The 57,671-nt window shown below is 37.0% G+C and carries 56 protein-coding genes and 2 other annotated features (2 of these 58 running past the window's edge); of the genes, 49 read left to right on the top strand and 7 right to left on the bottom strand.

Features of this window, described 5'->3' with window-relative positions; translation table 11 throughout:
* A protein-coding gene (locus CBF31_RS10370) for an N-acetylmuramoyl-L-alanine amidase family protein (protein WP_126832735.1) crosses the window boundary here: on the bottom strand, positions 1 to 875 show its 5' portion. It extends 430 nt beyond the left edge of the window; the window shows 875 of its 1,305 coding nt (coding positions 1–875); its start codon is at positions 873 to 875; its stop codon lies beyond the left edge, outside the window.
* Between the two features lie 165 nt (positions 876 to 1,040).
* Positions 1,041 to 1,244: a binding site (T-box leader), on the top strand.
* 65 nt (positions 1,245 to 1,309) lie between these two features.
* Between CBF31_RS10370 and hisS the strand changes: the two genes are divergently transcribed.
* From hisS to CBF31_RS10385, 3 genes are all read left to right on the top strand, one after another.
* Positions 1,310 to 2,608, top strand: coding sequence for a histidine--tRNA ligase (hisS, locus tag CBF31_RS10375; RefSeq protein WP_126832737.1), 1,299 nt, complete (start codon positions 1,310 to 1,312; stop codon positions 2,606 to 2,608).
* 24 nt (positions 2,609 to 2,632) lie between these two features.
* A complete protein-coding gene (gene aspS, locus CBF31_RS10380; RefSeq protein ID WP_126832739.1) occupies positions 2,633 to 4,402 on the top strand; it encodes an aspartate--tRNA ligase in 1,770 nt (589 codons plus the stop codon).
* Between the two features lie 149 nt (positions 4,403 to 4,551).
* Positions 4,552 to 5,430 (top strand): YitT family protein, encoded by an 879-nt coding sequence (locus tag CBF31_RS10385; protein WP_126832741.1) that lies wholly within the window; start codon positions 4,552 to 4,554, stop codon positions 5,428 to 5,430.
* Between the two features lie 51 nt (positions 5,431 to 5,481).
* Here CBF31_RS10385 and CBF31_RS10390 read toward each other — a convergent pair whose 3' ends face one another.
* The gene (locus CBF31_RS10390) at positions 5,482 to 5,748 is read right to left on the bottom strand and encodes a GIY-YIG nuclease family protein (RefSeq protein ID WP_126832743.1); all 267 of its coding nucleotides are present in this window, start codon (positions 5,746 to 5,748) and stop codon (positions 5,482 to 5,484) included.
* Positions 5,741 to 6,487 carry a tRNA1(Val) (adenine(37)-N6)-methyltransferase gene (locus CBF31_RS10395; protein ID WP_126832745.1) on the bottom strand — a complete coding sequence of 249 codons (747 nt, stop codon included), beginning with the start codon at positions 6,485 to 6,487 and terminating at the stop codon, positions 5,741 to 5,743. Before CBF31_RS10395 ends, CBF31_RS10390 begins: the two co-directional genes overlap by 8 nt.
* A 126-nt stretch (positions 6,488 to 6,613) precedes the next feature.
* Between CBF31_RS10395 and CBF31_RS10400 the strand changes: the two genes are divergently transcribed.
* From CBF31_RS10400 to CBF31_RS10415, 4 genes are all read left to right on the top strand, one after another.
* Positions 6,614 to 7,243 carry a lysophospholipid acyltransferase family protein gene (locus tag CBF31_RS10400; RefSeq protein WP_126832748.1) on the top strand — a complete coding sequence of 210 codons (630 nt, stop codon included), beginning with the start codon at positions 6,614 to 6,616 and terminating at the stop codon, positions 7,241 to 7,243.
* A 118-nt stretch (positions 7,244 to 7,361) separates the two neighbouring features.
* Positions 7,362 to 10,568: a DEAD/DEAH box helicase gene (locus CBF31_RS10405; protein WP_126832750.1), complete on the top strand. Its 3,207-nt coding sequence runs from the start codon at positions 7,362 to 7,364 to the stop codon at positions 10,566 to 10,568.
* Between the two features lie 188 nt (positions 10,569 to 10,756).
* The gene (locus CBF31_RS10410) at positions 10,757 to 12,199 is read left to right on the top strand and encodes an APC family permease (protein ID WP_126832752.1); all 1,443 of its coding nucleotides are present in this window, start codon (positions 10,757 to 10,759) and stop codon (positions 12,197 to 12,199) included.
* A gap of 94 nt (positions 12,200 to 12,293) precedes the next feature.
* Positions 12,294 to 14,039: an ABC transporter ATP-binding protein gene (locus CBF31_RS10415; protein WP_126832754.1), complete on the top strand. Its 1,746-nt coding sequence runs from the start codon at positions 12,294 to 12,296 to the stop codon at positions 14,037 to 14,039.
* A 376-nt stretch (positions 14,040 to 14,415) separates the two neighbouring features.
* Here the strand turns inward: CBF31_RS10415 and CBF31_RS10420 are convergent, their stop codons facing one another.
* Entirely contained in the window at positions 14,416 to 15,450 is a 1,035-nt protein-coding gene (locus tag CBF31_RS10420; protein WP_126832756.1) for a M42 family metallopeptidase, read from the bottom strand.
* Positions 15,451 to 15,590: 140 nt separating this feature from the next.
* On the opposite strand from CBF31_RS10420, the gene CBF31_RS10425 reads away from it, so the two are divergent.
* The 15 genes from CBF31_RS10425 (at position 15,591) to CBF31_RS10495 (ending at position 27,702) form a co-directional block, all read left to right on the top strand.
* Positions 15,591 to 15,896, top strand: a complete 306-nt coding sequence (locus tag CBF31_RS10425) for a rhodanese-like domain-containing protein (RefSeq protein WP_126832758.1) — start codon at positions 15,591 to 15,593, stop codon at positions 15,894 to 15,896.
* A gap of 49 nt (positions 15,897 to 15,945) precedes the next feature.
* Positions 15,946 to 16,182, top strand: coding sequence for a metal-sensing transcriptional repressor (locus CBF31_RS10430; protein WP_126832859.1), 237 nt, complete (start codon positions 15,946 to 15,948; stop codon positions 16,180 to 16,182).
* Positions 16,183 to 16,301: 119 nt separating this feature from the next.
* Entirely contained in the window at positions 16,302 to 17,411 is a 1,110-nt protein-coding gene (locus tag CBF31_RS10435; protein WP_126832760.1) for a VanZ family protein, read from the top strand.
* 2 nt (positions 17,412 to 17,413) lie between these two features.
* Positions 17,414 to 17,941, top strand: a complete 528-nt coding sequence (locus CBF31_RS10440; RefSeq protein WP_126832763.1) for a dCTP deaminase/dUTPase family protein — start codon at positions 17,414 to 17,416, stop codon at positions 17,939 to 17,941.
* A gap of 150 nt (positions 17,942 to 18,091) precedes the next feature.
* Positions 18,092 to 19,462 carry a DNA repair protein RadA gene (radA, locus tag CBF31_RS10445; RefSeq protein WP_126832765.1) on the top strand — a complete coding sequence of 457 codons (1,371 nt, stop codon included), beginning with the start codon at positions 18,092 to 18,094 and terminating at the stop codon, positions 19,460 to 19,462.
* A 47-nt stretch (positions 19,463 to 19,509) separates the two neighbouring features.
* Complete coding sequence (locus CBF31_RS10450) at positions 19,510 to 20,589, top strand: PIN/TRAM domain-containing protein (RefSeq protein ID WP_415674427.1); 1,080 nt, start codon at positions 19,510 to 19,512, stop codon at positions 20,587 to 20,589.
* Between the two features lie 21 nt (positions 20,590 to 20,610).
* On the top strand, positions 20,611 to 21,105 hold the full coding sequence (gene ispF, locus CBF31_RS10455) for a 2-C-methyl-D-erythritol 2,4-cyclodiphosphate synthase (RefSeq protein WP_126832769.1): 495 nt from the start codon (positions 20,611 to 20,613) through the stop codon (positions 21,103 to 21,105).
* A complete protein-coding gene (gene gltX, locus CBF31_RS10460) occupies positions 21,098 to 22,561 on the top strand; it encodes a glutamate--tRNA ligase (RefSeq protein ID WP_126832771.1) in 1,464 nt (487 codons plus the stop codon). The genes ispF and gltX overlap by 8 nt, the downstream gene beginning before the upstream one ends.
* A 3-nt stretch (positions 22,562 to 22,564) precedes the next feature.
* Positions 22,565 to 22,791: a binding site (T-box leader), on the top strand.
* 64 nt (positions 22,792 to 22,855) lie between these two features.
* The gene (gene cysS / locus CBF31_RS10465; RefSeq protein WP_126832773.1) at positions 22,856 to 24,268 is read left to right on the top strand and encodes a cysteine--tRNA ligase; all 1,413 of its coding nucleotides are present in this window, start codon (positions 22,856 to 22,858) and stop codon (positions 24,266 to 24,268) included.
* A 2-nt stretch (positions 24,269 to 24,270) separates the two neighbouring features.
* Positions 24,271 to 24,666, top strand: a complete 396-nt coding sequence (locus CBF31_RS10470) for a Mini-ribonuclease 3 (RefSeq protein ID WP_245977960.1) — start codon at positions 24,271 to 24,273, stop codon at positions 24,664 to 24,666.
* A gap of 1 nt (position 24,667) precedes the next feature.
* A complete protein-coding gene (gene rlmB, locus CBF31_RS10475) occupies positions 24,668 to 25,549 on the top strand; it encodes a 23S rRNA (guanosine(2251)-2'-O)-methyltransferase RlmB (RefSeq protein ID WP_126832778.1) in 882 nt (293 codons plus the stop codon).
* A gap of 33 nt (positions 25,550 to 25,582) precedes the next feature.
* Positions 25,583 to 26,104 carry an NYN domain-containing protein gene (locus CBF31_RS10480; protein ID WP_126832780.1) on the top strand — a complete coding sequence of 174 codons (522 nt, stop codon included), beginning with the start codon at positions 25,583 to 25,585 and terminating at the stop codon, positions 26,102 to 26,104.
* Between the two features lie 132 nt (positions 26,105 to 26,236).
* Positions 26,237 to 26,812, top strand: coding sequence for a sigma-70 family RNA polymerase sigma factor (locus tag CBF31_RS10485; RefSeq protein WP_126832782.1), 576 nt, complete (start codon positions 26,237 to 26,239; stop codon positions 26,810 to 26,812).
* A 130-nt stretch (positions 26,813 to 26,942) separates the two neighbouring features.
* The gene (locus CBF31_RS10490) at positions 26,943 to 27,176 is read left to right on the top strand and encodes a Veg family protein (RefSeq protein WP_126832784.1); all 234 of its coding nucleotides are present in this window, start codon (positions 26,943 to 26,945) and stop codon (positions 27,174 to 27,176) included.
* A gap of 67 nt (positions 27,177 to 27,243) precedes the next feature.
* The gene (locus tag CBF31_RS10495; protein WP_126832861.1) at positions 27,244 to 27,702 is read left to right on the top strand and encodes a YaiI/YqxD family protein; all 459 of its coding nucleotides are present in this window, start codon (positions 27,244 to 27,246) and stop codon (positions 27,700 to 27,702) included.
* Between the two features lie 10 nt (positions 27,703 to 27,712).
* Here the strand turns inward: CBF31_RS10495 and CBF31_RS10500 are convergent, their stop codons facing one another.
* The gene (locus CBF31_RS10500) at positions 27,713 to 28,459 is read right to left on the bottom strand and encodes a class A sortase (RefSeq protein ID WP_126832786.1); all 747 of its coding nucleotides are present in this window, start codon (positions 28,457 to 28,459) and stop codon (positions 27,713 to 27,715) included.
* Between the two features lie 233 nt (positions 28,460 to 28,692).
* On the opposite strand from CBF31_RS10500, the gene CBF31_RS10505 reads away from it, so the two are divergent.
* The 5 genes from CBF31_RS10505 to acpS all read left to right on the top strand — a co-directional run bounded on the left by CBF31_RS10505 (position 28,693) and on the right by acpS (position 34,282).
* A complete protein-coding gene (locus CBF31_RS10505; protein WP_126832788.1) occupies positions 28,693 to 29,472 on the top strand; it encodes a hypothetical protein in 780 nt (259 codons plus the stop codon).
* A gap of 110 nt (positions 29,473 to 29,582) precedes the next feature.
* Positions 29,583 to 30,632 (top strand): D-alanine--D-alanine ligase, encoded by a 1,050-nt coding sequence (locus CBF31_RS10510; protein ID WP_126832790.1) that lies wholly within the window; start codon positions 29,583 to 29,585, stop codon positions 30,630 to 30,632.
* Positions 30,633 to 30,692: 60 nt separating this feature from the next.
* Complete coding sequence (locus CBF31_RS10515) at positions 30,693 to 32,072, top strand: UDP-N-acetylmuramoyl-tripeptide--D-alanyl-D-alanine ligase (RefSeq protein WP_126832792.1); 1,380 nt, start codon at positions 30,693 to 30,695, stop codon at positions 32,070 to 32,072.
* Positions 32,073 to 32,216: 144 nt separating this feature from the next.
* Entirely contained in the window at positions 32,217 to 33,848 is a 1,632-nt protein-coding gene (gene cshA / locus CBF31_RS10520) for a degradosome RNA helicase CshA (RefSeq protein WP_126832794.1), read from the top strand.
* Between the two features lie 83 nt (positions 33,849 to 33,931).
* A complete protein-coding gene (gene acpS / locus CBF31_RS10525) occupies positions 33,932 to 34,282 on the top strand; it encodes a holo-ACP synthase (protein ID WP_126832796.1) in 351 nt (116 codons plus the stop codon).
* A 28-nt stretch (positions 34,283 to 34,310) separates the two neighbouring features.
* Here acpS and CBF31_RS10530 read toward each other — a convergent pair whose 3' ends face one another.
* A complete protein-coding gene (locus CBF31_RS10530) occupies positions 34,311 to 34,694 on the bottom strand; it encodes a hypothetical protein (RefSeq protein WP_126832798.1) in 384 nt (127 codons plus the stop codon).
* Between the two features lie 180 nt (positions 34,695 to 34,874).
* Between CBF31_RS10530 and CBF31_RS10535 the strand changes: the two genes are divergently transcribed.
* The 14 genes from CBF31_RS10535 (at position 34,875) to CBF31_RS10600 (ending at position 49,264) form a co-directional block, all read left to right on the top strand.
* On the top strand, positions 34,875 to 36,650 hold the full coding sequence (locus CBF31_RS10535) for a patatin-like phospholipase family protein (protein WP_126832800.1): 1,776 nt from the start codon (positions 34,875 to 34,877) through the stop codon (positions 36,648 to 36,650).
* Positions 36,634 to 36,855, top strand: coding sequence for a YdbC family protein (locus tag CBF31_RS10540; RefSeq protein ID WP_126832802.1), 222 nt, complete (start codon positions 36,634 to 36,636; stop codon positions 36,853 to 36,855). The genes CBF31_RS10535 and CBF31_RS10540 overlap by 17 nt, the downstream gene beginning before the upstream one ends.
* A 42-nt stretch (positions 36,856 to 36,897) precedes the next feature.
* Positions 36,898 to 37,776, top strand: coding sequence for a YicC/YloC family endoribonuclease (locus tag CBF31_RS10545; RefSeq protein ID WP_126832804.1), 879 nt, complete (start codon positions 36,898 to 36,900; stop codon positions 37,774 to 37,776).
* A gap of 106 nt (positions 37,777 to 37,882) precedes the next feature.
* Complete coding sequence (gene gmk / locus CBF31_RS10550; protein WP_126832806.1) at positions 37,883 to 38,497, top strand: guanylate kinase; 615 nt, start codon at positions 37,883 to 37,885, stop codon at positions 38,495 to 38,497.
* Between the two features lie 4 nt (positions 38,498 to 38,501).
* Positions 38,502 to 38,807 carry a DNA-directed RNA polymerase subunit omega gene (gene rpoZ / locus CBF31_RS10555; RefSeq protein ID WP_126832808.1) on the top strand — a complete coding sequence of 102 codons (306 nt, stop codon included), beginning with the start codon at positions 38,502 to 38,504 and terminating at the stop codon, positions 38,805 to 38,807.
* Between the two features lie 155 nt (positions 38,808 to 38,962).
* Complete coding sequence (gene priA / locus CBF31_RS10560; RefSeq protein ID WP_126832810.1) at positions 38,963 to 41,395, top strand: primosomal protein N'; 2,433 nt, start codon at positions 38,963 to 38,965, stop codon at positions 41,393 to 41,395.
* Between the two features lie 32 nt (positions 41,396 to 41,427).
* Positions 41,428 to 41,922 (top strand): peptide deformylase, encoded by a 495-nt coding sequence (def, locus tag CBF31_RS10565; protein WP_126832813.1) that lies wholly within the window; start codon positions 41,428 to 41,430, stop codon positions 41,920 to 41,922.
* On the top strand, positions 41,915 to 42,856 hold the full coding sequence (gene fmt, locus CBF31_RS10570; RefSeq protein WP_126832815.1) for a methionyl-tRNA formyltransferase: 942 nt from the start codon (positions 41,915 to 41,917) through the stop codon (positions 42,854 to 42,856). Before def ends, fmt begins: the two co-directional genes overlap by 8 nt.
* Positions 42,857 to 44,221 (top strand): 16S rRNA (cytosine(967)-C(5))-methyltransferase RsmB, encoded by a 1,365-nt coding sequence (rsmB, locus tag CBF31_RS10575; RefSeq protein ID WP_126832817.1) that lies wholly within the window; start codon positions 42,857 to 42,859, stop codon positions 44,219 to 44,221.
* 23 nt (positions 44,222 to 44,244) lie between these two features.
* The gene (locus CBF31_RS10580) at positions 44,245 to 45,000 is read left to right on the top strand and encodes a Stp1/IreP family PP2C-type Ser/Thr phosphatase (protein ID WP_126832819.1); all 756 of its coding nucleotides are present in this window, start codon (positions 44,245 to 44,247) and stop codon (positions 44,998 to 45,000) included.
* Positions 44,993 to 46,933 (top strand): Stk1 family PASTA domain-containing Ser/Thr kinase, encoded by a 1,941-nt coding sequence (gene pknB, locus CBF31_RS10585; RefSeq protein ID WP_126832821.1) that lies wholly within the window; start codon positions 44,993 to 44,995, stop codon positions 46,931 to 46,933. The genes CBF31_RS10580 and pknB overlap by 8 nt, the downstream gene beginning before the upstream one ends.
* 109 nt (positions 46,934 to 47,042) lie before the next feature.
* Positions 47,043 to 47,942: a ribosome small subunit-dependent GTPase A gene (gene rsgA / locus CBF31_RS10590; RefSeq protein WP_126832823.1), complete on the top strand. Its 900-nt coding sequence runs from the start codon at positions 47,043 to 47,045 to the stop codon at positions 47,940 to 47,942.
* A gap of 18 nt (positions 47,943 to 47,960) precedes the next feature.
* Positions 47,961 to 48,614: a ribulose-phosphate 3-epimerase gene (gene rpe / locus CBF31_RS10595; RefSeq protein ID WP_126832825.1), complete on the top strand. Its 654-nt coding sequence runs from the start codon at positions 47,961 to 47,963 to the stop codon at positions 48,612 to 48,614.
* Positions 48,611 to 49,264, top strand: a complete 654-nt coding sequence (locus CBF31_RS10600; protein ID WP_126832828.1) for a thiamine diphosphokinase — start codon at positions 48,611 to 48,613, stop codon at positions 49,262 to 49,264. The genes rpe and CBF31_RS10600 overlap by 4 nt, the downstream gene beginning before the upstream one ends.
* A 51-nt stretch (positions 49,265 to 49,315) precedes the next feature.
* Here CBF31_RS10600 and rpmB read toward each other — a convergent pair whose 3' ends face one another.
* Entirely contained in the window at positions 49,316 to 49,504 is a 189-nt protein-coding gene (gene rpmB / locus CBF31_RS10605) for a 50S ribosomal protein L28 (protein ID WP_126832830.1), read from the bottom strand.
* Between the two features lie 253 nt (positions 49,505 to 49,757).
* Between rpmB and CBF31_RS10610 the strand changes: the two genes are divergently transcribed.
* The 8 genes from CBF31_RS10610 to opp4B form a co-directional block, all read left to right on the top strand.
* Positions 49,758 to 50,120 (top strand): Asp23/Gls24 family envelope stress response protein, encoded by a 363-nt coding sequence (locus tag CBF31_RS10610; protein ID WP_126832832.1) that lies wholly within the window; start codon positions 49,758 to 49,760, stop codon positions 50,118 to 50,120.
* A gap of 39 nt (positions 50,121 to 50,159) precedes the next feature.
* Positions 50,160 to 51,836 (top strand): DAK2 domain-containing protein, encoded by a 1,677-nt coding sequence (locus CBF31_RS10615; protein ID WP_170167949.1) that lies wholly within the window; start codon positions 50,160 to 50,162, stop codon positions 51,834 to 51,836.
* 72 nt (positions 51,837 to 51,908) lie between these two features.
* Positions 51,909 to 53,948 (top strand): ATP-dependent DNA helicase RecG, encoded by a 2,040-nt coding sequence (gene recG, locus CBF31_RS10620; protein ID WP_126832834.1) that lies wholly within the window; start codon positions 51,909 to 51,911, stop codon positions 53,946 to 53,948.
* 72 nt (positions 53,949 to 54,020) lie between these two features.
* The gene (gene plsX, locus CBF31_RS10625) at positions 54,021 to 55,037 is read left to right on the top strand and encodes a phosphate acyltransferase PlsX (protein WP_126832836.1); all 1,017 of its coding nucleotides are present in this window, start codon (positions 54,021 to 54,023) and stop codon (positions 55,035 to 55,037) included.
* Between the two features lie 107 nt (positions 55,038 to 55,144).
* Entirely contained in the window at positions 55,145 to 55,384 is a 240-nt protein-coding gene (gene acpP, locus CBF31_RS10630; RefSeq protein ID WP_126832838.1) for an acyl carrier protein, read from the top strand.
* Positions 55,385 to 55,621: 237 nt separating this feature from the next.
* Positions 55,622 to 56,629, top strand: a complete 1,008-nt coding sequence (locus tag CBF31_RS10635) for an ABC transporter ATP-binding protein (RefSeq protein WP_126832840.1) — start codon at positions 55,622 to 55,624, stop codon at positions 56,627 to 56,629.
* The gene (locus tag CBF31_RS10640; protein WP_126832842.1) at positions 56,629 to 57,579 is read left to right on the top strand and encodes an ABC transporter ATP-binding protein; all 951 of its coding nucleotides are present in this window, start codon (positions 56,629 to 56,631) and stop codon (positions 57,577 to 57,579) included. Before CBF31_RS10635 ends, CBF31_RS10640 begins: the two co-directional genes overlap by 1 nt.
* 2 nt (positions 57,580 to 57,581) lie before the next feature.
* Positions 57,582 to 57,671: the beginning of an oligopeptide ABC transporter permease gene (gene opp4B / locus CBF31_RS10645; RefSeq protein WP_126832844.1), read on the top strand. The gene runs 873 nt beyond the window's last position; only the first 90 of its 963 coding nucleotides appear in the window; its start codon is at positions 57,582 to 57,584; the stop codon falls past the right edge of the window.

Here is a 57,671-nt window from a genome sequence, read left to right on the forward strand (position 1 = left end):
ACATAACGTGCAGAAGCGAGTGTGACAGTTTTTTCATAGACGATCTCGTCGTTACTTAAAGCTCCAGCGTCGTCACCACCATGTCCTGGGTCAAGCATGATTGTTTTACCAATAATTGGATTGATAAGGTAGGGGTGTTTTTTATTAGGTTTAGTAAAATTAACAACCCAATTAGGAATGTATCCAATTTTATCTTTATTCGTTAATACTTTATACCAACCATTTTGGCGTGATAAATAAATTAATTCATCATTGTAAAATAGTTTAGATACAACTTTGCTTGACTCTTTAGGTTCAGAGTATAGAGAGGTTGTTTTTTGTCTAACGTAAACATTAGTCGATACAGTTTCATTCTTATCTGGTTTTGACAGTTGACGTAGAGAAGAGGTCAAGACCCATCCTTCTACTTTTTCTGTTGAAATTTGAGACCATTCAGCTAATTGTGCAGTAATAGTGATAGCTTCTTTTTCCGATAGAGTTCCGACAGTTAAACTATCTGTATCCGGTTTTAGTTTGATTTTAACTTTATCTTTTTTTGCGAGTGCTTTTATATTAGTACTGTGATTGATTTGTCCACGATTGGTTTCAGTAACAGGTAACCATCCATATTTCTTCTTGCCTACTTTTACGCGATACCAGTCTTTTTTACGGTTTGTAATTTTAACGGTATCTCCCATTTTTTTATTTGTAATCTTAGTAGAGTTTAAGTCTGGCTCCATGCGAATAACTGCTTTATTACCTGTGATAACAACATCACGTTTAGGGTTTAAATCAGCGATGGCCAAACGAATAGTCACGACAAAACTAACAGTCAAAATGGCTGTAGCAAGTAAAAACAGGAGATAGATCTTCCATTGTTTTTTCTTAGCTTTCATTATAGGTCCTCATTTTTAATTTATTAACGGTACTATTATATCAAATAAATCTTGTTTAATGTAGTTTTGTCGGTTATAAATCTAAAATAGGCATGATTTATGATTATTTTGAAGTGATGTAGGCTTGACTTATCGGCATTTTTTTAGTATTTTTAGGTAGTATATAATAAGTCGATGACGAAGAGAGTAGCAAGATTTTTTATCAAAGAGAAAATTACCTAGGCTGAAAGTAATTATAAAAGAGCGTGTGAAGGACCCTTCTGAGATAGAGTAGTGAGAGCTACTTCGTGTGCGAGCGATAATCGTCAAAGTGGAAAGAGTAATCTTTCAAACTAGGTGGTACCACGTATGACATCATTCGTCCTTGTTTATCGACACGATAAGCAGGGATTTTTTTGTTTTTTATGAGTGTATAAGAGAAAGAGGGATTATAGATGAGATATCAAAAACCAAAAGGAACAGCAGATATTTTACCAGGGACAGTAGAGAAGTGGCAATATATTGAGGAAGCGGCACGTCGCATTTTTAAAACATATGACTGTCATGAAACACGGACACCAATCTTTGAACATTATGAAGTAATTTCGCGTAGTGTTGGAGGGACAACAGATATCGTCTCGAAAGAAATGTATGATTTTAAAGATAAGGGAGATCGTCACGTTACGCTTCGTCCTGAAGGGACAGCACCAGTAGTTCGTGCATTTGTAGAGAATAAATTATTTGGACCTGAATTCCAAAAACCGTATAAAACCTATTATATGGGACCGATGTTCCGTTATGAACGTCCTCAAGCGGGGCGTTTCCGTCAGTTCCACCAAATTGGTGTAGAGGTATTTGGTAGTAGCAATCCAGCTACAGACGTTGAAACGATTATGATGGCAATGAGCTTTTATAAAGATTTAGGAATTAAACACTTGCGTCTAGTTATTAATTCATTAGGTTCAAAAGAGGATCGTCAAACCTATCGTCAAGCGTTGATCGATTATTTAGAGCCACACTTTGAAGAATTAAGTGAAGACTCTAAAAAACGTCTACATGATAATCCTTTACGTGTACTTGATAGCAAAGATAGAAAAGATAAAGTAATTGTAGAAAATGCCCCTTCTATTTTAGATTATTTAAGCGATGAATCAGCAGCGTTCTTTAAACAAGTGACAGATATGCTTGAGGCATTAGAAGTTCCGTATGAAATTGATCACCGTATGGTTCGTGGTTTAGATTATTATAATCATACTATTTTTGAGATTATGAGTGATGCCCCAGGTTTTGGTGGTGCGATTACAACCATTTGTGCCGGTGGCCGTTATGATGGATTAGTTGAAGAGTTAGGTGGACCAGCAACACCAGGATTTGGTTTTGCATTAGGTGCTGAACGTACGCTAATTACGCTTGAAGCAGAGGGAATTGAGGTTCCTGTAGAAGATAAAGTTGACGCTTATGTGGTGGCGTTAGGTGAAAAAACAAATAGTGAAGCGTTAAAATTAGTTCAAGCGATTCGCCAATCTGGTTTTATCGCAGAGCGTGACTTTATGAACCGCAAAGTGAAAGCACAATTCAAATCAGCTAATAAATTAAATGCTACTGTGGCTTTAACGATTGGTGAAAATGAATTAGCAGAAGGTAAAGTAAACATGAAACATATGGCAACAGGCCAAGAAGTGTCCGTAGCCTTAACAGATATTTATAGTGATTTTACAAAAGTATATGAGGAATTATTAGCATCAATCAACTAATTTAAAAGAGAGAGGTTTTCAATTATGACAAAGAGAACAAATTATTGTGGCGAGGTATCTAAAGCTCAATTAGGCCAAGAGGTAACATTAAAAGGTTGGGTTAAAAAACGTCGTGATTTAGGTAATTTAATTTTTATCGATTTACGTGACCGCAGTGGTTTCGTCCAAATCGTATTTAACCCAGAGACAAATAAAGAGGCATGGGAAACAGCAGATACATGTCGTTCAGAATATGTTATCGAAATTAAAGGAACAGTGGCAGCGCGTGAAGGTTCTGCTATTAATCCAAATATGGCAACAGGTGAAATCGAAGTGATTGCCTCAGAAATTACGATTTTAAATGCGGCGAAACAAACACCATTCTTAATTGATGAAGCGGATCAAGTCAATGATGATTTACGTCTTAAATACCGTTATTTAGACTTACGTCGTCCTGAAATGTTAGGTAACTTCCGTTTACGTCATGCGATTACTAAATCAGTCCGTTCATATCTTGATGGTGAAGACTTTATTGATGTAGAGACACCTTACTTAAATAAATCTACACCAGAAGGCGCACGTGATTACTTAGTACCATCACGTATCCAAGAAGGTCATTTTTATGCTCTACCTCAATCGCCACAAATCACGAAACAGTTATTAATGGGTGCTGGTTTTGATCGTTATTATCAAATCGTTCGTTGCTTCCGTGATGAAGATTTACGTGGTGACCGTCAACCTGAATTCACACAAATTGATATTGAAACAAGTTTCTTAACACCAGAAGAAATCCAAGATCATACAGAGCAACTTGTTGCTAAAGTTATGAAGGATGTTAAAGGGATTGATGTTACGCTACCGTTCCCTCGTATTAGCTACGATGAGTCTATGGCACGTTATGGTAACGACAAACCCGATACACGTTTTGAAATGGAGTTAATTGATTTAAGCGAAACAGTAAAACCTGTTGAATTTAAAGTCTTCCAAATGGCTTTAGAAAATGACGGACAAGTCAAAGCAATCGTGGCTAAAGGTGCTGCTGATAATTATTCACGTAAAGATATGGATAAATTAGGAGAATTCGTTGGTCAATACGGTGCGAAAGGATTAGCTTGGTTAAAAGTTGATGAGGAAGGTCTAAAAGGACCAATCGCTAAATTTATGGTAGGACATGAAGACGCATTAATTAGTGCAACAAAAGCTGAAGCAGGCGATTTAATTATGTTTGCTGCAGATAAACCAGAAGTTGTAGCGGCTGCTTTAGGCGCTCTTCGTAATAATTTAGGTAAAGAGTTAGGCTTAATTGACGAGTCTAAATTCAATTTCCTATGGGTAGTAGATTGGCCATTACTTGAGTACGATGAAGAAGCGGGACGTTATACATCAGCGCATCATCCGTTCACAATGCCAAAAACAAGTGACTTACCATTACTTGATACAGACCCTTCAAAAGTTTACGCAGAAGCGTATGATATCGTTTTAAATGGTTATGAATTAGGTGGCGGTTCAACACGTATTCATACTCGTGAAGTTCAAGAAAAAATGTTTGAAGTATTAGGATTTACAAAAGAATCTGCAGAAGAACAATTTGGTTTCTTATTAGAAGCGTTAGATTACGGTTTCCCACCACATGGCGGTATTGCACTAGGTCTAGACCGTCTTGCAATGTTGCTTGCTGGTAAAGATAATATTCGTGAAGTTATTGCTTTCCCTAAAAATAGTAAAGCAATTGACCCAATGAACGAAGCACCTGGTCAAGTATCAGACCAACAATTAGCAGATCTAAGTTTATTAGTAGATAGCAGCGAAAAATAATCTGTTTTATGAGAAGTTTCAGAAAACAGAATGAGAATCTAATAGAATAGATTAAAATAGGGTAAAGCTTAGGCTTTACCCTTTCTTTGTATTTGGTATAGTCGTATAATGGTAATAATTAAATTGACTGAGGAGAGAATCATTAGACGATGAAAGAATTCCAGAAGAAGTTATCAAATTATGAGTACACGACGAAAGGGTCCGTCGCGATTATCTATGCTATCTTAGCAGCCATCGCCTTGAATCTTTTCTGGCAACCGGGAAACATTTATGCAAGTGGGGTAACAGGTATAGCCCAAATTTTAACAACTGTATTGGAAAAATCATTAGGATTTAAACCACCAGTATCACTTATCTACTATTCACTCAACATTCCGCTATTTATTTTAGCGTGGCGTAAGATTAATAAGAAGTTTACTATTTTTACTTTCATCAGTGTGTCATTAGCGACAATCGCGATTCAATTAGTCCCAGTGACAACTTTAACAACAGATCCGATTATCTGTGCGATTTTTGGTGGAGCGATTAATGGATTTGCCATTGGGTTTGCTCTTAAAAATGGAATTTCCTCAGGTGGACTGGATATCATTAGTATCAGTATCCGCCAAGCGACTGGGCGTAATGTGGGGGCGATTAATACCATCTTAAATGGGATGATTGCTTTTACAGCAGGTTATTTATTCGGTTGGAAATACGCGTTTTACAGCTTACTTTCAATATTTGTAACAGGGAAAGTGACAGATATTGTCTTCACGAAGCAACAAAAAATGCAAGTCATGATTATTACGAATAAGCCAGATACGGTAATCGATGAAGTTCAAGACCGTTTACGTCGTGGAATTACGATTATCCATGATGCTGAGGGTGCTTTTAAGCACGATAAAAAAACAATTCTCTTCACTGTCATTACCCGTTATGAAATGCATACATTAGAGGAAGCGATGGAAGCTGCAGACCCAGCTGCTTTTGTGAGTATTGCCGATAATGTTAAAATTCTTGGAAACTTTTATGACCCAGGAATGGACTAATAGATAATAAAAAGACTATTACGCTAGCTAGTGGCGTAGTAGTCTTTTTTGCTAGAGGTATTTTTTTAAAAACTTTTCTTTTTCATGACGCGCTAATTGTTTAAAAGCATACTCTGCACGCGTTGCTTCGCTTCTTGTTTCAAAAGCTTCTGTGTAAATCATACGCATAGGGTGACGTCGTTTGATACGTGTATATTTAGCCCCGACACCGTCATTGTGTTCTTTTAGTCGTCGTTCGGGTTCAGTGGTATAGCCACCGTAAAAGGTATCGTCTGCGCAGTGAAGAACGTAGAAGTAATGTTTTTTAGTTTCAGTCATTCCCGTATAACATTCCTTTCGCTTCAGGTTGATAGTTACCTTCTTCATCATAGATGGTTAGTGGCGGTAATATTTTTAAGCCATCAGGTTTCCCTTGCCTAATCCCTTCAACTAAAACGACATTCGCTTCTTTTCCAGGTTTGGGGTAAACGAATTGAACACGCTTGGGCATGATATTATATTTTTTCATCGTCTCAACAATATCTAAAAAACGTTCAGGTCTGTGAACCATTGCCAGTTTCCCATTAAATTTTAAAAGCCCGGCTGATTGCTTAATGACATCATCTAATGTCGCATGAATTTCATGACGTGCTGCTGCAAGGTAAGGATTGGGATTAGTTTTATTAGTCGGAAGTTCTTTAAAATAAGGAGGATTACAGACGATAAAGTCGACTGAATCTTTTTTTATAGAGGTCGTTACATCATTCAGGTCTAGTGTCAAAAGCTGCATTTGGTCCTCAAGTTTATTCAGTTGAATACTGCGGCGACCCATATCAGCTAAACGGTCTTGCAATTCTATCCCAGTGATAGAGGCTTGTGTCCTAGCACTTAAGAAAAGTCCGACTGCTCCATTTCCCGCACATAAATCGACAATGGTCCCGCGTTTTGGAATACTAGCGAAATTTGCCAGTAGGACGGCATCTATTGAAAAAGAAAAAACCTCATGGCTTTGAATAATTTGAATATCGTTCGCATAGAGCTGGTCGATGCGTTCGTTGGGTTGCAATAAGTCAGTCATAGTGTGAGACTCCTTTGTGTTATAATCTTAAACATTATAGCATGCAGTCTGAAAAAAAGAAAAAACTTGCAAGATAGTCAAATATTCGGCATACTATGAGGGAAAATGAAAAGTGAGGCGAAAAAAATGTTCTTTCGATTTATCCGACAAGTTGCACGTGTGATTGTGTTTATTATTAATGGCCGTGCGAGTTATGAACAACGTGAAAAATTACCTGAAGATACCAATTATATTTTAGTGGCACCACATAGAACATGGTGGGACCCGATTTATTTAGCGTTAGCAGCATCCCCTAAAGAATTTAGTTTTATGGCAAAAGAAGAGTTATTCAAAAATCCAATTCTTCGCTTTATATTAACAAAAGCACATGCCTTCCCAGTGAAACGTGATAATCCTGGACCAAGTGTTATTAAAACACCTGTGAAGTCATTAAAAAATTCTGATTTAAGTTTGATTATGTTTCCAAGTGGAACACGTCATTCTGATGAGTTGAAAGGTGGCGCGGCTTTAATTGCTAAGATGGCGAAAGTTCCCATTGTGCCAGCCGTATATCAAGGGCCCGTAACATTAGGAGGTCTATTTAAACGTAAAAAAGTCACCGTTCGTTTTGGCGACCCGATTTACATTACAGATATACCTAAAATGAATCAAGAGGGAATTCAAGAAGTTGAGCGTCGTATGATGACAGCTTTTGAGCAATTAGATAAGGAAGTTAACCCAGATTTTGTTTACATTCCTAAAAATAAAAAGAGCTAACTGAGCCCAGTTGGTTCTTTTTATTTTGTATGGAAGTGTAATAAACTTATATAACATCTATAAATTTGTTATAATGGTGGGAAGCAGTAAATTGAACTGAAAAAGGAGAGACCGCATCATGAAATGGAGTATTCCAGAAAAAATTGTCAAACTTGGCCGCGCGTACGCTGATGAAGGGCGTGTTACGAATATTACTCAAGATTTAACGCAGCAAGTTTGGCATGCGGATGTATTGGGTTCTCAACTTTATAAAGTTGTCTTAGATGGCACGCCTAAGGAAGAAGATGTTTGCAATTGCTCATTTTGGCAAAAAAATAACTACTGTAAACACACGGTAGCAGTAGAGTTGACGTTAAGAGACCAGTCACTTAATCGAGTATTAAAACAGAATCCTAGTTTAAAAACTACCTATAAAACACCAACCTTATCGACGTTGTTTACGGATAGTTTTTCTAAACTTCAAGAGCAAGCAACACGTCACTTCTTTGAAGAGGTCACACCACTTGAGATGACTTTTATTGTAGAAAGTGTGGATGTGTCAACCTATCACCCTGAAAGAGCCGTTTGGGCAATGACGTTAAAAATTTCAATTGATGGTGGTAGAGCTTATGTCGTAAAAAATGTAGGAGATTTCTTAACTGCTTTTTATAAACAAGAATTGTACGAGGTTAATGAAAAATACACGGCATCATTGTTACGTTCAAACTTTAGTGAAAGTGATTTGAATGTATTAGATGAATTGGTTCAAGTTTATCAAGGTGGCTTGTTAGTAGCGGGTCAAGGTGTACCTGTGAAAGGGAGCTTGAAAAAACGTTATTTAATCGTAACACCTCAGCGGTTAAAAGAATGGATGCATCAGCCTCGCTTTAATGAGCGCTTATCTTTTATGGTGGCTAAAAAAGTATACTCTAACTTACCTATCATCACAGATAAACCGCCACTTCATGTTCAGATTATTCCTGACGGTAAAGGCTACACGATGTTATTGGACACAGAAGGTCATTATTTTTGGGAGAAATACAATTGGCTCTTAGTAGACGGAAACTTGTATGAGTTAAATGCTATGCAACAAGAGGTCTACATTACAGTGACACAATTACTAAAACGTGCAGAGAGACCAGAAGTTTTTTATGGTCCAGATGAAATATCAGACTTATTTACTTATGTGATTCCTCAGTTGAGCTTAATTGGCGAGATACGTGTGGCTGAATCAGTGGAAACAGAGCTAGTCCGATTACCGCTTGAGCCTAAATTACATTTTTCTTTAATGGATAACATGCTTACAGTAGCACCCTTATTTCAATATGGTGAAACTATTTTTCATGGAGCTAGTCCAGTAAAAGATGATAAAAATACGCAAACAATTGTACGAAATCAGCAGCAAGAACAACAAGTTTTAGCAGTTCTTGAGCATTTTAATTACTTGAATCGTGGCGAGCAATTTATTAAGTCATTACCAGAATCGGAAGCACTTTATCAATTCTTTACAAGAGAATTGCCATTGTTACGTGAAGTGGCAGAGGTCGAATTAACCGACGAAGTGAGCAGTTTATATCTAGAAGCGGCCCAACATCAACCGAAAGTGACGGTCAAAGAGGAAGGATCATGGTTTGATGTCGATTTTGATATTTCATCTATTGCTGACGAAGATGTTGCGGATTTATTAGTTAGTCTTGTTGAGAAGAAGCCATTTCATCAATTTCCAAATGGGCAATTATTGTCATTAGAATCAGAGGGATTTTATCAAACAAGTGAGGCATTGAAACAGTTGCGTCATGTGATGACCTTTAAAGAAGGACAAGTACTAGTTCCAAAATACAAAGGGTTACAGATTGAGTCCGCTTTATCTAGCGTTTCCGATGTGAGTTATAGTACTGGTTTTGAAGAGATGGTTAAGAATTTGACACAACTCGATTCACTAACGGATGAGGTGCCGGTGGGCCTTCAAGCGACATTACGTGATTATCAGTTAACAGGTTATCGTTGGCTTAAAATGCTAAGTCGTTACCAGTTTGGTGGGATTTTAGCAGATGATATGGGATTAGGTAAGACAGTTCAGACCATTGCCTATTTATTATCTGAAAAAGCATCAGCACATGAAGGACCATCTGTTGTAGTAGCACCTGCCAGTTTGATTTATAACTGGAAGATAGAGTGCGAGAAATTTGCACCGAGTTTAGCGGTGGCTATTGTGAATGGCACGCAAGATGAGCGTCAAGCTATTTTAGAACATGCTACAGACTATGATGTATTGATAACATCGTATGCGACATTACGCCAAGATTCCGAGCATTACGAAAAAATAGCAATCAATGCCTTGATTCTTGATGAGGCACAAATGTTAAAAAATTCGGGAACAAAAACATTCCAGGCGATGAAAAAATTAACAACAGTTCAACGCTTTGCGCTAAGTGGGACACCGATTGAAAATAATTTAGAAGAATTATGGGCATTATTCCATATAGTGATGCCAGGATTTTTCCCAGCAAAAGCTAAATTTAATAAGTTGTCAGTTGATGAGATCGCACAAATGATTCAACCGTTTATTTTAAGACGTGAGAAATCACAAGTGTTAAGTGATTTACCAGAAAAAATTGAATCTAACTTATATAGTAATTTAACAACGGAACAAAAAACAACGTATCTGGCTTACTTACGCCAAATGCAAGAATCCGTTCAATCGATGAGCTCAGCTGACTTTAAAAAGAATCATCTTACTATCTTGTCAGGTCTGACTCGTTTGCGTCAGATTTGTTGCGACCCACGTCTATTCTTAGAGGACTACGAGGGTGGTTCGGGTAAATTAGAGCAAGTGAAAGATTTGATTGTGTCAGCTAAAGCGAATGGACGTCGTATTTTATTATTCTCTCAATTTACAGGAATGTTGAGTTTGATTGAGGAAGAATTGGATACTTTAGGTATTGACAGTTTCTATTTAAGAGGGAGCACGAAACCTAAACAACGCATGGAAATGGTTGATGCGTTTAATGAGGGCGAGAAGGATGTCTTTCTAATTTCGTTAAAAGCGGGTGGAACTGGTTTAAACTTAACTGGAGCAGATACTGTTATTTTATATGATTTATGGTGGAATCCAGCTGTGGAAGAACAAGCAGCAGGACGTGCCCATCGTATGGGTCAGAAGAAAGTCGTTGAAGTATGGCGTTTGATTGCAGAAGGAACCATCGAAGAGAAGATGCATAAACTTCAAAATGATAAGCGTGCCTTGTTTGACCAATTAATGTCAGCTACAACAGAAGAACAATTAGGGAAGTTAACGGAAACAGATATTCGTGAAATCCTAACGATTGGCAGTGAAACAGTCTAGACATTTTGTCGGACTGTTTTTTTGTTAGGTAGAAGTGAAAAAGAGCATGGTAATTAATTCGGAGATTCATTATAATAAGAAAGGATTTAATGTGTTAGGAGGATTGGATGGTACTTTTTAATAGTGACCGCAATAAGCCACCCTCTTCTTTTATTGCTAAAAAGGGATAAAAGAAAGTGGAGGATATTATGGGAGAAATAGAGAATAAAAAATATATTAGTTGGCCTGTCTTAGCATTTATGGCTTTTTCAACAGTTATCGGATTTGATGATTTAATTTATAATTTTAAAAATCAAGGACTAGGTGTTATCACATCATGGATTATTTTACTGTCATTATATATGATTCCTTATTCACTAATGGTAGGACAGCTTGGTTCGACATTTAATAAAGAAGGTGGAGGACTTAGTTCGTGGTTGCGCGGGACTAAAGGCGATGCGTGGGGGTATTTTACAGCATGGACGTACTGGGCCGCTATGGTACCTTATGTTGTGGAATCAGCTAATGCGGTAGTAGTCGGTATTGGTTGGATGATTAATGGCGATAATAGCTTGGCAGACCAGCTAACAACGTCTAAGTTTGCTCTATTGACGTTTGTTGTTTTCGTTATTTTTGTTTTTATCCAATTAAAAGTTAAAAATCTGCTAGAGATATTAGGGACTATCGGCGGGGCGGCAATGTTTATCATGTGTATTTTATTTATCGTGATGGCGTTAGCTTCATTATTGATGCCAGGAACAAAAATGGCAACACAGCCAATAGAATTACGTACGTTTGTACCAAAATTTAATTTACATTACCTGACGACCATTGCGTTATTAATTTATGCGATTAATGGTAGCGAGCTAGTGGCACCTTACGTAACTCGTATGAAAAAACCGGCTAAAGAATTTCCGAAAGCTATGATTTTCTTAACGATAATGGCAGCTGTCTTAACAATTTTCGGGTCATTTTCGCTAGGCATTTTCTTTGATGCTAATAATTTACCACATGATTTAAAAATGAATGGGTCTTATTATGCCTTCCTAGCATTAGGTGAACGTTATGGTCTAGGGAAAATTTTAATGTACTTATATGCTCTTATTAGCGTGACGTATATGAGTGCTCTTTTAGCCGTATTGTTAGATGCTATGACGCGTATGCTGATTTCAGATACAGGTGAAAAATACATGCCAAAAGCTTTGCTTAAAAAGAATGAACGTGGCTTACCAGTTAATGGGTATCTTTTAACAGCAGGATTATCAGCCTTTATCTTAATTTTACCGATTTTTGGTTTGAAAAATATTAATTTAATTTTTGATTGGCTGTTACAGCTAAATGGGATTATTTCACCATTTGTAACATGTTGGATTTTTTATGCATTTATGCAAATTCGTAAAAATAGTCAGAAGTATAAAGCGGAGTATGTCTTCATTAAAAATGATAAGATTGCTTACTTAGTTGGTTTTTGGTGTCTAGCGATAACCTTTGCTGCAAGTATCTTTGGGATGATTCCTCAGGGAGATCCAAGTACATTTGAGTGGAAGTATACTTTAGCGATTAATATTTTAGCTCCAACTGTTTTAATTGGTTTGGGTGGTGTAATGCCTTGGTTAGCGAGCAGGGAGCGTAAGAAAGAACAAATAAAATGATAAAGAATTTTAAAAGAGTCCTCTTAAAATGAGGGCTCTTTTGCGTTATCGGTCAAAAAAAGGTATGATTATATGATATTTAAAGGGGGTATTTATGCAAAGTAAGAAAGAAAGTTCAGTTATTGACATGTTATCTTTTGTTTTTAAGAAGGTTTATAAAGAATGGAAAGTGATTCTTGTGAGTCTCGTAGCGCTAGTGCTAATCGCATTAGTTGAATTCAGTATTCCACAAGTAACGCAGACTATTATTGATGATATTATTCCTGCGAAATCAAAAAGTCTGCTATTTCAAGCGATCTTTTGGTTAGGTTTTTTAACTGTGTCACTTAATATTCTATCTTATATTTCGACTTACTTGATGAGTAAAATCAGTCAAGAAGCAGTAGCTGAGTTGAAACAAGATTTATATGGGCATGTGCTAGAGCAAGATTTAACGTATTTTGAAACACAAAAGACTGGTGATTTAATGACCCGTTTAACAAGTGATGTTAGAACGATTCAAGATTTAATCTCGCCAAGCACCTTAAAAATTATTAGTAATATTGTAACCTTTACGTTAGTTCTCGGCTTTTTATTTTATACAGATTGGAAATTAAGTCTGATGATTGCTGTGACTTTTCCAATGTTGTATGTCGTGAATGATTTCTTTAGTAAGCGCATGAAAGCTAATTTTAGGAAAGTGAGAGAGTCGTCTGCTCGCTTTAATAATCATTTACAAATGACATTAACTTCTATTTTAATGATTAAAAATTCTGCAACAGAACCATTTGAAGAAGAGCGATTGAAAGAGGTTAATGAAGAAGTTAAGAGCAATCAGTTGCAAGCAACAAAAACACAGGCTTTATTTTCGCCCTCGATGGATTTAGTTAATTTCTTAGGTGTAGCGATTGTTTTGACCTACGGGACGCTTAAGATTTTTGACGGTGACTTAACGGTGGGAAGTATGATGAGCTACTTAGCTTATCTGAAGCTTCTTCAAAATCCGATTCGTTCAATGACTCAAATGATTAGTCGTTTCCAACAAGCGCTAGTATCGTACGAGCGACTTATGGATATTTATGACAGTGAACCGAGAGTTGTTACAACAGATGATGCAGTTGAAATTCAACGTTTAGAAAAAGGGATTACTTTTGATAATGTTTCCTTTCATTATTTAGAAGGGAATAAAGTCTTAACAGATTTGAATTTCACTATTCCTAAAGGGAAATTGGTTGCGTTAGTGGGGTCATCGGGTTCAGGTAAAACAACGGTGACCCGTTTATTATCACGATTATATGATCCAACCGCAGGTAGTATCAAAATTGATAACCATGATTTAAAAGAAATTGAAATAGAGTCATTAAGGCAAGCTATCGGAATTGTATCTCAGGACATTGAATTAATGGACGGTTCAGTGAGAGATAATATTACATATGGTATTTTTGATAAAAGTGAAGATGACCTTTTAAAAGCAATTGATGCAGCAAGGTTAACAGAATTTGTAGAAGATTTACCTCAAGGATTAGAAACGCAAATAGGTGAACGAGGTATGAAGTTATCCGGTGGACAAAAACAACGTCTAGCAATTGCTAGAGTATTTTTAAAGAATGCGCCGATTTTAATTTTAGATGAGGCCACGGCAGCATTGGATAATGAGTCAGAGCGATTTATTCAACAATCGTTGGAAGAACTATTAGAACAAAAAACAGCGTTAGTGATTGCGCATAGGTTATCGACTATTCATCATGCAGATACAATCTTAGTAATGGAAAAAGGCCAGATTGTAGAAAGTGGTAATCATCAAGAGTTAATGGCGCAAGCTGGACGTTACGAGACACTTTATTCAGCACAGTTTAAATAAAAAGGGAGGCATTGCCTCGCTTTTTTTAATATAAAAAAAACACCTCAAGGGGATGAGGTGTTCAGGAGATTTTATTTACTTTGGAGGAGTAAATAATGAAAAAAAGTTTTTGTTTGTTAGGGTTGTTTTGTTTCTATAGGTATATAATAGTCCTCAAATATGACGAAATTGTGATGAACTCGATATAAAACAATGAATTATTTATGTTAAAAATAATTCATAAAAAAGGACCTCTTAATTATTAAGAGGTCCTTTGGTTTATTTACTTTGGAGGAGTAAATAAAAAGTGTTAGGGTTGTTTTGTTAGTACTCTTTTATAATAAAAGAAAAATGTGAAAAAAATGTGCCCAAGTTATTAGGGAATTATTAAGACTTTCTAAATTAAATGACTATATAAATAATAAGCAACCAATTTTTCAGTAGCATCAATTGAATCTTGATGCGTGCGTTCATAGGCATGACTAGCATCTATACCTGCACCTATAAGACCGTGTCGGACATCAGCACCTGCTTTCATAGCCGCAGATGCATCACTTCCGTAATAAGGATAGATATCTAATTTATAAGGAATGTTTTCTTCATTGCAAAGTTGAACAAGTTGATTACGAAGTCCTAAATGATAAGGTCCGCTGCCATCTTTCACACAAATAGAAACAGTATATTCATCAGTTTGTTGATCATCACCCATCGCACCCATATCGACAGCTAAATAGTCGACGACTTGTTCAGGAATATTAGAGTTCCCACCATAGCCAATTTCTTCATTATTGGAGAAAAAGAAGTGAGTGGTGTGAGGTAAGGTATTACCAGATTCTGCTAGGTCTTTTAAGAATTGTATCAGAATAGCAACACTCACCTTGTCATCTAAGTGGCGAGATTTAATAAATCCGTTGGGTGTCACAGTTGTTCGAGGATCAAAGCTAATAAAATCACCAATTTGAATGCCTAGATTTTGTGTATCATTAGCATCTTTTACTTTCTCATCAATTCTAACTTCCATATTATCTTGATTACGTTCAGCTGTCCCTGCGTCTTTGTAAACATGCACGCTTGTTTGATGCATCAAGATAGTACCGGTATAGGTTTCACCAGATTGTGTGTGTATGGTGCAGTACTCTCCTTCGATAGCATTAAAACGAAAGCCACCAATTAAATCTAATTTTAATCGGCCATCAGGTTTGATTGCTCGAACCATCGCGCCTAATGTATCGACATGAGCAGTAATAAACCGTTGTTCGGCATTGTTTTCGCCTGGAACAGTTAGGATAAGACTGCCTTTTCGATTGAGTTTAGGCGAATAGCCCACTTGTTCTAATTCGTTAGCGATGTAACGAACAATAGTTTCAGTACACCCGGTAGGTGATGGGATAGTTGTTAATTTAGCAATCAAATCAATAGTACGTTCCTTCATGAAATCACACTCCTAATTATAGTTGATGGTTTTATCATAACGGATTATTTGAGGAAATGAAATTAAAAACTTATAAAAAAGCCTTTACTATATACCCCCTGGGGTATATAGTGTAAGAAGAAAAGAAAAGGAGTGAGTCGATGTTTTTATTTAATAAAATTCCAAGTATTACAGGTGCTGAATTGCAACAATTAGGAAGTAAAGCTACTATTTTAGATGTTAGAGAGCCAAATGAGTTTGAAGCAGGTCATATTCCAGGTTCTAAAAATATACCACTAGGCATTATCCAGACTTACAAAGGAAAAGGACCTGTTCATGTTATTTGTCAATCAGGTATGCGTAGTAAAAATGCAGCAACACGCTTGAAAAAAATGGATATCGAAGCCATTAACGTTAAAGGTGGAATGATGATGTGGCAAGGACCTATTAAAACAGGTAAAAAGTAAAGAAAAAAAGGTGAGTATTAAAGTGGAAAAAAAGTGTGATCCTAAGATTATGAATCGGTTAAAACGCTTAGAGGGCCAGATGCGTGGTGTACAGAAAATGATGGCTGAAGAAAAGGAATGTTATGATATCATGATCCAGCTATCAGCGATACGTTCAAGTATTGATAAGGTAATGGGTGTGATGGCAGCTGAAAATTTAAAGCAATGTCTGGAGTATCCTTTAGAAAATGAACAGGCTCAACAAGAAAGATTAGAGCAAGCTATGAAGATAATTGAAAAAAAATAAAACGACACTTATGTGAAAGGTGTTGTTTTTTTTATTGATTTTATAAATCTATTCTTTCGACTTTTAAGATTCAGTGCTACAATGAATAGTAAAATAAAAAGTCGATTGGGAGGTGGCGAATGAGCCCGCATATAAAACCGATTATTATGTTAGTCGCAGGGTATTTAATTATAGCAACTGTTTTAATAGTTCCGAGAATAATTCGTCAATACAGACATTCAGGCTCAATTAAGTTTAGTAAAAAAGCGACGATAATGACATTAGTCATCTATCTAATAGTGACATATATAGTAGTATCCTTACCTATTCACAATGATTATCAAGAAAAACTTGCTATAGAAGGTGTGGGACGAGCGCAGTTACGACCTTTTGAGATACTTAAAGCGTTGAGGGGATCATCTGAAGAGGCTTGGGTAGTATCTGCATTCTATCAAATGATTTTTGATACGTTGATGATGGTTCCATTAGGGATTTACTATTATGTTTTAACACAAAAAGAAAAAAAGAGTTGGCTTAAAATAGCAGGGATTGGTTTTTTAGTCTCTCTCTTTTTTGAACTTTCACAACTAACCGGAATATTTGGTTTGCAAGCAAAACCTATTCGTTTATTTAATGTAGATGACCTTTGGTTAAATACGTTAGGAGCAATTATTGGATATGGATTAGCACCAGGCTTACTATTTTTTATGCCGGATTGGAAAATTCGTTTGGCTGATGCAAGAGAGTATACGAATGCTGATTATACGATACAGATGGTGGAGTTGTATTTAACGATACTGATTGCTAATATTCTGGCTATTTTTACTAATTCGTTTATTGGGACAGGTGGACCATGGTTTAAATTGACACTTAGTACTATTTTTTATTTTATAATAAGTGTTGCAATGCCGAGATTTTTTGAAGGTAAAACGTTAGGTGGACTCATCTTAAATGTAAAATTGATTCCTGATAAAACAAAGCGATTTTGCCCCTATATGGTTAGAATGGTATTAATATTTGTTCCGTTATGGTTTAATGAATTTGCAGTTTGGATATGCAGTATTCCTTCTGTGGATAATTTAATGATTAATGTTCAGGTGATTTTTTTCTTTGTTACAATGATATTATGGATCATTATTTATTTTGATATTATTATGAAATGGCTCAAAGGAGCAGCAGCCCCTTATTATAATGAAAAAAGTGGAATTAAGGTGGAATATAATGAAATTAGAAATGAAAGTAGGCATTAAAATTGAAAAAAAGAGGGTTTGAAAAAGTATCAACGTTTGATGAGTCGATTAATCTTCCTGTAAGAGCAACTAAAGGTGCAGCAGGTTATGATTTTGAAGCAGCTGAGGATATTGTTATTCCAACAATTTGGAAACAAGGTATTGGAACTGTTTTAAAAGCTGTTTTAAAAGGTGAAGAAGTTTTAGTTGATGATACGTTAAGAAAAGAAGTTAAACCTGTTTTAGTTCCAACAGGAATTAAAGCCTATATGGGAGATGAAGAATATTTACAATTATGTAATCGTTCGAGCAATCCTTTGAAAAATTTCTTATTAATGGGAAATGGTGTAGGTGTTATCGATAGTGATTATTATGGGAATGAAGCAAACGAAGGACATATTATGTTTCAATTTTTAAACTTTGGTTTAACAGATAAGATGATAAAAAAAGGTGAACGAATTGGACAAGGGATCTTCTTACCGTTTTTAAAAGCAGATCAAGATGAAAGTTCAACTGAGCGAACAGGTGGATTTGGGTCTTCAGGTCAGTAACTAAAAAAACCAGACAATGTGTCTGGTTTTTTTAGTATTAAAAATGATTAAATTCATTTTAAACGTACTGTTATTAAGGACTAGAGTGCATGAATTATGTTAAAATGAAAGAGTATAATAAAAAGAATTATACAGAAAAAGAGGGACGTTATGGCAAAAAAAGCAAAAACACATTTTGAATGTCAAGCGTGTGGGTATATTTCTCCTAAGTATTTAGGAAAGTGTCCCAATTGTGGCGCTTGGAATGAGATGTTAGAAGTTAAAATACAAGAAGAGCCGGCTAGAAATAGTCGTGTTAGTTTAGAAGGCAAACGAACAACTGCAAAGAAATTAAGTGACGTTACTTCACAAAAAGAACCACGGGTTAAAACGCAGTTAGAAGAGTTGAACCGTGTTTTAGGTGGTGGGGTTGTACCAGGCTCCCTAGTCTTAATTGGTGGAGATCCAGGTATCGGTAAATCAACACTGTTATTACAAGTCTCACAACAACTACATTTGAGCGGCGGTAAAGTGTTATATGTTTCAGGTGAAGAGAGTGCTGAACAAATTAAGATGCGTGCAGAGCGTTTAAGTATTTCGGGAAATGATTTTTATGTTTACCCAGAAACAGATATGTCAGCGATTCGTCAAACAATTGAAGATGAGTCACCAGATTATGTCATCATTGATTCAATCCAAACTATGATGCAACCTGATATATCGAGTGCGACGGGTAGTGTTAGTCAAGTTCGTGAAACAACGGCTGAACTGATGCAGATTGCAAAAACGAATCAAATTGCTATTTTCATCGTGGGCCATGTAACAAAAGAAGGCTCACTTGCAGGCCCAAGAATGTTAGAGCATATGGTAGATACCGTATTGTATTTCGAAGGTGACCGTCATCATACATTTAGAATACTAAGGGCTGTTAAAAATCGTTTCGGGTCAACGAATGAAATAGGGATATTCGAGATGAAAGAAATTGGCTTAGTTGAGGTTGCTAATCCATCAGAAGCCTTCCTAGAAGAACGAATTGACGGTGCTACAGGTTCAGCGATTGTAGTTGCAATGGAGGGGACGCGTCCTATTCTAGTTGAAATTCAATCATTAGTAACACCAAGTGTCTTTGGTAATGCCAAAAGAACATCAACTGGCTTGGATTACAACCGTGTATCACTTATCATGGCAGTATTAGAAAAACGTGCAGGTTTACTTCTTCAAAACCAAGATGCTTATTTGAAAGCAGCAGGTGGGGCCAAGTTAGATGAACCCGCTATTGATTTGGCAATTGCAGTTGCAATAGCTTCAAGTTATAAAGAAAAAGGAACATTACCTTCAGAGTGTTTTGTAGGAGAAATTGGGTTGACGGGTGAGATACGCCGTGTAAACCGAATTGAACAACGTGTAGGAGAAGCTCAAAAATTAGGATTTAAACGTATGTACATTCCTAAAAATAATCTACATGGTTGGGAACCACCAAAAGGTATAGAAGTGATTGGTGTAGCTACGTTAGGCGAAGCGCTACATAAAATTTTTAAATAAAGAATAAAGGAGGAATCCCCTTGGTTAAAAAGATTTTTATAGGATTGATGTTAGTATTAGGTTTAAGTTTAGGGATTACCTTTTTACCGTCGGCATGGACAACGTTAGGCGTGGGTGACAACCTTGTCGTAAACAATTATTTTACAAATGGTTTAATTGGTGCTCTTATTTCATTATTCATATGGGCTATTTTTGGAAGATACATCATTGCAATGGTGAAGAAAGCAGAAGTGGCACTAACTGGTCAGAGTTTGGAGTCCTTGTTATTTGGTTCAGTCGGAACTGCAATGGGACTTTTGTTAGGTGTACTGGCTTCGATGCCGTTATTTAATTTAAATATCAGAATAGTAAGTAATGTTATTCCAACTTTTATTCTATTTATTCTAGGATACTTAGGTTTTAAAGTGGGAACATTGAAAAAAGAAGAGTGGAAAAAGATTTTCTTTCCTAAAAATAAAAAACAAACAGAAGAAGTGTTGGAACGTAAAGTAACAGACACACACCATAAGTATAAAATATTAGATACAAGTGTTATTATTGATGGCCGTATTTATGATGTGGCTAAAACTGGTTTTATTGAAGGCGTGTTATTAATTCCGAATTTTGTATTGTATGAGTTACAGTATATTGCAGATTCAGGTGACAGTTTGAAGCGTGTTCGTGGTCGTAGGGGGTTAGATATCCTAAACTCTCTACAAAAAGAAGAATCAGTTCAAGTTGAAATGTATGAAGGTGACTTTGAGGATATTGCTGAGGTTGACAGTAAGTTATTAAAATTAGCAAAAATGCTTGATGGCGTTGTTGTCACGAATGACTTCAACTTAAATAAAGTAGCTGAATTTCAAAATGTTCCAGTCTTAAATATTAACGCGTTAGCCAATGCAGTTAAACCAGTTGTTATACCGGGTGAAAACATGCGTGTCCTAGTTGTTAAAGATGGGACTGAAAGACAACAAGGTGTCGCTTATCTGGATGATGGGACGATGATTGTCGTTGAAGACGGTCAACATTACATGAATAAAGAAATTGAAGTCGTTGTAACTAGTGCCCTTCAAACGGCAGCTGGACGCATGATTTTTGCAAAACCAGCCCATATGCAGAGAGGGTTAAATAACTCTGAGAAATAACAGACAAAAGGAGTGCGCTTAATGAGAATAGGTCAAGGGTTTGATGTTCATGAGTTAGTAGAAGGACGCAAATGTATCATTGGAGGTATCGAGATTCCTTATGAAAAAGGCTTACTAGGTGTAACTGATGCAGATGTCTTAATTCATGCCATTATTGACGCGTTATTAGGTGCAGCTGCTCTCGGTGATATAGGACAAGTCTTTCCTGAAACCGATGAAAAAGTAAAAGGAGCCTCTTCGGTAGACCTTTTAAAGGAAGTTTGTTGTAAAATCGAACAAGAAGGCTTTACTATTGGCAATATAGATTGTACAATTTTAGCAGAGAAGCCAAAAATGTTACCCTATCTAACTGATATGAAGAAAGTCATAACAACTGTTTGTAAGATAACAACCCAACAACTTAATCTAAAAGCGACAACGATGGAAACCATGGGCTTCGTTGGACGTGAAGAAGGAATAGGTTCGTTGGCTGTGGCCATATTAAAAACTAAGAAAGTGGGAATAGAAAATGACTAAAAAAGTACGTGTACGTTACGCGCCAAGTCCAACAGGACATTTACACATCGGTAATGCAAGAACAGCATTATTTAACTATTTATATGCAAAACATCATGATGGAGATTTCATTATCCGTATTGAAGATACCGATTTAAAACGTAACATCGAAGGCGGAGAAAAAAGCCAGCTAGAAAACTTAGCTTGGTTAGGAATGGATTGGGCTGAGAGTCCAGAAAATCCAGGTGAATATGGACCTTACCGTCAATCAGAACGTGCTGAAATCTATTTGCCATTAATCGATCAATTACTTGCAAGCAATTTAGCTTACAAATGTTATGCAACAGAAGAAGAATTAGAAGAAGTTCGTGAAGCTCAAAAAGCGCGTGGTGAAATGCCTCGTTACAATGGCATGTGTGCCAACTTAACACCTGAACAACAAGCAGCCTATGAAGCTGAAGGCCGCGAAGCAGTTGTTCGTTTCCGTGTTCCTCAAAATAAAGAGTATAAGTTTAACGATTTAGTTAAAGGTGATATTTCATTCGATTCATCAAGTATTGGTGGAGATTTTGTTATCTTAAAACGTGATGGTATGCCAACTTATAACTTTGCAGTAGCAGTGGATGATCATTTAATGGAAATTACACACGTTTTACGTGGAGATGACCATATTGCAAATACACCAAAACAATTAATGATTTATGAAGCACTAGGTTGGGAAGCACCAGTATTCGGTCACATGACATTAATCATCAATAGCGAAACTGGTAAAAAATTAAGTAAACGTGATGAATCGATCCTACAATTTATCGAACAATACCGTGAATTAGGTTACTTACCAGAAGCAATGGTTAACTTTATTGCTTTATTAGGTTGGTCTCCAGTTGGTGAAGATGAAATCTTCAGCGAAAAAGAAATTATCGAAATGTTCGATGCTGATCGTTTAAGTAAATCACCAGCAGCTTTCGATGCTAAAAAATTAGAGTGGATTAACAATCAATATATCAAACAATTAGATTTAGACGTGATGACAGAGATGGCATTACCTCATTTAGTTAAAGCTGGGCGTATTGAAGAAAATCCAACACCTGAAAAAATGGAATGGGTTAAAAAATTAGTAAGCCTATACCAACCACAAATGAGTTATGCAGCTGAAATCGTTGAATTATCAGAATTATTCTTCGGCGAACATCCAGTAGCAGGTGATGAAGCGAAAGAAGTGTTAGCCGGCGAAACAGTTCCAACTGTTTTAACAGCATTTAAAGAACAAATCGCAGCTCTTGAAGACTTCGATGTACCAGGAATTAAAGCGGCAATTAAAGCTGTTCAAAAAGAAACTGGTGTTAAAGGTAAGAACCTATTCATGCCAATTCGTGTCGCTGTTTCAGGTGAGATGCATGGCCCAGAACTAGGTGATACAATCGTATTATTAGGTAAAGAAAAAACATTAGACCATTTAACAAAAGCATTAGGTTAAAAATAAAACACATAGAAAAGAAGAAGTAATCAAGAGACCATCTTTAGAGAGTCTGCGCGTGGTGTAAGCAGATGTTGGAACTTGGTGAAATGCCTCTTTGAGTGGTTCAGGTGAACATCTTGTTTGAGACAAGTAACTTGAAACGGCGGGTGGTCGTTAGACACAAAAGATATTTGTTGCTGTGAGGTAACAAATAAGAAAAGTGGAACCACGTGTAGCGCGTCTTTTTGTTTGGCTAGGCCAAGCAGAAAGACGCGTTTTTTATTTGAAATAATAAAAAAGGAGCAGATTATTATGTTAAAAATATATAACACATTAACTCGTACAAAAGAAGAATTTAAACCTTTAGAAGAGGGTAAAGTGAAGATGTATGTGTGTGGACCGACTGTTTATAATTACATTCACATCGGAAATGCGCGCAGTACCATTGCTTTTGATACTGTTCGAAAATATTTAGAGTACCGAGGCTATGAGGTTAACTACGTTTCTAACTTTACGGATGTTGATGATAAAATTATTCGTACAGCAAAAGAACAAGATATGACACCGAAAGAATTAGCAGATCAATTTATTGCAGCATTTAAAGAAGATACAGCTGCTTTAAATGTGAAACCAGCGTGTCATCATCCCCGTGTTATTGACCATATGGATGATATTATCGACTTTGTATCAGGTTTAATTAAACTAGGCTTTGCTTATGAATCAGCGGGCGATGTGTATTATCGTACAAGAAAGTTTGAAGGCTATGGCGAGTTGAGCGACCAGTCATTGGATGAGCTTGAAGTAGGTGCAAGTAACCGAACAGGTGATGAGCAAGCGAAGAAAGAAGACCCGATTGATTTTGCACTTTGGAAAGCTGCTAAAGAAGGAGAAGTATCTTGGGAGTCGCCTTGGGGACAAGGGAGACCAGGTTGGCATATTGAATGTTCTGTAATGGCAACAAAGCTTTTAGGCGATACGATTGATATTCATGGTGGAGGGCAAGATTTAGCTTTCCCACATCACGAAAATGAGATTGCTCAAAGTGAAGCGAAGACGGGTCAAACCTTTGCGAATTATTGGATGCATAACGGTTATGTAACGGTTGGAGATTCAGGTGAGAAGATGAGTAAATCACTAGGTAACTTTGTCACAGCTCATGATTATATTAAAGAGGGACATGCTGCGAGTGTTCGTTTTGCATTAGCGAGTACACACTATCGTCGCCCGCTGCCATTTACTGAAGAAACGATTACAGAAGCTGAGAATAACCTACAGAAGATAAAAACAGCTATAGATAATGTGGCGTTTAGAATGAAAGATGGCGTATCTGGTTTAGAAGTAGATAATGAAGATGAAGCGGTACTAGTAGCATTAACAGAACGCTTTATTGAAGAGATGGATGATGATTTTAATGTGGCGAATGGCTTAACAGTTGTATATGAACTTGTTAAATGGTTAAATCAATATAGCGAACGCCAAGAAGTGTCATCTGTTATAATGACAAAAGCGACAGAATTATTAACAGAATGGTTAACTATTTTCGGTGTTGCTTTTTCTAGCGAAGACGAGTTATTAGATGAAATGATTGATCAACTATTAGTAGAACGTGATGAAGCGAGAGCTAATCGTAATTTTGCACGTAGTGATGAAATTAGAGATTTATTAAAAGACCAAGGGATTATCTTAGAAGATACAGCCCAAGGAACGAGATGGAGAAGAAGTTAATTATGGCAAAACAAGATTATACGCTTTTGAATGGTTTGGCTTTAGCTTATGTAGGTGATGCGATTTATGAAATTTATATTCGTGAGTATCTAATCAAAGAAGGATTAACAAAACCGAATATGTTGCATAAAACAGCGACAAAATATGTTTCGGCGAAGTCTCAATGTTATTTAATGCAAGAGATGCTAGCAGCTGAAGTGTTATCTGAGCAAGAGATGCTAATGTACAAACGTGGACGTAATGCTAAAAGTCATACGTCAGCAAAAAATGCAGATGTCACAACGTATCGTATCTCAACAGGGTTTGAAGCCTTGTTTGGTTACTTGCACTTAACGGAACAAAAAGACCGTTTAGAGGAATTAGTGGCTTGGTGTATTAAGAAGATAGGGGAACGATAAGATGGCAAATGATTTTCAAGGGAAGAAAAAACGTCAAACAAAGCACCGTTTTGACAAAGGCGGTCGAGGTGGACGTGATGATCGTCAGGATAGACGTGGTGGACGCTCGATTGGACGTGAGGTAGAAGAAGTTACAGAAGAGTCAAATCAAGGGTCAGAGGATTTTGCGTTTGGAAGACATGCGGTTATAGAAGCTTTGAAAAACAATCGTGGAAACAAATTATTCCTACAAGATGATTTAAAAGGACCTAAAACACAGGAGCTAAAAGACTTAGCAGCTGAATTTTCAGTGCCGATTTCTTGGGCACCTAAAACAAAGTTAGATAAATTAACAGATAGTGCTGTTCATCAAGGGATTGTATTAGGGATTACGGAATACGAATACTTAACGGTTGAAGAATTAACGGCTCAAGTGAAAGAGAAGAAAGAAGAACCGTTCTTTTTAATTTTAGATGGTATTGAAGATCCACATAACTTTGGTTCGATTTTAAGAACAGCAGATGCTACAGGGGTAGATGGTGTTATTATTCCTAAACACAGAGCAGTTGGAATTACCTCTGTTGTGGCTAAGACTTCTACAGGTGCGGTGGAACATATCCCAGTGGCACGTGCAACGAACTTAAAGCAAGCTGTTCAGACACTTAAATCGGCTGGTTTTTGGATTTTTGGGACAGATATGACTGGGACAAGTTATGAAAAATGGAACGTGTCAGGGTCGTTAGCTTTGATTATTGGAAATGAAGGGAAAGGCATGTCGCCAATTTTGAAAAAAGAAGTAGATGAAATGTTATCTATTCCCATGGTAGGACATGTCCAAAGTCTAAATGCTAGCGTAGCAGCAGGTTTATTGATGTACGAAGTATTCCGTAAACGAATGAACTAAACATGTTGGATAAAAAAGAAAGGAGGGGATGAAGTGAAACGTCAAATACTGTTAGTAGATGGTTATAATATGATTGGAGCGTGGCCAGAACTAGTCACGCTTAAGAATCAAGATAAGATGGAAGATGCACGTGATTTACTGTTATTTAAATTATCTAATTATGCGAAGTACCATGATATTCAAGTGATTGTAGTATTTGATGCTCAGTTCGTTCCTGGGCTTTCTAAAGAGTACCGGAAATATCAATTGACGGTTGTATTCACAGGGATTGATGAAACGGCAGACACGTATATTGAGCGTCGCGCAGGTGAATTGGTCTCGAGGTTGACGTTGGTGACAGTGGCGACAAGTGACTTAGCGGAGCAGTGGCTTGTTTTTTCTAAAGGAGCGCTTAGGCAATCGGCTAAAGAATTGTGGCGTGATTTAGAAGAAACGAAAGTAGCTATTGTTAACGATACAAAAGACTATCACTATCAAAATCAGCGAAGAGCAGGAACATGGCGTCCTGAACAATTAAATAAATTAGACAAACTACTGGAAGATTTATCTCAGTAGTTTTTTTTTAATGTTCGCTTTTTAAGAACGTGAAAAAGTGGTATGATGACCTCAAAATGAGAGAGATTCAAATGTTGACACTTAAATCAGGCGAAGAACACTTGTAATTTAGGACTATGGAGAAATTAACCAATGACCAATAAAGAGTTGAATAGGTGTATTGCGTTGGCTAAAGATGGTAATAGTGATGCACTAGTTTTGTTGTTTGATAAATATCAACCGGTCGTGTATAAGTTAAGGCAAATATATAGCGTAAAAGATTTGGATTTTGAGGACTGGCAGCAAGAAGGCAGACTATGTCTGCTTCAGTCTGCTGAAAGTTATCGCGAGGATGTTGGGATTACGTTTGGTGCCTATTTCAAAAAAAATATGACACGTCGTATTTATAGTTTACTTAGAAAACAGAATGCGTTTAAAAGACGAATGGATGTATTAGCTACTTCGCTGGAAAATGAAGTGGGTATAAAAGAGGAACTTGTGGGAACTGTTAAAGAAGAACCAACTGATTATGTTGGTGATTTGATTGTTTTACGTGGTGAATTAGCAACCTATTGTCAGTGTTTATCTAATTTTGAATGCCTAGTTCTATTGGGTTACTTAACCTCTGTGCCATTAAGTGAGATAGCTATAATGACAGAGTGCTCTGAAGAAAAAGTAAAAAACGGGATAGACCGTGCCAGAAGGAAGTTAAAGAATATAACTAGCTAGTCTATAACCTATATTCTCTCTCATTTAAAGGTGTTAGTTATAGTCGAAAGTGTATTGCATTTCAATAAAAAATGTGATAAACTTGTAATTTTCATAAAAATGTGTTACGGTTATGTTAGAGGTGAAATAAATGCCAACAACGTTGTCAACGATCAAGAAGAAGATGGAGAGTCATATCGGTAGTCGAATCACATTAGTTGCTCAGACAGGTAGAAAACGCCAAACAAAACATTCAGGTATTTTGACTGAAACTTATCCAGCAGTTTTTATTGTTGATTTGGATGAGGAAGGCGATTCAAGAGAACGTGTTTCTTATAGTTATACTGATATTTTGACTCAAACAGTAGAAGTAGATTTTTCGTAAATGCAAGATAGTTTTAGATAACGAGCCTAGTACGTAAGGGCTTTTTATTTTGGATAGAAATGAGGACATTATGATATTTATAGATGGGGATGCTTGTCCTGTGAAAAAGGTTGTTATGGAAGAAGCAGAGAAATATGATGAGAAAGTCATGATAGTTACTAGTTTATCTCATTACTCTGAAAAGGAATTACCGACGCATGTTGAAGTTGTATATGTAGATGAAGGGGCAGACTCTGCTGATTTTAGATTAGTAGCATTGTTAAAGAAATCGGATATTTTAGTAACGCAAGACTATGGTTTAGCTTCTCTGGCTTTACCCAAAGGGGTTCATGTGTGTCATCATACAGGTTTTGAATATGACTCTTATAAAATTGATATGATGCTAGAAACTAGGTTTGCGAGTGCTAAACTTAGAAAAGCAGGGCAACGAACTAAGGGGCCAAAAAAATTTACAGATGAAGATCGTCAAAAGTTCAGAAGGTTACTAATAAGGTTGATTCAAAATAAAAAAGAAAGCCTCTCGTAGGCTTTCTTTTTTATTTATAAGTATTTGTTTCTAATTCGAACGCATTAAACATATCGTTCGTTGCATCTTTATTTTTAACTTTTTTAACAAACTCTCCTTGGACGATTAGGCGATTAGCCCCAGTCGCATCACAAGTAACTAGTGTTACTTCAGTTTTCTTTTTGTGATCTTCAATAAGGTCAGTACGAGTAGGTTCAACGTATTCTTTATAGGTAACAGTGTAAACATAAATATTCTCTAAATCTGTTAGGTAAATAGTTTGTCCGATTTGAGCGTTAACTAATGCACCGAAGAGTAAGTTGCGTTCTAACATATTGTGACTAGCTAGCGCATAATTACCTTTTCCCATTTTTTGATCTTCTTTCATTGTTCCAGCACCAACGATTAGAGAATAATTATCGACACCTTTTAGGATAGGTAAATTCAAACCAATCTCAGGCATCGCTATACCACCAATTGTATAAGCTGTTTGGTAACCGATGAATCTTGAAGATACGACAGTTTCTAAATCTAATGAAACAACATCTTTAAAATCAAATGAAACGTCTTCTTGTTTTTCATTTTTCTTGATTTGTTCAGGAGTGACTTGATGGACTTTATATTTTTCAGTTGTTTTTTCAACGATGACGTCTTTTACTTTATTATTGAATATTAGGAGTAACCCTATTAGTAACATAATTAAAAGGAGCAGATTGATTAAAATATTTTTTATAATCCGACCTTTAGACTTCTTTTTTTTGTGTTGTTGACGTGACATGTGTTTTTTAAACCTCCTATTTTATATGTTCTTCTTGATTATACGCTAACTTTTAACAAAGTGCATCTTAAATAAATGATTATTTTAAAAGAGAAAATTATTACAAAGTTATTTCTTGAAAAAATGAAAAAAATTGCTAATGTAATGAAAATTTAATTAATAATTAAACCATTTTAGTTCATAAATAAGGTAGAATAGGATTATAATGAAAATAAAGTAGAGGAGGGTAGAAAATGTCGCTTAATTATATATATATTCACTTGGATACAATATCGAATTCGCTTTTTTCTAGGGGATTAAATATTCATGATTTTTCATCATCAGTATTTGATATTCCGGAAAACATTTTACTACTTGACCCTCATGAGAATGACGGCGAATACGAACCGCATACAGGTTTGCGAGTGATTCGTGGTCAAAATCAGGTGCTTCGTTATTTCTTCCAAAAATCAAAGCAACGAGAATCTGAAGTGAAATGGATTGATTTTAAAGATATTAACCTTATCCAACAGTTGACACCGATGGAAATCGCAGAGCTTTTATACTTTGGACACATGAGTTCACAACTTCATTCACCATTTTTTTATAAGCTTCAAAATAATTTTGTGTATTTTGAAAAGCCTGATGATTTAACAAAAGTGTTTTATCGTCGAATGGATGATTTTTACAAAATTATCAGTGCGAAGCTCGAGAATATCGTGTTTGATAAAATCAATCATAAAAAAGGGTTGTTTAAAAAACCAGTAACGGTTAGCAAAATAGAATTTGAAAAAGTTAAAGTGTTGAAAACTGCCTTTCAAGAGGGGTTAGTGCTGGATGTAAGACAGGCGGGTACAAAAGAAGAGGATTATATCATTCCTTTGTATGTCGTTGAAGACCGTATAAGAAATATTTCTGATCGTGACTTGCGTGAAGAAAATCGAGTTGGACAAATTGTATATTCGACATCATCTATGTTATGGACGATAGAAGTGACGGATACATGGTTGATTCAAGGGATATCAAAAGTTTAACTAAGAGGGCTTGTATCATATGTGAAAACAAAAACCACTGAGTTAGGCTTTTTTTTGTAAAAAAATATTGGTATAATGAGACAGTCGAGTTTATTAAGGAGGAACATTAAGTGAAAATTATTATCTTATATGGTGGGAAAAGTGCAGAGCATGATATTTCAGTTTTATCAACTTTTTCGATGCTAAAAGCATTTTATTATGATTATTATGATGTTCAATTGATATATATTTCAAAAGAGGGCGAGTGGGTAAAAGGTCCATTAGTGAAGTCAGCTCCAGCTACTCAAGATGAGTTATATTTAACTGCAGAAACTGGCCAAGTAATTCAACCTTCAGATATTAAAGAGGAAAATAGCATTGTCTTTCCTGTCTTACATGGACCAAATGGTGAAGATGGTACAGTTCAAGGGTTACTTGAAGTTTTAGATATGCCATATGTTGGTGCTGGTGTTTTAGCTAGTGCGTGTGGTATGGATAAAATTATGACAAAATATATCCTGCAACAAATTGGTATTCCTCAAGTGCCTTATGTTTCAGTTTCTAAAACAATCTGGAAAGAAACACCTGAAGAAATCTTTAACCAATGTGAGGGGTCGTTAGTTTACCCAATGTACATCAAACCCGCTAATATGGGGTCAAGTGTTGGAATTAATAAGGCTGAAGATAGAGATTCTCTAGAGGCGGCTATTAATGAAGCCTTCTTGTATGACCAACGTGTGGTCGTTGAGCAAGGGATTGAGGCACGTGAAATCGAAATCGCTGTGTTAGGTAATGAAGAGGTAAGAACAACATTAGCAGGTGAAGTTGTAAAAACTGTAGATTTTTATGACTATGAATCTAAATATTTAGATAATAGTGCGACACTTCAAATTCCGGCAGATATTCCGGAAGAAGTACATGAAAAAGCCCGTCAATATGCTAAACAGGCTTATCTATCTTTAGACGGCAGTGGGTTAAGTCGCTGTGATTTCTTCTTAACAAGTAATAATGAATTATTCTTGAATGAAGTTAATACTATGCCTGGTTTTACACCATTTAGTATGTATCCATTATTATGGGAAAATATGGGGATTAAGTATGGTGATTTGATTGAAGAATTAATTCAACTAGGTTTAATGCGCCACAAGCAACGCCAAGCATTATCAATTACACATGACTAACAAAATAAAAAGCTGAACGCCAATCGTTCAGTTTTTTTTGGTAAAGGGTGAACAATTAAGATGACAATAACAATTAAAGAATTAGCTAAAGTGGTAGATGCCAAAAATGACTGGCAGAAATGGGAAAGTTTAACAATTAATTCAGTAGAATTTGATACTAGAAAAGTAACAGAAGGATCACTATTTGTACCATTACAAGGTGGTGCAAGAGATGGGCATGAGTTTATTAAGGTAGCTGCCGATAACGGTGCAGTATTGTCATTATGGGCTGCTAATCAAGGTGTTGAAAACCAAGTTATCCCAACATTAGTGGTAGAAGATACGCTAGTAGCGATGCAAGAAATAGCAAAATTCTATTTGAAAAAAATTGGACCAAAAGTTATTGGAATTACGGGAAGTAATGGTAAAACAACGACTAAAGATATGGTGGAGGGGGTACTTTCACAACAATTCAAAACATACAAAACACAAGGGAATTTTAATAATCAAATTGGCTTGCCTTACACTATTTTGAGCATGCCATCAGATACAGAGATGCTTGTTTTAGAGATGGGTATGAACGGATTTAATGAGATTGAAGAATTAAGTTTAATCGGTGAACCAGATGTAGCGGCTATTACTATGATTGGGGAGTCACACCTTGAATTCTTAGGTACTCGTAAGGGGATTGCCCAAGCTAAAATGGAGATTACATCAGGTCTTAAAAAAGAGGGATTGCTTGTTGTTCCAAGTGATGAACCTCTATTAGAGTCATTCTTAGAAGAAACATCACAAGAAGTTAAAACATTTGGCTTTGACGAAGTTAGTGATGTTAAAGGGCTCATTACAGAAGAAACACGAACAAGCACGTCATTTACTGTTAATTTAACAGCAGATCAAGTTTTAACTATTCCAGTATTAGGAAGTTATAACGTGAAAAATGCTCTAATTGCGACGACTATTGGGGACTATTTTGGACTATCAGCAGATAAGATTGCCAAGGGTTTAATGATGATGAACCTAACTCAAAGTCGTACTGAGTGGTTAACAGCAGCTAATGGCGCTGAAATATTAAGTGACGTATACAATGCTAATCCAACTGCGATGTCATTGGTTCTTCAAGCGTTTGAAGGTCTTCCTTGTGAAGGTGAAAAATTAGTAGTATTAGCAGATATGGGAGAATTAGGTGATACTGCGAAGGAATTACACGAAAGTATTGCGGAGTTTATTCATGCGGATAAAATCGCTCACGTTTACTTATATGGAACTCAGATGGCAGCATTAGCTGATAAACTTAAAGAAGAATTCCCTGAAACACGACTGCATCACTACGCTCCAGAAGAAAAAGAAGAGTTAGCTAAAGCTGTTAAAGAGCAATTGGAATCAGAAGATATGGTTGTTCTTAAAGGAAGCAACAGCATGAAATTAATTGAAATAGTTGAAAAGCTTGTTGAAAATTAAAAGCTCTTTTCATTGTAAATGCTAATAGTCCATGCTATACTTGGACAGATGTGGACATTTAATAAATACACAGAGGGATTCTGTGTGGATATATGTAAATAAATAATAAATATAATGATCGTAAAGACATTAGGAGGATATCATTTGAAATTTGAAGAATTAGATTTATCACCTGAATTACTAGCAGCTATTACCCGTGCGGGATTTGAAGAAGCAACACCAGTTCAAGCTGGTACTATTCCCTTAGCATTAGAAGGAAGAGACGTTATTGGTCAAGCACAGACAGGTACTGGTAAAACAGCTGCATTCGGGTTGCCGATGTTAGAGAAGATTGATACAAGTAAACGTATGGTTCAAGGTTTAGTTATTGCGCCAACACGTGAGTTAGCAATCCAAACACAAGAAGAATTATTCCGTTTAGGTAAAGATAAAAAAATCCGCGTTCAAGCGGTATACGGTGGGGCTGATATCGGTCGCCAAATCCGTACATTAAAAGATGGTCCGCACATTGTTGTCGGAACACCTGGTCGTTTGATTGATCATATTAACCGTAAAACGTTAAAATTAGAAACTGTTGAAACATTAGTTTTAGATGAAGCAGATGAAATGTTAAACATGGGATTCCTGGAAGATATCGAAATGATTATTTCTAAAGTTCCAGCAACTCGTCAAACATTATTATTCTCAGCAACTATGCCTGACCCAATTAAACGTATTGGTGTTAAGTTCATGAAGAACCCTGAGCACGTTGCCATTAAAAATAAAGAAATGACAGCTAATTTAATTGATCAATACTATGTACGTAGTAAAGATTTCGAAAAATTCGATATCATGACTCGTTTATTAGATGTTCAAACACCAGAACTTACAATTGTTTTTGGTCGTACAAAACGTCGTGTTGATGAATTAGCACGTGGTTTAGAGTTACGCGGTTACAAAGCTGAAGGAATCCATGGTGATTTATCACAGCAAAAACGTATGAGCGTTTTACGTGCGTTTAAAGGTGGCCAATTAGATATCTTAGTTGCGACAGATGTTGCAGCACGTGGTTTAGATATTTCAGGCGTTACTCATGTATACAACTATGACATTCCACAAGATCCAGAAAGCTACGTTCACCGTATTGGACGTACTGGTCGTGCTGGTAAAGAAGGTCTTTCAGTTACATTTGTAACACCAAACGAAATGAGCTACTTAAACGTTATTGAAAACTTAACTAAGAAAAAAATGACACCATTACGTCCACCTTCACAAAAAGAAGCAATGGCTGGACAAATCGGAGCTGCGATTGAAACAATTCAATCACAATTCGAAGGTGCTGACTTAGAAGAATATACGACAGCTGCTAGTGATTTAGTTGCTCAATATTCAGCAGAAGAATTAGCAGGAATGTTAATTAAAACTGTTGCTAAAGAAAGTTCAACTGAAGTACCAGTTAAAATCACTCCAGAACGCCCATTACCTGGTGGTAAACGTGGCGGTGGTGGAAACCGTGGCGGCGGAAGCCGTGGCGGTAATCGTGGTGGCGGAAGCCGTGGCGGTAACTACCGTGGAAACCGTGAAGGCGGCAACCGTGGTGGACGTGGCGAAGGCCGTGGAAAAGATAATAAAGAAGGCAATCGCGGTGGCGAACGTCGTCGTAACTGGGAAAATAAAGACAAACAACAAGGTGGCGAACGTCGTCGTTCAGAACCTCGTAAGTCTGATGCTAACAAAGGTGGCGGCAACCCTAAAAAAGGGAAACGCGATTTCGTTATCAGAACTGGTAACAAATAATTAAATTTTAAAACGGTGAAAGTTTCTACTTTCACCGTTTTTTTGTATAATGGAAAAGGAATCGTAGAATCGAGGGATGTTAAGTGATAAGAGGGATTGGATTAGATGTAGTAGAGATAGATCGTATGAAAACAATCGTTTCAGATAAACCATTATTTATTTCACGTGTCTTAACTGAAAATGAGGTTAAGGTATTTGAGTCGTTGGGTGATAAGCGTAAAGTCGAGTTTCTGGCTGGTCGATTTGCCTGTAAAGAAGCATTTTCTAAAGCTTATGGGACAGGAATTGGGGAGGTTGGATTTCAAGACATTGAGGTTTTATCGCTTGAGTCAGGTCAACCTGTTGTGACAAAGTCGCCTTTTGAGGGAAAGTGTTGGGTGTCTATTTCTCATACTGCTGATGTAGCTATAGCACAAATTATTTTAGAAGGATAATAAAAAAAGCTAACTCGATAAACTGGAGTTAGCTTTTTTCTAATTGTTGTTGAGAAGTATCAGTTTGCTTAGATTTTAAGAAACTTATTTTTTTGATATGTCTGACAGGAATCATTCTGATTTTGTCAGTTTGTTCATCGGTTAATATAACCATATCAGTATTATTCGGGCTGCGTTTTAGCTTGCCATATGTCGTTTCAAAAGCAGATTCTGTTGCTTCTCGCTTGTTAGCAAGCTGAAGGACAACGAATGATTGTTGTGAACAGGCTATATCGATTTGTTTTAAAAGTTGAGCCTGTTCTTTCCTAAGTTTAGGATTATCATCTAAAAAGGATGCGAGAAATTTTTGAGAAGAGTCAGAAATCTTTTTTGTTAATTGTTTCATATTTTTGATTGATGTTTCTTTTGCCAAATAACTCACCTCCGACGGTTGTTTTGTTAGTTAAACATATTATACAAAAAAGGTGATTAATAAGTCAAATATATTACTATTTCTTTACGGTTGCCTTGTATTACCTAGTAGAGTTGGGAATTCACCTGCTCTAATAGGTGTGCTATACTTTATTTAGTAGTGTTTTAAGGGGGACGTAATATGAGAATTATTAAATTGAATTGTTACAATGAAAGTGAACTGATACAGGTTGGTAAAAAAATGACACAACTTTTTCCGCATTGTCCCTCGCATGGAGTAGCAAGAAAAAGAATTGTAGACAGATTAATGTCATCTTTGGATACTGTAAAAGTCATGGGTGTTGAGGATGGAAATAAATTAGTCGGTGTGATCGGGTATGAGCTTTATGAAGACACGATGATTGTGACAGATTTTTTAATTTTACCAAGTAAGCTAAAGAAAAATAAAGGCATTACTTTTTGGCTAGAAATGTTAGAATCAACTGCTAAAACAAATCGATTTAAACATATAGAGATTAAACTCGCAATAAATGACGTAGCTATCGTGGCGAAATCTAAGATTCTAGGTTATGAGTTTTCACAAATTTCTCAAGGTGAGTATATTCTTTCGAAAACGTTATCCTTTCATACAGGTTTAGTATTGGCTGGTGGTGGTGCAAGAGGCGCTTATCAGGTTGGTGTTTGGAAAGCTTTGGAAGAGATGGGGATTGAGTTTGAATTGGTTTGTGGGACCTCTGTTGGAGCACTTAACGGTGGACTTATATTACAAGGAGATTATGAACAAGCGAAAAAGATGTGGGCTGAAATTGATACAGGGAAAATTTTAAGTTATCAAGGTAACCAGAATGACGATAACTTTTCATTGCAAAAAATGTTAAAAGAGGTTCAAAATCTTGTGAAATCTGCTATTGAAAATCAAGGCGTAAGCACAAAACCTCTTAAAGAGTTAATACTAGAGTTGATTGATGATGAGAAAATGTATAATCAACCTAAAGAATTGTATCTCTGTACTACTCAGTTACCACTCATGAAAGAGGTTGTTATACCGCTTAAAGAAACACCAAAAGGAGAATTTTCAAATTGGTTGTTGGCATCAGCTTCGTTTTTTCCCGCGATGGAAGCGACGGAAATAAACGGGACCTATTATGTCGATGGTGGTTATAGAAATAACATACCAGTAGATGTTGCATTGGAACATGGTGCAACTGAATTGATTGTTGTAAATGTGAAAGGTCCTGGCGTAACTAAACTTCATTCGTATAAAGAAAGTTTACCTCAAATTACTATTTCTAGTCCATGGAGTCTAGGTACTGTTCTGTTATTTGATGGTGCTAGGTCACAATTTAACATTGATTTAGGTTATTTGGAGGCTAAGAAGGCTTTCGGTGAGTACTGTGGACATTGGTACACATTTGATCATGAATTAACAGATGAGTCCGTTGTTCAAATTTATGACTGGCTAGTAGAAGCTATTGAGCTTAATTTGTCAGAAAATGAAAGAGAAGTTTTAGAAACGGATCAACTTATTCAAAGTTTTGTGACAAAAATACGTAAGTTTTATAATGACAGGGTAACTATAGAAACATCAGGTTTGTTTATCTTAGAATTTGTTGCAAAAATTGTGGGGGTATTACCCACTCGGCTTTATACTGTAGAAACGCTCTTAGACGCTGTCAAAGAGCAGTTGAGAACAGATTGGCAAGGAGGGTTAGGGGAGGAAGAATCAATGTTGTTATCTTTGAATGAATGGCTGAAAGACTACATTGATGGACTCCCCCTTCCGAGTGAAAAACAACAAGTTATTTATCTCAATCGATTGTTGAAATCAAAAGAAAAAGAAGGGAAATTGAGTTCAGTTATTACCTTTGCACCAAAAATTTATTTAGCTGCAAAAGTAATTAATTGGCTTGAAATGACTCTGGATGAGGAGGAAAAAAAAGATGGCACAAGAGTTTAGTTATGAAATTATAGAAGAAATTGGTGTTCTTTCAGAAAATCCGAAAGGTTGGCGTAAGGAGCTAAATTTAATCAGTTGGAATGGACGACCACCAAAATTTGACTTACGTGAATGGGCACCTGACCATGAAAAAATGGGGAAAGGTGTAACCTTAAGTAATGAAGAGTTAGCAGAGTTAAAAAAAGCATTATTGGATATGGAATAATAAGGTAAGTGATAGTTAGATGATAAAAAGGAGCCCTGTCGCATGAAGAGTATGACCGGTTTTGGTAAAAAAAGTATAGCGAATGAAGAGTATCAAGTGGCTGTTGAAATTAAAGCAGTAAATCATAGGTTCTTGGACATACAATTAAAACTACCACGTGAGTATAATCATTTAGAAATGGAAATAAGACGTATTTTAAAGGGGTATTTTTCGCGCGGGAGGTTAGAGTGTTTTGTCACAGTGCAAACACTAGGTGCAAAGAAGAAAGAACTTCAAGTGAATTGGGACCTTATGGACAGTTTGGTCGAACAATTAACGGAAGCATCTGAAAAACGTTATCATAGTAAGTTAGATTTATCTCCAATTTTATCGGGTTTAATTAAACAAGAGTCATTTTTTGAAGTTGTGGAAAATGATGACGAAACGACTTGTGAGGCGCTATTATTAGAAACTATCGAAGCCGCAAGTGTAGAATTGTTAAAGAGCAGAGAGAGTGAAGGGTCAGGGATTAAGGTTGTTTTAGACGAGTATTTACTCGATTTTGAGGGGTATTTGAAACAAGTAAAGGCATGCGCATTAGCAAGCGAACCGCTTTATCGTGAGAGACTCGAAGGAAAAGTATTAGAATTATTAGGCGACACCCTTGATGAAAGTCGTTTGTTGACCGAGGTTGTGTTATTATTAGAGCGTGGCGATATTAATGAAGAATTAGACCGTTTGGTTATTCACAGTGACAAAATGAGAGAGTTATTGGGCGTGACACATGGTGTTGGACGTGAGCTTGATTTTGTTATTCAGGAGATGAACCGAGAAGTGAATACGATTGGCTCTAAATCAACTCAAATCGAGATCAAAGAGAGTGTGGTACAAATGAAGACCATTCTTGAAAAAATCCGAGAGCAGATTCAGAATATCGAATAGTGGTACCTTAATAAGTTTTTAGCTAGATTAGGCAGAAAAGACTTGAAGAAGTTCCGAAAATATCATAAACTAATTAGATATACGATTAGTTGAAAGGGACGACACTATGACAGAAAAAGGGTTGTTAATAGTCCTATCTGGTCCTTCGGGAGTAGGTAAAGGGACAGTCAGAAAAGCTATTTTTGAAAGTGAAGGCACGGATTTCGAATATTCGATTTCAATGACGACACGTCAAATGAGAAAAGGCGAGGTTGAAGGTGTTGATTATTTCTTCCGTACACGTGAAGAATTTGAAGCATTAATTGAATCTGGTCAAATGTTAGAGTATGCAGAGTATGCAGGTAATTATTACGGCACGCCTTTGACATATGTTAATGAAACATTAGAACAAGGGAAAGATGTCTTTCTTGAAATAGAGGTCCAAGGGGCGATGAAAGTTAAAGAGAAGGTTCCGGATGGCGTCTTCATCTTCTTAACACCACCTGATTTGATTGAGTTGAAATCAAGAATTGTGGGCCGTGGAACTGATGAATTATCAGTAATTGAAGAACGCATGCGTATTGCGGTATCTGAAATTGAGATGATGAGTCATTATGACTATGCCGTTGTAAATGATGAAGTGGCTAATGCTGTTTCTCGTATTAAAGAAATTATTAACAGTGAACATTTGCGTGTTGATCGCGTAATTCATCGCTATATTAAAATGATAAAGGAGCTGTAGCCAAATGATGCTAAAACCGTCGATTGACTCATTATTAGAAAAAGTAAATTCAAAATATTCATTAGTTATTCTTGCAAGTAAACGTGCTCACGAATTAGAGGCAGGAGCAACTCCTATGCTAGAAAATTTTGACTCAGTAAAAAATGTAGGCCGTGCTTTGGAAGAAATCGATGCAGGTGATGTGGTTGTTGACCCTAACCCTGAATTAAAACGTGAATTATTAAAGCGTAAAGAAGAAGAACGTAAAGCGGTTAAAGACCGTGAAACTGCTGAATTAGAAGCTAAAATTAAAATGGAACACCAAGGTTAATACCGTTAGTAAACAGGACTTGTAGTTATGAGTCCTGTTTTTATTTATTTTTCATTAGAATTACTAGGGAATAGGCCTGTTATACAGACAAAATGGCAATTCTTTAGTAAAATAAAAGAGATACGTATAAGTAGTAAGGAAAGGTTGGATTAGAAATGATTTATGTAGCGGAAGTAATTGTAGATGTCCCGACAATGCAGACGGATACGCCCTATACTTATTTGATCCCTCCTACCTTAGGTAGCTATATAAAAAAAGGTATGCGAGTAGAAGTGCCTTTTGGTAATGGTAATCGTCATGTGCAAGGCTTTGTCCTTAATACAGTATATTATGAGTCGATGTCGGATTTTTCTGGTTATGATATGAAAGAAATTGTAGCTATTTTAGATTTGGCACCTGTCCTAAATGATGAGTTATTGGCGCTTGCTGATGAAATCAAAGAGAAAACTTTTTCGTTTAAGATTACCTGTCTTCAAACGATGTTGCCAAGTGTGATGAAGGCATCCTATGAGAAGTATTTGAGATTAATAGATGAAGTTCCTGAGGCTATTTCTTTTGAAGTCTTTAAAGGACGAGTTGAGATACCGTGGGATGAGGCTGTTCTATCTAATCGCTTGCCTGAGTTGATGGCATTAAAGCAGGAAGAGAAGCTAGAAATTAGGTATGAAGTTAAAACTAGGAATAAGAGTAAAACAGCTAAAGCGATTCAGAATCACTTAAGTTTTGAAGCGGCTGAAGAAATACGGGAGTCTTTATCAACGAGAGCGCATCAAAAAGTGAAACTCTTAAACTTACTGCAACAGATGTCTGGTGAGTCGTCTATGTTGGTGACGGAAGCTATCAAACAACATGAGATTAGTCGTGCTACTATTAATGCGGCTGAGAAACAGGGCTGGTTAGAGCTGATTGATCGTGAAATTCAACGCGACCCATTTGCAGGGAAAATAATTGAAAAAGATCAACCACAAATTCTAAATCCAGAGCAAAAGATAGCTTATGAAGCTGTGAAGAACGCAGTAGATGACGGTCGTCCAGATACCTTTTTATTAGAAGGGATAACAGGAAGTGGTAAGACCGAAGTTTATTTGCAAGTTATTGCAAGTGCGCTAGAAAAAAATCAAACGGCGATTATGCTGGTGCCTGAAATTTCTCTGACTCCTCAAACTGCGAACCGATTTAAAAGTCGTTTTGGTGATGATGTGGCAGTTTTACATAGTGGTTTATCAGTAGGTGAAAAATATGATGAGTGGCGTAAGGTTGAACGCGGAGAAGCTCGTGTTGTTGTGGGGGCACGTTCGGCTGTATTTGCGCCATTGGAGAATCTTGGTGTTATTGTAGTAGATGAGGAGCATGAAGCGAGCTATAAGCAAGATGATTCCCCTCGGTATCATGCTAGAGATGTGGCGATATGGAGAAGTCATTACCATAATTGTCCGGTCATACTTGGGAGTGCAACACCAAGTCTTGAGACAAGAGCAAGGGCTCAAAAAGGAGTTTATAAATTCTTGACTCTAACAAAAAGAGCGAATCAAGCTGCGCAATTACCAACGATTGATATTGTAGATTTACGTGATGAAATGACATTAGGTAAAATGCAGACTTTCTCTAAGACTCTTTTAGACAAATTAACAGACCGGTTGGCAAAAGGTGAACAAAGTGTCTTGATGTTAAATCGTCGCGGCTATTCATCGTTTATTATGTGCCGAGATTGTGGATTTGTCTTGCCGTGTCCAAACTGTGATATTTCACTAACACTTCATATGGATAATCGGAAAATGAAATGTCATTATTGTGGACATGAAGAAGAAATCCCGTCAAAATGTCCGGTTTGTGCAAGTTCAAAAATGCGTTATTATGGAACAGGGACCCAAAAAGTTGAAGAAGAGTTACAGGAAATCTTCCCGGAAGCGCGTATATTAAGAATGGATGTCGATACGACGAGAAGAAAAGGGGCGCATGAAGCTCTTTTAGAAAAATTTGGCAATCATCAAGCAGATATTTTATTAGGGACACAAATGATAGCCAAAGGGCTAGATTTTCCTAATGTAACGCTTGTAGGTGTGCTTAATGCCGACACTGCCCTTAATTTACCGGATTTTAGGTCCGCAGAGCGTACGTTCCAATTGCTTACCCAAGTGAGTGGTCGAGCAGGGCGTGCTGAAAAGCCTGGAGAGGTTATTATTCAGACGTTTAATCCAACTCATTATGCGATTGAATTTGCTAAAGAACAAGATTTCGAAGGGTTTTACCAAAGAGAGATGTATATGAGGCATCAAGGGAATTATCCACCGTTCTTCTATACGGTAAAAATAACAGCAAGTGATGAGGAAGAAAATAAGGCAGCTAAAAAAATGTATGAAATAGTAATGGAGTTAAAGGATGTTCTTTCACCGACTAGTATTTTATTAGGCCCTACTCCAAAAGCTATTTTAAGAGTAAATAATCGTTATTTTTATCAAATGGTTATCAAATATAAAAACGAACCAGCCTTAAATAAGGCATTGAAAAAAATATTAGAAGACAGTCAAGTTGCGATGCGTAAAGGACTGAAAATTTCGATAGATGTTGAGCCTCAACAATTTATATAATAAGTTTGTAATGAAAAGAAAAGAGGAAACCCATGCGTTTACCAGTAGTGATACACCCGAATAAGATATTAGAAAGACCTACACAAGAAGTAGAGATGGTAACGGATGAATTAGTTCAGTTATTAGATGATATGCGTGAAACGATGATTGCCCATGATGGTATAGGATTAGCAGCACCGCAAGTAGGAAAGAGTCTACGTGTGGCAATTGTAGAAATAGATGATGAAACAGGTTTATTTGAAATGATTAATCCTGTTATTGTTAGCGGCTCAGGTTCTAACATAGATGTTGAAGGGTGTTTAAGTTTTCCTAACGTGTATGGGACAGTTGAACGGTACGATGAAGTAACCGTAAGATACTTTGACCGTGATGGTGATGAGTATGAGGTGACAGCGACAGAGTATTTTGCAAGAGCTATGCAACATGAAATTGAACATTTAGATGGTAAATTATTTACAGATAAAATTATAGAACGTATTGCACCAGAAGATTTGGATGCGTATATGGAGGGAAGAGAAAATGACTAAATTAGTATTTATGGGGACACCAAGTTTTTCAGTGCCCGTACTAGAAGGTTTATTAGAAGCAGGTTATGAGGTGTTAGCGGTTGTGACACAACCAGACAGACCTGTTGGACGTAAAAAAGTAATGACACCACCACCTGTAAAAGCAGCAGCAGTAAAACATGGCTTAGAAGTATTACAGCCAGAAAAAATTTCAGGTTCAGAAGAGATGGCACGTGTTATTGAACTACAACCAGATATTATTGTAACGGCGGCATTCGGCCAATTTTTACCAGAGAAACTTTTACAAGCTCCTAAACATGGTGCGGTAAATGTTCATGCGTCATTATTACCTAAATATCGTGGTGGAGCACCTGTTCATTATGCGTTGATTAACGGTGACGAAGAAGCGGGTGTTACGATTATGGAAATGGTTAAGAAAATGGATGCAGGAGATATTATTTCCCAAGGTTCTCTAGCCATTGAATCGGCAGATGATGTGGGGACAATGTTTGATAAACTGAGTATTCTAGGCCGAGACTTGTTATTAGAAACATTACCAGGTTATTTAGCCGGTGACATTAAAACACATGTACAGGATGAAGAGAAAGTAACGTATTCTCCTAACATTAGTCGTGAAGAAGAACGAATTGACTGGAATAAAACAGCAACAGAAGTCAATAATCAAATCAGAGGGATGCATCCTTGGCCAGTGGCTTATACAATGTTTGAAGAAAGTCGTTGGAAGTTGTATCAAGCGAGTGTTAGTGATACGACAACAAGTGCAGAACCTGGTACAATTATTGAAATTAATAAAAAAGATTTCTCAATTGCATGTGGCAATGGGACAGTGTTAGTAATTAAAACAATACAACCAGCAGGCAAAGGTAAACTTAGTGCTGCTGAATTCTTGAATGGAGCTGGTCAAGGTTTAACCGTTGACCAAAAGGTGAATTAGATGGCGAAGAAAATCCCGGTAAAAATAAAAAGTAGTGCACGTTTTGTGGCGATGAATGTATTAAATAAAGTGGAAACACAACAAGCTTACTCAAATCTATTAATTAATCAAGCGATGAACGATGCTCAATTGAGTGAAAAAGATGGCAGATTAATGACAGAGATTGTTTATGGTACAATAAGTCGTAAATTAACATTAGAGTTTTATTTAGCACCCTTTGTGGTTAACGCTAAAAAGATTGACCCATGGGTTAAACAATTATTATTATTATCACTTTATCAATTAGAACATTTAGATAGAGTGCCTGCTCATGCCGTTGTTGATGAGGCTGTTGAGATAGCAAAAGCTAAAGGAAATGTCGGTGCAAGTAAATTTGTTAATGGTGTGTTAAGAACGATTCAACGTAAAGGTCTTCCAGAAGTATCTTCTATCAAAGACCCGTTAGAGCGTTTATCAGTAGAATTGAGTATGCCAGTTTGGTTGGTTCAGAAATTAGTAGCAACACTTGGTGAAGAAGAAGCAAAAGCTTTAGGTTTATCTTTATTTGAACCAAGTCGTGTAAGTGCGCGTGTTAACACAGCGTTGATTAGCCGTGATGAAGCGGTTCAATATTTAATTGATAATGACTTAGAAGTTGTAGCCAGTGAGTTATCACCAGTTGGTCTAACAGGTAAAAAAGGCTTTATCGCAGGAAGCTGGTTATTTAAAGAAGGAAAACTAACAGTTCAAGATGAATCATCTATGTTAGTAGCGCCAAGTTTGCAAATCGAACCGAATCATTTGGTACTTGATGCGTGTGCCGCGCCAGGTGGTAAAACAACACATATGGCAACGTATATTGACGAAACAAAAGGTGGTAAAATTGTAGCCTTAGATATCCATAAGCATAAGGTTAAGTTGATTGAGTCGAATGCTGAGCGCTTGCATGTATCAGACCGTGTTGAAGCGAAAGTACTAGATGCTAGAAAAATATCAGAAGAGTATGAGGATGAAACGTTTGATCGTATTTTAACGGATGCACCGTGTTCTGGTTTGGGATTATTAAGACGTAAGCCAGATATTAAGTACAGTAAAAAAGAATCAGATTTTGAAGGGCTGCCAAGTATTCAACTAGGTATTTTAGAAAGCTTAGCGCCAAAATTGAAAAAATCGGGTATAATGACGTATAGTACGTGTACGATTACTCAAGAAGAGAATCAAGGTGTGATTCGTACGTTTTTAGAAAAACATCCTGAATATAAAGTAATTGATGTTAAGGGATGTGAAGATATTCAGTCTGATGAAGAATTTCCTTCAGTAACGATTTATCCACATCAATACCAAACAGATGGATTCTTTATTTGTTGTTTACAACGTCAGTCTTAAGAGAAAAGTAAAGAGGTGTAATCATGGAAATTGGTTTTTTAACAGATATCGGTTGTAAGAGACGTAGCAACCAAGATGCTGTCGGAGTATATGTAAACCAAACTAACATAAAGTTAGCGATGGTTGCCGATGGTATGGGAGGCCACCAAGCTGGCGATATAGCGAGTCAGTTAACGATTTCTGATTTAGGAAAAGCTTGGGAAACGTCGAGTTTATCTGAACAAGAAGAAATTATTCAGTGGTTGCTAAAAAATATTCAAGCAGAAAATGAGCTTATTTATGAAAAAGGCCAAACTAATCCTGAACAAACAGGAATGGGGACGACGCTAGTTGCCTTGGTTCTTTTAGAGGATTCGCTAATTTTTGCTCACGTAGGGGACAGTCGTTTTTATTTGATTAGAGAAGGTAAGATTAAACAATTGACAGATGATCATTCTTTAGTGAATGAATTGGTTAAAAGTGGGGAAATTACATTAGAGATGGCTCAGACTCATCCAAGAAAAAATGTATTAGTCAGATCAATTGGAATGCCTGGTTTAGTTGAAATTGATGTAACCGATATGAAAACATTACCAGGAGATATTCTTTTGGTGTGTTCAGATGGTTTAACCAATATGGTGTCTGATGATACTATTTTGAAATTGACACTAGATGCTCCGACATTAGAAGAGGCGTTAAGTTCGCTTGTTAATGAAGCGAATGAAGCTGGTGGTGTTGATAATATAACGGTACTACTGGCTAAGGTAACCGATGGTGTTGAGGAGGTAACTCATGATTGAGATAGGTCATAAAATAAATGGACGCTATAAGGTATTAGGGAATATTGGCAGTGGTGGTATGTCTAATGTTTTTCTGGCAAGAGATTTGATTTTAGATCGCGATGTAGCGGTTAAGGTTTTACGTTTTGATTTTCAAAATGATCAAGTTGCGATTAGAAGATTTCAACGTGAGGCTCTGGCTGCATCGGAACTAGTGCATCCAAATGTTGTAGGTGTTTATGATGTAGGCGAAGAAAATGGCATGCAGTATTTGGTAATGGAGTATGTCAAAGGAACCGACTTGAAGCGTTATATTAAAGATAATCATCCTATTTCATTAGATGAAGTGGTTTCTATTATGAGCCAAATTTTATCAGGAATTTCACTTGCTCATCGTCAACGGATTATTCATCGAGATTTAAAACCTCAAAATATTTTATTAGATTTAGAAGGTAATGTTAAGATAGCTGATTTTGGAATTGCGATTGCATTATCAGAAACATCGTTAACTCAAACTAATACGTTGTTAGGGTCAGTTCATTATCTTTCTCCAGAGCAAGCTCGTGGAGGCATGGCGACAAGACAATCCGATATTTATGCCTTAGGTATCATTTTGTACGAACTTTTAGTCGGAAATGTCCCATTCGAAGGGGAGTCTGCAGTATCTATTGCGCTTAAGCATTTTCAATCGGAAGTTCCTTCGGTTAAACAAGTGAATCCAGAGATTCCGCAAGCTTTAGAGAATGTAGTTCTTCACGCTACGACTAAAGAAGCTTCGGATCGGTATGAAACGGCGGATGATATGTTTAATGATCTGGTAACATCGCTTAACCCAGAACGTGCAGATGAGGCAATTTTTGTACCGATGGCTGAGGAAGATCAGACTCGTGTATTAGAACCTATTACAGATGATACTCCTATGCCGGATTCTTTTAGACAAATGGATGGTCCATATATTCCGTCTTCTAAAGAAGGAGAAGAGGATAGTGAGGAACCTATCGCTTACGCAGAACCTAAGAAAAAAAGAGGGAAATGGTGGTTATTTCTATTATTATTGATAGCCGGAGGGATAGGATTTGCTAGTTTCTTAGCTTTTAGTCCTAAACCTACGATTGAAGTTCCTGATTTGAAAGGTAAAACGTCATTAGAAGCGACATCGATTCTATCAGATTTAGATTTATTAATTGATTCTGATTTAAAAGAAATTGCGAGCGGATCGGTTGAAGAAGGTAAGATTGTAAAAACAAGTCCACCTGCTTATACTCGTGTTAAGCCTGGAGCGCGTGTGAGTTTGTATATCAGCACCGGTTCTAAGAAAATTGAAATCCCGGAATTTAAAGATAAAATGTATCAAGATGTGTTTCGTGAGTTGACTGATATGGGATTCAGTAAAGAGCAGATAACTAAGGTTGAGCAAGAAGATGATGATGTGCCGAAAGGAACGGTTATTTCTCAAACGCCTGAAGCGGGAGCTGAACTTGATCCTAAAAAAGATGAGATAGAATTAACGGTTAGTAAAGGCGCTGAAACTTTTGTACTGCGTGGGTTAGATGGTTACACGAAAATGGAGGTTCAAGAGTATTTAGAATCAAAAGGTCTTTTATATGAAGAAAAAGTAGCTTATTCTAATGCGATGTCTGAAGGGCGTGTTGTGAATCAAGATCCACCTATGGGAACATCTGTGAGTAAGGGTGATACGGTTACCATAACTATTTCATTAGGTAAGGAAAAGATAGAACCAACTGAAACATCGATGACTGAGGCAAGACAGACAAGTAGTTCTACTGAGCCTAAAGAAGAAATGAGCAGTGAAACAGAGGAGTCTTCAGAGGACGATAGCTCGTCAGAAACAGATGAATCTAGTGAAACATCATCATCTGAAAGTGAGAGTTCAGATGATCAATCCAGTGAAGTGGAACCTGCTGAACAGTTGGATGAAAAAACGAAAGATTAGAATGAAAAGGTGAGGGATTTTTCCTTCGCCTTTTTATTTAGCTAAAAGTTCTTGAATTATCGGCTTTTTTTAAGTAGAGTAAAGAGTGAGAAAAAATGGAGGTGCTTTGTTGAAAGAAGGGCAAATTAGAAAGGCCTTAAGTGGTTTTTATTATGTGTATTCTGAAGGTGAAACCTATCAGACAAGAGCACGTGGGAATTTTAGAAATAGAAAGTTAACACCGCTTGTTGGCGACTATGTTCAATTTGAAAGTGATAATACAAGAGATGGCTATATTTTAGAGTTATTACCCCGTCATAATCAATTGGTAAGACCTGCTGTGGCTAACATTGACCAAGGCGTGGTTGTGATGAGTTGTGTAGAGCCTAATTTTTCTAGTAATTTATTAGACAGATTCTTAGTTACTTTGGAGTATGAAAAAATATTGCCAGTTATTTATTTTACAAAAGTTGATTTATTAACAGAAGAGCAGTATGAAGAGATGCAAGTTATCAAAAAAGATTATGAAGAAATTGGCTATGAGGTATTCCTTCCGAATAAAGAGGGAGACGTGGAGGCTATCGCCGCTTTAACTGCGACGTTCAAAGGGAAATTGACGGCCTTTATGGGGCAAACAGGGGCAGGTAAATCAACGCTTCTAAATAAGATTTCCCCTGAGTTAGCGCTTAAAACTGGAGAAATATCAGATTACCTTGGTCGTGGACGTCACACGACACGCCATGTCGAATTAATACCATTAGCAGAAGGATTAGTAGGAGATACGCCAGGGTTTAGTGCGATTGACTTCTTAGAGATTGAAGCGGAAGAACTAACAGCTCAATTCCCAGAGATAGCAGAAGCCTCTGCTTCTTGTAAATTTAGAGAATGTCTACATATTCATGAACCAAAGTGTGAAGTGAAAGCATTGGTTGAATCAGGTGATATTATCGAAAGTCGTTATAAAAATTATTGTCAGTTTTTAGGTGAGATAGAAAATCGTAAGCCGATGTATGGTAAAAATAAAAAATAATGTAATGGAGGAATAGTTATGAAAATAGCACCATCGATTTTAAGTGCAGATTTTGCGAATTTAGAAAGAGATATTAAAGTAGTAGAAGCGGGTGGAGCAGACTATATCCACGTTGATGTTATGGATGGGCAATTTGTACCGAATATTACGATTGGCGCTAATGTAGTATCGGCTATTAGACCTACTACGAAATTGCCGTTGGATGTTCATTTGATGATTACGGAACCAGAGCGTTATGTAGAAGATTTCGCTAAAGCGGGAGCAGATTTCATCGTTGTTCATCAAGAAAGTACGCTTCATTTGCACCGTGTGTTACAAATGATTAAAAATGCAGGTGTAAAAGCGGGTGTGGTTATTAACCCAGCAACTCCAGTATCGGCGATTAAAGAAGTGTTAAACATGGTTGATTTAGTGTTAGTTATGACAGTTAATCCAGGTTTTGGTGGTCAAGCTTTCATTCCATCATGCTTAACTAAGATTGAAGAGTTAGCGGCTATCCGTAAAGAGTGTGGCTATGAGTATGAGATTGAAGTAGACGGTGGGGTAGTTCCAGAAACAGCTGCTTTATGTGCGCAAGCAGGAGCGGATGTTTTTGTTGCAGGTTCATATGTTTACAATGCAGAAAATCCAGCTAAACAAATTGAACTGTTGAAAGCTGCGATTGAATCATGAGCAAAAAAATAGTGATAGTGGCTGGAGGTCCTAGAGACCTTTGGCCTGATATTTCTAATTTTTTATCAACTGACACGATATGGTTTGGTGTAGATAGAGGTGCTCATTTTTTATTAGACGAAGAAATAGTTCCGGAGTGGGCTATCGGTGATTTTGATTCTCTTGCAGAATCGGAATTAAAACGAGTCGAAGAAAAAGTAAGTAATATTAATTATGCCAAGCCTGAAAAAGATGAAACTGATACGCAACTGGCACTTTCAATTGCAATGCGAGATTATCCCGAACTTCCAATTTATTTAATAGGAGCAACAGGTGGCAGGTTAGATCATTTTCTTTCTAACTTATGGCTAGTACTTGAACCGAGATATCAACAAATTGCTAGTAGACTTACGTTGATGGATGCGCAAAATACAATTACGTATTATTTGCCGGGAGACCATTGCATCAGTAAAGAAGCTGATAAATTTTATTTAGCTTATGTTTGTCTAACGCCTGTGAGTGAACTGACGTTAGTAGATGCAAAATACACCTTAACGAAGCAGGAGATTCCTTATCCTGTAAGTTTGGCGAGTAATGAGTTTGTAGGAGAGAAGAGTCACTTTTCGTTTACTTCAGGCCTAGTTGCTGTTATCCAAAGTAAAGACAAATAAAAAAACCATTCAAACGATTGTTTGAATGGTTTTTATTTTTTTGAAATTAGATTAAACGCGTTCTACTTTACCTGATTTCAAAGCACGAGTTGAAACCCAAACTTTTTTTGGTTTACCGTCTACTAAAATACGGACTTTTTGTAAATTCGGTTTCCAAGTACGTTTTGATGCATTCATCGCGTGAGAGCGTGTATTACCACTTCTAGATTTACGTCCAGTAATATAACATTCTTTTGCCATGTTTCTTCCTCCTTTGCTTTGATATTGGAGCGGATATTTGTTCTGCTCATACTAGACTAATTTATCATGGATAGCTATTTATTGCAAGCTAATTTTGTTATTTTTTATTAAAAATAGGTGAAGGAAATTAGATTTATTGACAAAAGACTCTTAAAAAAACATTAATAAGGTTATAAACCTTTTAAATAAACAGCGCCTATGATAAAATAAGGGAAGAAAATGGGCAATTATAGCTCAAAGGAGGCTTAATCTTATGGCTGTAAAAATTAAAACACAAGCAGGAACTATTGAAATTAGTAACGATGTGATTGCGACCGTCGTAGGCGGAGCTGCAACAGATATTTACGGCATCGTTGGAATGGCTAGTAAAAATCAAATCAAAGATAATTTAAATGAAATATTACGTAAAGAAAATTATTCTCGTGGAGTTGTCGTTCGTCAAGAAGATAACGGGGTAGCAATTGATGTCTATACGATTGTTAGCTACGGCACAAAAATCTCAGAAGTGAGTCGTAACGTGCAAGAGAGTGTTAAATATAATCTTGAAACAATGTTAGGCGTTACAGCTAACTCAGTAAATATTTTTGTACAAGGCGTACGCGTACTACCAGACTAGAGTGTCAGTAGGTAGTTTAATCTTAAGGAGGATAATTAAGTGAAGGTAGCAACTATAAAGAGCGGTCAGTTCCAAGCAATGGTTCAAGCTGGGGCGGAACGTTTAGATAAGAATGCAGAATACGTTAACTCGTTAAATGTATTCCCAGTGCCAGATGGCGATACAGGAACAAATATGAATTTATCAATGACAAGTGGGGCTGAAGCAGTCTCATCAAGTCTTTCTGAAAGCGTGGGCGAATTAGCTCAAGTTTTATCTAAAGGGTTATTAATGGGAGCTCGTGGAAACTCAGGCGTTATTTTGTCTCAGTTATTCCGTGGATTTTCAAAACAAATTCCAGACGTAGTGGAATTAAATGCGCAAGATTTAGCAGCAGCATTTACTCACGGTGTGGAAACAGCCTACAAAGCAGTAATGAAGCCTGTTGAGGGAACTATCTTAACAGTATCTCGTGAAGCGGCTAAAGCTGGTGAGAAAAAAGCGAAAGAAACAGATGACTGTGTTGAAGTAATGGAAGCAGTTGTTAAAGGCGCTAAAAAATCATTAGACCGCACACCAGATTTATTACCTGTCTTAAAAGAAGTTGGTGTGGTTGATAGTGGTGGACAAGGTCTATTATTCATCTATGAAGGTTTCTTAGAAGTCTTATCAGGTAAAGTTGTTGAAAATCCAGTCTACCAACCAAATGCGGCTCAAATGACTGAAATGGTTAACGCTGAGCACCACCGTAGTGTAGCAGGACATGTTGCAACAGAAGACATTACATTTGGTTACTGTACTGAAATCATGGTTAAAATTGGTGAAGGCGAAACAGTTGATAGCGAATTTGATTATGATACATTCCGTAACTATTTAAATGAGTTAGGTGATTCATTATTAGTAGTAGCTGATGATGAAATTATCAAAGTTCATGTTCATACAGAACGCCCAGGCGAAGTTATGAACTATGGTCAAAAATTTGGTTCATTAGTTAAAATTAAAGTAGATAACATGCGTTTACAACATGACACTATTTTAGAAAATGAAAAAGCTGCTCCTGTTTCTGAAAAACAACCAGCTAAACCATTTGGTGTTATTGCGATTGCAGCAGGTGAAGGTGTTCAGGAGTTATTCCGTAGTTTAGGCGCTAGCTACATTATTAGTGGTGGTCAAACAATGAACCCAAGTACTGAAGATATCTTAAAAGCAATTGACGAAGTTAATGCTGAAAATGTTGTTATTTTACCGAATAACAAAAATATCTTTATGGCAGCAGATCAAGCAGCTGAAGTAAGTGATATTCCAGTTGCAGTTATTCCTTCTAAAACTATTTCTCAAGGTATGACAGCGATGTTAGGTTATAACGACCAATTATCTTTAGAAGATAACAAAGAAGCAATGATTGCGATGTTAGATGAAGTGAAGAGTGGTCAAGTTACGACTGCAGTTCGCGATACAACTATTGACGGTATCGAAATCAAAGAAGGACATTATATCGGAATGCTTGAAGGCAAAATTGTTGTCTGTCAGTCTGAATTAGTGGCGACATCTATTTCAACATTAGAAAAAATGATTGATGAAGATAGCGAAATCGTTACAATTATTATTGGTGAAGATGGTAATGCGGAAGATGCAGAAGCATTAGAAGCAGCGATCTTAAATATCGATAGTGATTTAGAAGTTGAAATTCACGAAGGTGGCCAACCGGTTTACCCTTACTTATTCTCAGTAGAATAAAATGATTATACGGAAAAGCCAGACATAACTGTTTGGCTTTTTCTTTTTTATAGTAGGAAAGGAGGGAAAGTGATGAAAAGTTTATCGGATTCAGTGAGTTGTTTAGCAGGTGTAGGGCCAAAGAGGCAAGAGAATCTTCAGAAGTTAGGGATTGAAACCATTGAGGATTTGTTAACTTATTTCCCTTTTAGGTATGATGATATTCAAGCGAAACGAATTGAAGAAATTGGTGACCAAGAAAAAGTGGTGTTAAAAGGGATTGTTATCGCAGAACCTGTTGTATCATATTATGGTCATCGTAAGAGTAGGTTAAGTTTCCGAATGATGGAAGAGCATGCGGTTGTGAGTGTCACTTTCTTCAATCAACCCTTTTTAAAGTCTAAAATTAATGTTAATGAAGAAGTAGCTATCTACGGTAAGTGGGATGCGAAGCGCAAGTCTTTAACCGGGATGAAAGTATTGGGAACGAAAGATCAAGATATTGATTTTTCACCCATCTATCATGTTTCGAAGGAAGTCAGACAGCAAGCATTAGTCGATTTGATTAAAGTAGCTTTCGCAGAGTATGGTGAATTGGTAATGGAATGGCTGCCAGATGAGCTGGTAGAACGTTATCAATTAATGCCGCGTCCTGAAGCGGTAAAAGCGATGCACTTTCCTAAAAATCAAGAAGAAAGTCATTTAGCTCGCCGCCGTTTGATTTATGAAGAGTTCTTTGAATTCCAGATGCGAATGCAACAGCTGCGTCATCAAGAGCGTGAAATGGGACAAGGCAGACAGCTTTTATATGATGTGGAACGATTAAAAGGGTTTATTACAACGCTCCCGTTTGAGTTAACCGAAGCTCAAAAACGTGTCACTAATGAAATGTGTCGAGATATGAGAAGTCATAAGCATATGTTGCGTCTGCTTCAAGGTGACGTAGGGAGTGGTAAAACAGTTGTAGCGGCTTTGGTTCTTTACGCAGCGGTGACAGCCGGAGTTCAAGGTGCATTGATGGTTCCTACTGAAATACTAGCCGAACAGCATTTAGCGAGTTTAAATGGCTTGTTTGATCCTTTGGAAGTAAATGTAGCGCTCTTGACAGGGTCGACAAAAGCGAAGGAACGTCGTCATATTTTAGCAGGGCTTGCTGATGGAACGATTGATATTGTAGTTGGGACGCACGCGCTTATTCAAAAAGATGTTGAATTTAGTCAGTTAGGCTTAGTGATAACAGATGAACAGCACCGTTTTGGTGTCAATCAGCGTAAGGTATTACGTGAAAAAGGGATGGACCCAGATGTGCTCTTTATGACGGCTACGCCAATTCCAAGAACGCTCGCCATAACAGCTTATGGTGAAATGGACGTTTCGATTATTGATGAGTTACCAGCGGGGCGTATCCCGATTGAGACAAGATGGATTAAGCCGCCTCAATTAGAAACAGTTTTAGCGTGGATGCGTACAGAACTAGAAATGGGGCACCAAGCTTATGTGATTTGTCCGCTTATTGATGAGTCTGAGACTTTAGATGTGAAAAATGCGATGGATATTTATGAGAAGCTTCGTCACTACTATGGGCCAACTTATGAAGTCGGCTTGCTTCACGGTAAAATGAAACCCGCAGAAAAAGATCAGATTATGACAGAGTTTAAAGAAAATAAGTGTCAGGTACTGGTTTCGACAACTGTTATTGAAGTTGGGGTTAATGTTCCTAACGCAACGGCAATGATTATTATGGATGCAGACCGTTTTGGTTTGGCGCAGTTGCACCAGTTAAGAGGTCGTGTTGGGCGTGGTAGTCAAGCGTCTCATTGTATTTTAGTAGCTAATCCTAAGAGTGAAATGGGTAGCCAACGAATGAAAATCATGACGGAGACTAATGATGGGTTTGTTTTAAGTCAAAAAGACTTAGAAATGCGTGGCCCAGGTGAAGTGTTTGGAGCTAGACAATCTGGTTTACCGCAGTTTATGGTAGGCGATTTGGTAGCTGATTTTGTAGTGATGGAGGCAGCGAGACAAGATGCTGCGTTGATATGGTCGGAAGAGGACTGGTGGAGGAATGAGTCTTATCGCGGGATGAAAGAAAAGATTTTAACTGGTGAGGCTGCAAATCCGTGGTTCGATTAAACTAAGAGAGCGTAAACAAAGGTCTGTCTATGATATAATAAGTCAGTAAGTGTAAGAGAGGAGAGTCTTTATATGAAAATAGCAGTAGATGCAATGGGCGGCGATTTCGCACCTAAAGCGATTGTAGAAGGTGTCATGCTTGCTCAAAAAGAATTTCCAGATACAGAATTTCAACTGTATGGAAAAGAGTCAGCAATAAGAGAGCATTTAACGAATGAAAAAAATATAGTAATTATCCATACGGATGATAAAATTGAAAGTGATGACGAGCCTGTACGTGCCATTCGTCGTAAAAAAGAAGCGTCAATGGTCTTAGCGGCTAAAGCTGTTAAAGAGGGGCAAGCTGATGCTATCTTTTCAGCAGGGAATACAGGTGCTTTACTTGCGGCTGGTTTATTCATAATTGGTCGTATCAAGAATGTGGAACGTCCAGGTTTAATGACGACAATGCCAGTTATGGGCCAACCGGATGGCGGGTTTGATTTTATTGATATGGGAGCTAATGCTGATAATAAGCCAGAACATATCTTACAGTATGCTATTTTAGCCTCTTATTACGCAAAAAATGTAAGAGGAATAGCTAATCCACGTGTTGCGTTATTAAATAATGGAGCTGAAGCGACAAAAGGCAGTGAGCTGACTAAAAAAGCTTATGAGTTATTAGCTGCCGAAGGTTCTATTAATTTTACAGGAAATATTGAAGCGCGCGACTTACTGACAGGAGCCGCAGATGTTGTGGTAACGGATGGCTTTACAGGCAATGCGGTCCTTAAAGCGACTGAAGGAACCGCGATGTCATTGATGTCAGTTCTTAAGAAATCTATTTTAGGCGCAGGGTTAAAAGGTAAAATTGGGGCCTTGCTATTAAAAGATGCCCTACGTGGTATGAAAAAAGAATTAGATTATTCTTCCCATGGGGGCGCAGTTTTATTTGGTTTGAAAGCACCAGTGGTTAAAACGCATGGTTCAACAGGTCCAGAAGCTGTTTCGCATACTATTCGTCAAATTCATACGATGTTGGAAAGTAATGTGATTGGTGAATTAGTGACGTACTTTGATGAAAAAATGGAAGAAGTTACTGAAAATTAAGAGTTTTTTAAGTAATTTGCAAAAAAACTAGACAAAGCTCGGATTAATAAGTAAAATAATATTGTATTATATGTAAATTGTTTGTAATAGTCTGGAGGTGGACAAACATGACTAAAGAAGAAGTATTACAAAAAGTACGCTTGATTATCACGAAACATTTTGATATTGAAGAAGAAAAAGTAGTCGAATCATTGAGCATTAAGGATGATCTTGGTGCAGATTCAATTAGTATCATGGAATTTGTTCTAGAACTTGAAGATGAGTTTGGTACGGAAATTTCTGACGAAGACGCAGAGAAAATAGAAACAGTAGGTGCCGCAGTTGAGTATATTTCAACTAACCTATAAAAATAAGTAATCATTAGCAGAAGCATAGCTGATGGTTGCTTATTTTTTTGGCTCTTTTTAGGTTTTATTAAAACGGTTTAATAAAAAGATGTTAAAATTATGTTAAAAATATTTGAATTTAATGAGAGTGTTGTGTATAATCATTAAATAACGATAAGAAAATTAAAATAACATGAGAAAAACGAACGCGTTTTAGATTTATTTTCATTTCTTAAGAGCGATAAGGAGGTTATTTAGATGGAAGATACTAATCAATTATTAGATATTCGTGAATTGCATACAGGGTTTCGTATCAAAGATGATTTTTATGACGCGGTGGACGGTGTGTCGCTAACGCTAGATAAGAATGAGGTTTTGGCGATTGTTGGTGAGTCTGGGTGTGGTAAAAGTACCTTAGCAACAACAATTATGGGACTTCAAAATGCAGGCAATACTAGAATTACTGGAAACGTTATCTATAAAGATATGAATATATTAGAGTTTAATGAGATGTTGTATAACCAAATTCGCGGAAATGATATCGGAATGATCTTCCAAGACCCATTATCAGCTCTTAATCCTTTAATGAGAATCGGTGATCAGATTGCAGAGGCGTTATCTTATCATACTGATTTTAATACCGAGAAGAAAAAAGCGCGTGTTTTAGAATTATTAGAACAAGTAGGGATTAAGAATGGAGAACGTGTAGCTGAGCAGTATCCGCATGAATTGTCAGGTGGAATGAGGCAACGTGTGATTATCGCTATTGCGATTTCGTGTAAGCCACCAGTAATTATTGCAGATGAGCCGACAACGGCACTGGATGTAACCATTCAAGCGCAAATATTAGATTTATTGTCTGAGTTACAGAAAGAAACAGAATCTGGCATTATTTTAATTACTCATGATTTAGCGGTTGTAGCAGAGGTGGCAGATAGAGTAGCAGTGATGTATGCGGGACAGATTGTAGAAGAAGCACCCGTAGCAGAATTATTCGCTAATCCGAAACATCCCTATACTCGCTCGTTATTGAATTCAATCCCTCAGGAAGATTCGATTGATAAAGAACTGCATGTAATAGAAGGAATTGTTCCTTCGCTTAAGAATTTACCAAGAGTAGGGTGTCGATTCGCTCCGCGTATTCCGTGGATTGAAGAGTCAGAACACGAAGAAGACCCGGAGTTGCACGAAGTAGCACCAGGGCATTTGGTTCGTTGTACGTGTTATAAACATTTCCATTTTAAAGATGAAGGAGCTGACGTGTAATGGGAGAATTAATGAGAATTAGTGATTTAAAAATACATTATCCTATCCGCAGTGGCTTTTTAAATCGTGTGACGGACCATGTCCTAGCTGTTGATGGTGTCGATTTCGTGATTGAAGAAGGGAAGACGTATGGGCTCGTTGGTGAATCGGGTTCAGGTAAATCAACGACAGGAAAAGCAATTGTTGGTCTTGAAAAAGTAACATCTGGAGAAATTATTTATAAGGGTCAAGATATAACAAAAAAATCGGTTCGTAAGCAAATGGATTATAACAAAGATGTGCAGATGATTTTCCAAGATTCGATGTCGAGTTTAAATCCTAAAAAAAGGGTTATCGATATTATAGGTGAACCCATTCGTAACTTTGAGCGTCTATCAGACCAAGAAGAAAAGAAGAAAATTCAAGCGATGTTAGATATTGTAGGGATGCCAACGGATGCTCTGTATAAATACCCACATGAATTTTCGGGTGGACAGCGTCAACGTTTGGGTGTAGCCCGTGCGGTTGCGACAAGTCCAAAGTTGATTGTAGCGGATGAGCCTGTATCAGCTCTTGATTTATCAGTACAAGCGCAGGTCCTTAACTTTATGAAACGTATCCAAGAGGAATACGGTTTGAGTTACTTGTTCATTTCTCATGATTTGGGAGTGGTGAAACACATGTGTGATAATTTAGCGATTATGCATAAAGGTCGTTTCGTTGAAATTGGAACGAGAGAAGACATCTATACTAATCCGCAACATATTTACACGAAGCGATTATTATCAGCTATTCCAAAGATTGACGTAGCAAATCGTGAGGAACATAAAGCGAAACGTATCTTGGTGGAACAAGAGTATCAAACGTTACAGCAAGAGTATTACGATGAGAATGGTCGTGTGTATGATTTGAAGAATTTAACGCCAACGCATCAAGCGGCTTTAAGACAGTTAGAAAGTGAGGGAGTTTAATTATGTGGAAAACAATAGTACGACGTGTGATTTTAATGATCCCTCAAATTTTTATTTTGAGTGTCTTTATCTTCATCTTAGCTCAGCTCATG

Source organism: Vagococcus fessus (assembly GCF_003987565.1).
GTDB lineage: Bacteria > Bacillota > Bacilli > Lactobacillales > Vagococcaceae > Vagococcus_D > Vagococcus_D fessus.

Coding starts and splice junctions, on each gene's coding strand:
- hisS (WP_126832737.1), top strand. CDS start 1,310: ATGAGATATCAAAAACCAAAAGGAACAGCAGATATTTTACCAGGGACA.
- aspS (WP_126832739.1), top strand. CDS start 2,633: ATGACAAAGAGAACAAATTATTGTGGCGAGGTATCTAAAGCTCAATTA.
- CBF31_RS10385 (WP_126832741.1), top strand. CDS start 4,552: ATGAAAGAATTCCAGAAGAAGTTATCAAATTATGAGTACACGACGAAA.
- CBF31_RS10390 (WP_126832743.1), bottom strand. CDS start 5,748: ATGACTGAAACTAAAAAACATTACTTCTACGTTCTTCACTGCGCAGAC.
- CBF31_RS10395 (WP_126832745.1), bottom strand. CDS start 6,487: ATGACTGACTTATTGCAACCCAACGAACGCATCGACCAGCTCTATGCG.
- CBF31_RS10400 (WP_126832748.1), top strand. CDS start 6,614: ATGTTCTTTCGATTTATCCGACAAGTTGCACGTGTGATTGTGTTTATT.
- CBF31_RS10405 (WP_126832750.1), top strand. CDS start 7,362: ATGAAATGGAGTATTCCAGAAAAAATTGTCAAACTTGGCCGCGCGTAC.
- CBF31_RS10410 (WP_126832752.1), top strand. CDS start 10,757: ATGGGAGAAATAGAGAATAAAAAATATATTAGTTGGCCTGTCTTAGCA.
- CBF31_RS10415 (WP_126832754.1), top strand. CDS start 12,294: ATGCAAAGTAAGAAAGAAAGTTCAGTTATTGACATGTTATCTTTTGTT.
- CBF31_RS10420 (WP_126832756.1), bottom strand. CDS start 15,450: ATGAAGGAACGTACTATTGATTTGATTGCTAAATTAACAACTATCCCA.
- CBF31_RS10425 (WP_126832758.1), top strand. CDS start 15,591: ATGTTTTTATTTAATAAAATTCCAAGTATTACAGGTGCTGAATTGCAA.
- CBF31_RS10430 (WP_126832859.1), top strand. CDS start 15,946: ATGAATCGGTTAAAACGCTTAGAGGGCCAGATGCGTGGTGTACAGAAA.
- CBF31_RS10435 (WP_126832760.1), top strand. CDS start 16,302: ATGAGCCCGCATATAAAACCGATTATTATGTTAGTCGCAGGGTATTTA.
- radA (WP_126832765.1), top strand. CDS start 18,092: ATGGCAAAAAAAGCAAAAACACATTTTGAATGTCAAGCGTGTGGGTAT.
- CBF31_RS10450 (WP_415674427.1), top strand. CDS start 19,510: ATGTTAGTATTAGGTTTAAGTTTAGGGATTACCTTTTTACCGTCGGCA.
- ispF (WP_126832769.1), top strand. CDS start 20,611: ATGAGAATAGGTCAAGGGTTTGATGTTCATGAGTTAGTAGAAGGACGC.
- gltX (WP_126832771.1), top strand. CDS start 21,098: ATGACTAAAAAAGTACGTGTACGTTACGCGCCAAGTCCAACAGGACAT.
- cysS (WP_126832773.1), top strand. CDS start 22,856: ATGTTAAAAATATATAACACATTAACTCGTACAAAAGAAGAATTTAAA.
- CBF31_RS10470 (WP_245977960.1), top strand. CDS start 24,271: ATGGCAAAACAAGATTATACGCTTTTGAATGGTTTGGCTTTAGCTTAT.
- rlmB (WP_126832778.1), top strand. CDS start 24,668: ATGGCAAATGATTTTCAAGGGAAGAAAAAACGTCAAACAAAGCACCGT.
- CBF31_RS10485 (WP_126832782.1), top strand. CDS start 26,237: ATGACCAATAAAGAGTTGAATAGGTGTATTGCGTTGGCTAAAGATGGT.
- CBF31_RS10490 (WP_126832784.1), top strand. CDS start 26,943: ATGCCAACAACGTTGTCAACGATCAAGAAGAAGATGGAGAGTCATATC.
- CBF31_RS10500 (WP_126832786.1), bottom strand. CDS start 28,459: ATGTCACGTCAACAACACAAAAAAAAGAAGTCTAAAGGTCGGATTATA.
- CBF31_RS10505 (WP_126832788.1), top strand. CDS start 28,693: ATGTCGCTTAATTATATATATATTCACTTGGATACAATATCGAATTCG.
- CBF31_RS10515 (WP_126832792.1), top strand. CDS start 30,693: ATGACAATAACAATTAAAGAATTAGCTAAAGTGGTAGATGCCAAAAAT.
- CBF31_RS10535 (WP_126832800.1), top strand. CDS start 34,875: ATGAGAATTATTAAATTGAATTGTTACAATGAAAGTGAACTGATACAG.
- CBF31_RS10540 (WP_126832802.1), top strand. CDS start 36,634: ATGGCACAAGAGTTTAGTTATGAAATTATAGAAGAAATTGGTGTTCTT.
- CBF31_RS10545 (WP_126832804.1), top strand. CDS start 36,898: ATGAAGAGTATGACCGGTTTTGGTAAAAAAAGTATAGCGAATGAAGAG.
- gmk (WP_126832806.1), top strand. CDS start 37,883: ATGACAGAAAAAGGGTTGTTAATAGTCCTATCTGGTCCTTCGGGAGTA.
- rpoZ (WP_126832808.1), top strand. CDS start 38,502: ATGATGCTAAAACCGTCGATTGACTCATTATTAGAAAAAGTAAATTCA.
- priA (WP_126832810.1), top strand. CDS start 38,963: ATGATTTATGTAGCGGAAGTAATTGTAGATGTCCCGACAATGCAGACG.
- def (WP_126832813.1), top strand. CDS start 41,428: ATGCGTTTACCAGTAGTGATACACCCGAATAAGATATTAGAAAGACCT.
- fmt (WP_126832815.1), top strand. CDS start 41,915: ATGACTAAATTAGTATTTATGGGGACACCAAGTTTTTCAGTGCCCGTA.
- rsmB (WP_126832817.1), top strand. CDS start 42,857: ATGGCGAAGAAAATCCCGGTAAAAATAAAAAGTAGTGCACGTTTTGTG.
- CBF31_RS10580 (WP_126832819.1), top strand. CDS start 44,245: ATGGAAATTGGTTTTTTAACAGATATCGGTTGTAAGAGACGTAGCAAC.
- pknB (WP_126832821.1), top strand. CDS start 44,993: ATGATTGAGATAGGTCATAAAATAAATGGACGCTATAAGGTATTAGGG.
- rpe (WP_126832825.1), top strand. CDS start 47,961: ATGAAAATAGCACCATCGATTTTAAGTGCAGATTTTGCGAATTTAGAA.
- CBF31_RS10600 (WP_126832828.1), top strand. CDS start 48,611: ATGAGCAAAAAAATAGTGATAGTGGCTGGAGGTCCTAGAGACCTTTGG.
- rpmB (WP_126832830.1), bottom strand. CDS start 49,504: ATGGCAAAAGAATGTTATATTACTGGACGTAAATCTAGAAGTGGTAAT.
- CBF31_RS10610 (WP_126832832.1), top strand. CDS start 49,758: ATGGCTGTAAAAATTAAAACACAAGCAGGAACTATTGAAATTAGTAAC.
- recG (WP_126832834.1), top strand. CDS start 51,909: ATGAAAAGTTTATCGGATTCAGTGAGTTGTTTAGCAGGTGTAGGGCCA.
- plsX (WP_126832836.1), top strand. CDS start 54,021: ATGAAAATAGCAGTAGATGCAATGGGCGGCGATTTCGCACCTAAAGCG.
- acpP (WP_126832838.1), top strand. CDS start 55,145: ATGACTAAAGAAGAAGTATTACAAAAAGTACGCTTGATTATCACGAAA.
- CBF31_RS10635 (WP_126832840.1), top strand. CDS start 55,622: ATGGAAGATACTAATCAATTATTAGATATTCGTGAATTGCATACAGGG.
- CBF31_RS10640 (WP_126832842.1), top strand. CDS start 56,629: ATGGGAGAATTAATGAGAATTAGTGATTTAAAAATACATTATCCTATC.